At 58.0% G+C, this 57671-nt stretch carries 53 protein-coding genes, 2 tRNA genes and 2 pseudogenes (1 of these 57 running past the window's edge); 30 read left to right on the top strand and 27 right to left on the bottom strand.

Features of this window, described 5'->3' with window-relative positions; all coding sequences use genetic code 11:
* Positions 1-598 carry the beginning of an MFS transporter gene (locus KIK84_RS12015; protein ID WP_214123348.1) on the bottom strand. Its footprint begins 632 nt before the window's first position, so only the first 598 of its 1230 coding nucleotides appear in the window; it begins with the start codon at positions 596-598; its stop codon lies off the left edge, out of view.
* Positions 599-667: 69 nt separating this feature from the next.
* Between KIK84_RS12015 and KIK84_RS12010 the strand changes: the two genes are divergently transcribed.
* A complete protein-coding gene (locus KIK84_RS12010) occupies positions 668-1114 on the top strand; it encodes a helix-turn-helix domain-containing protein (protein ID WP_214123347.1) in 447 nt (148 codons plus the stop codon).
* Positions 1115-1349: 235 nt separating this feature from the next.
* Positions 1350-2030 carry a ceramidase domain-containing protein gene (locus KIK84_RS12005; protein ID WP_214123346.1) on the top strand — a complete coding sequence of 227 codons (681 nt, stop codon included), beginning with the start codon at positions 1350-1352 and terminating at the stop codon, positions 2028-2030.
* A gap of 284 nt (positions 2031-2314) precedes the next feature.
* Here the strand turns inward: KIK84_RS12005 and KIK84_RS12000 are convergent.
* The 9 genes and pseudogenes from KIK84_RS12000 to aceE all read right to left on the bottom strand — a co-directional run.
* Positions 2315-2623: pseudogene (locus KIK84_RS12000) on the bottom strand (hypothetical protein); the annotation flags it as partial.
* 72 nt (positions 2624-2695) lie between these two features.
* The gene (locus tag KIK84_RS11995; protein ID WP_214123345.1) at positions 2696-3172 is read right to left on the bottom strand and encodes a hypothetical protein; all 477 of its coding nucleotides are present in this window, start codon (positions 3170-3172) and stop codon (positions 2696-2698) included.
* A 277-nt stretch (positions 3173-3449) separates the two neighbouring features.
* Complete coding sequence (locus KIK84_RS11990) at positions 3450-4256, bottom strand: tetratricopeptide repeat protein (RefSeq protein WP_214123344.1); 807 nt, start codon at positions 4254-4256, stop codon at positions 3450-3452.
* A gap of 155 nt (positions 4257-4411) precedes the next feature.
* Positions 4412-5101 (bottom strand): annotated as a pseudogene (locus KIK84_RS11985) (oxidoreductase dimerization domain-containing protein); the annotation flags it as partial.
* A 32-nt stretch (positions 5102-5133) separates the two neighbouring features.
* Positions 5134-5811 (bottom strand): RloB family protein, encoded by a 678-nt coding sequence (locus KIK84_RS11980; protein ID WP_214123343.1) that lies wholly within the window; start codon positions 5809-5811, stop codon positions 5134-5136.
* The gene (locus tag KIK84_RS11975) at positions 5801-7087 is read right to left on the bottom strand and encodes an AAA family ATPase (protein WP_214123342.1); all 1287 of its coding nucleotides are present in this window, start codon (positions 7085-7087) and stop codon (positions 5801-5803) included. Before KIK84_RS11975 ends, KIK84_RS11980 begins: the two co-directional genes overlap by 11 nt.
* Positions 7088-7524: 437 nt before the next feature.
* Positions 7525-9372: a dihydrolipoyl dehydrogenase gene (lpdA, locus tag KIK84_RS11970; protein WP_214123341.1), complete on the bottom strand. Its 1848-nt coding sequence runs from the start codon at positions 9370-9372 to the stop codon at positions 7525-7527.
* Between the two features lie 12 nt (positions 9373-9384).
* Positions 9385-11079, bottom strand: coding sequence for a dihydrolipoyllysine-residue acetyltransferase (aceF, locus tag KIK84_RS11965; protein WP_214123340.1), 1695 nt, complete (start codon positions 11077-11079; stop codon positions 9385-9387).
* A gap of 21 nt (positions 11080-11100) precedes the next feature.
* Positions 11101-13803, bottom strand: a complete 2703-nt coding sequence (gene aceE, locus KIK84_RS11960; RefSeq protein WP_214123339.1) for a pyruvate dehydrogenase (acetyl-transferring), homodimeric type — start codon at positions 13801-13803, stop codon at positions 11101-11103.
* Between the two features lie 140 nt (positions 13804-13943).
* Here aceE and KIK84_RS11955 point away from each other — a divergent pair, with 140 nt between their 5' ends.
* From KIK84_RS11955 to KIK84_RS11935, 5 genes are all read left to right on the top strand, one after another.
* Positions 13944-16433 carry a PAS domain S-box protein gene (locus KIK84_RS11955; protein WP_214123338.1) on the top strand — a complete coding sequence of 830 codons (2490 nt, stop codon included), beginning with the start codon at positions 13944-13946 and terminating at the stop codon, positions 16431-16433.
* Between the two features lie 16 nt (positions 16434-16449).
* Positions 16450-17076, top strand: a complete 627-nt coding sequence (locus KIK84_RS11950) for a response regulator transcription factor (RefSeq protein ID WP_214123337.1) — start codon at positions 16450-16452, stop codon at positions 17074-17076.
* A gap of 93 nt (positions 17077-17169) precedes the next feature.
* A complete protein-coding gene (gene folD, locus KIK84_RS11945) occupies positions 17170-18063 on the top strand; it encodes a bifunctional methylenetetrahydrofolate dehydrogenase/methenyltetrahydrofolate cyclohydrolase FolD (RefSeq protein WP_214123336.1) in 894 nt (297 codons plus the stop codon).
* Positions 18064-18083: 20 nt separating this feature from the next.
* Positions 18084-20159, top strand: a complete 2076-nt coding sequence (locus KIK84_RS11940) for a M3 family metallopeptidase (RefSeq protein WP_214123335.1) — start codon at positions 18084-18086, stop codon at positions 20157-20159.
* Between the two features lie 45 nt (positions 20160-20204).
* Entirely contained in the window at positions 20205-20879 is a 675-nt protein-coding gene (locus KIK84_RS11935) for a glutaredoxin family protein (protein WP_214123334.1), read from the top strand.
* A gap of 7 nt (positions 20880-20886) precedes the next feature.
* Here KIK84_RS11935 and KIK84_RS11930 read toward each other — a convergent pair whose 3' ends face one another.
* Positions 20887-21495: an isochorismatase family protein gene (locus tag KIK84_RS11930; RefSeq protein WP_214123333.1), complete on the bottom strand. Its 609-nt coding sequence runs from the start codon at positions 21493-21495 to the stop codon at positions 20887-20889.
* 92 nt (positions 21496-21587) lie between these two features.
* Between KIK84_RS11930 and argA the strand changes: the two genes are divergently transcribed.
* Positions 21588-22934 carry an amino-acid N-acetyltransferase gene (gene argA, locus KIK84_RS11925; RefSeq protein WP_214123332.1) on the top strand — a complete coding sequence of 449 codons (1347 nt, stop codon included), beginning with the start codon at positions 21588-21590 and terminating at the stop codon, positions 22932-22934.
* A 3-nt stretch (positions 22935-22937) separates the two neighbouring features.
* Here the strand turns inward: argA and KIK84_RS11920 are convergent, their stop codons facing one another.
* On the bottom strand, positions 22938-24872 hold the full coding sequence (locus tag KIK84_RS11920; RefSeq protein WP_214123331.1) for a putative bifunctional diguanylate cyclase/phosphodiesterase: 1935 nt from the start codon (positions 24870-24872) through the stop codon (positions 22938-22940).
* Positions 24873-25201: 329 nt separating this feature from the next.
* Positions 25202-25714: a disulfide bond formation protein B gene (locus KIK84_RS11915; protein ID WP_502757560.1), complete on the bottom strand. Its 513-nt coding sequence runs from the start codon at positions 25712-25714 to the stop codon at positions 25202-25204.
* A 57-nt stretch (positions 25715-25771) separates the two neighbouring features.
* Between KIK84_RS11915 and KIK84_RS11910 the strand changes: the two genes are divergently transcribed.
* Both KIK84_RS11910 and KIK84_RS11905 read left to right on the top strand, forming a co-directional pair.
* Complete coding sequence (locus KIK84_RS11910; RefSeq protein WP_214123329.1) at positions 25772-26044, top strand: oxidative damage protection protein; 273 nt, start codon at positions 25772-25774, stop codon at positions 26042-26044.
* A gap of 130 nt (positions 26045-26174) precedes the next feature.
* Positions 26175-27740, top strand: coding sequence for an FAD-dependent oxidoreductase (locus KIK84_RS11905; protein WP_214123328.1), 1566 nt, complete (start codon positions 26175-26177; stop codon positions 27738-27740).
* Here the strand turns inward: KIK84_RS11905 and KIK84_RS11900 are convergent.
* The 7 genes from KIK84_RS11900 to KIK84_RS11870 form a co-directional block, all read right to left on the bottom strand.
* Positions 27715-28455: a hypothetical protein gene (locus KIK84_RS11900; RefSeq protein ID WP_214123327.1), complete on the bottom strand. Its 741-nt coding sequence runs from the start codon at positions 28453-28455 to the stop codon at positions 27715-27717. The two genes, KIK84_RS11905 and KIK84_RS11900, sit on opposite strands and share 26 nt — an antisense overlap.
* Positions 28456-28490: 35 nt before the next feature.
* Positions 28491-29459: an ABC transporter permease gene (locus KIK84_RS11895; protein WP_214123326.1), complete on the bottom strand. Its 969-nt coding sequence runs from the start codon at positions 29457-29459 to the stop codon at positions 28491-28493.
* Positions 29452-30567 carry an ABC transporter permease gene (locus KIK84_RS11890; protein ID WP_214123325.1) on the bottom strand — a complete coding sequence of 372 codons (1116 nt, stop codon included), beginning with the start codon at positions 30565-30567 and terminating at the stop codon, positions 29452-29454. The genes KIK84_RS11895 and KIK84_RS11890 overlap by 8 nt, the downstream gene beginning before the upstream one ends.
* Entirely contained in the window at positions 30564-32126 is a 1563-nt protein-coding gene (locus KIK84_RS11885; RefSeq protein WP_349815928.1) for an ABC transporter ATP-binding protein, read from the bottom strand. The genes KIK84_RS11890 and KIK84_RS11885 overlap by 4 nt, the downstream gene beginning before the upstream one ends.
* A gap of 99 nt (positions 32127-32225) precedes the next feature.
* Positions 32226-33182, bottom strand: coding sequence for a BMP family lipoprotein (locus KIK84_RS11880; RefSeq protein WP_214123324.1), 957 nt, complete (start codon positions 33180-33182; stop codon positions 32226-32228).
* 143 nt (positions 33183-33325) lie between these two features.
* Positions 33326-34246 (bottom strand): pseudouridine-5'-phosphate glycosidase, encoded by a 921-nt coding sequence (locus tag KIK84_RS11875; protein WP_214123323.1) that lies wholly within the window; start codon positions 34244-34246, stop codon positions 33326-33328.
* A gap of 21 nt (positions 34247-34267) precedes the next feature.
* Positions 34268-35239 (bottom strand): carbohydrate kinase family protein, encoded by a 972-nt coding sequence (locus KIK84_RS11870; RefSeq protein ID WP_214123322.1) that lies wholly within the window; start codon positions 35237-35239, stop codon positions 34268-34270.
* 117 nt (positions 35240-35356) lie between these two features.
* Between KIK84_RS11870 and KIK84_RS11865 the strand changes: the two genes are divergently transcribed.
* The 5 genes from KIK84_RS11865 to KIK84_RS11845 are packed head-to-tail and all read left to right on the top strand — an operon-like array spanning position 35357 to position 40408.
* Complete coding sequence (locus KIK84_RS11865; protein WP_214123321.1) at positions 35357-36283, top strand: ribokinase; 927 nt, start codon at positions 35357-35359, stop codon at positions 36281-36283.
* A gap of 48 nt (positions 36284-36331) precedes the next feature.
* Positions 36332-37321, top strand: a complete 990-nt coding sequence (locus KIK84_RS11860) for a nucleoside hydrolase (RefSeq protein ID WP_214123320.1) — start codon at positions 36332-36334, stop codon at positions 37319-37321.
* Positions 37322-37333: 12 nt separating this feature from the next.
* Positions 37334-38179, top strand: a complete 846-nt coding sequence (locus tag KIK84_RS11855; RefSeq protein ID WP_214123319.1) for a 2OG-Fe(II) oxygenase family protein — start codon at positions 37334-37336, stop codon at positions 38177-38179.
* 13 nt (positions 38180-38192) lie between these two features.
* Positions 38193-39353 (top strand): YjgN family protein, encoded by a 1161-nt coding sequence (locus KIK84_RS11850; protein ID WP_214123318.1) that lies wholly within the window; start codon positions 38193-38195, stop codon positions 39351-39353.
* Positions 39354-39355: 2 nt separating this feature from the next.
* Complete coding sequence (locus KIK84_RS11845; protein WP_214123317.1) at positions 39356-40408, top strand: M48 family metallopeptidase; 1053 nt, start codon at positions 39356-39358, stop codon at positions 40406-40408.
* On the opposite strand, the gene KIK84_RS11840 is transcribed toward KIK84_RS11845, so the two are convergent.
* Positions 40397-40819, bottom strand: a complete 423-nt coding sequence (locus tag KIK84_RS11840) for a Spy/CpxP family protein refolding chaperone (protein ID WP_214123316.1) — start codon at positions 40817-40819, stop codon at positions 40397-40399. The genes KIK84_RS11845 and KIK84_RS11840 overlap by 12 nt on opposite strands.
* Before the next feature lie 120 nt (positions 40820-40939).
* Between KIK84_RS11840 and KIK84_RS11835 the strand changes: the two genes are divergently transcribed.
* From KIK84_RS11835 to KIK84_RS11785, 11 genes are all read left to right on the top strand, one after another.
* Entirely contained in the window at positions 40940-41833 is an 894-nt protein-coding gene (locus tag KIK84_RS11835; RefSeq protein WP_214123315.1) for a dienelactone hydrolase family protein, read from the top strand.
* Positions 41834-41894: 61 nt separating this feature from the next.
* Positions 41895-42689: a sulfite exporter TauE/SafE family protein gene (locus KIK84_RS11830; protein ID WP_214123314.1), complete on the top strand. Its 795-nt coding sequence runs from the start codon at positions 41895-41897 to the stop codon at positions 42687-42689.
* Positions 42690-42761: 72 nt separating this feature from the next.
* A complete protein-coding gene (locus tag KIK84_RS11825; protein WP_214123313.1) occupies positions 42762-44540 on the top strand; it encodes a nitrite/sulfite reductase in 1779 nt (592 codons plus the stop codon).
* A 49-nt stretch (positions 44541-44589) separates the two neighbouring features.
* Positions 44590-44991, top strand: coding sequence for a DUF934 domain-containing protein (locus KIK84_RS11820; RefSeq protein WP_214123312.1), 402 nt, complete (start codon positions 44590-44592; stop codon positions 44989-44991).
* Positions 44988-45764, top strand: a complete 777-nt coding sequence (locus KIK84_RS11815) for a phosphoadenylyl-sulfate reductase (RefSeq protein ID WP_214123311.1) — start codon at positions 44988-44990, stop codon at positions 45762-45764. The genes KIK84_RS11820 and KIK84_RS11815 overlap by 4 nt, the downstream gene beginning before the upstream one ends.
* 15 nt (positions 45765-45779) lie before the next feature.
* Complete coding sequence (cysD, locus tag KIK84_RS11810; RefSeq protein ID WP_214123310.1) at positions 45780-46712, top strand: sulfate adenylyltransferase subunit CysD; 933 nt, start codon at positions 45780-45782, stop codon at positions 46710-46712.
* Positions 46712-48103, top strand: a complete 1392-nt coding sequence (locus tag KIK84_RS11805) for a sulfate adenylyltransferase subunit 1 (protein ID WP_214123309.1) — start codon at positions 46712-46714, stop codon at positions 48101-48103. Before cysD ends, KIK84_RS11805 begins: the two co-directional genes overlap by 1 nt.
* Positions 48104-48162: 59 nt before the next feature.
* Positions 48163-48492 (top strand): ferredoxin FdxA, encoded by a 330-nt coding sequence (gene fdxA / locus KIK84_RS11800; protein WP_214123308.1) that lies wholly within the window; start codon positions 48163-48165, stop codon positions 48490-48492.
* Between the two features lie 19 nt (positions 48493-48511).
* Complete coding sequence (locus KIK84_RS11795; protein WP_349815927.1) at positions 48512-49690, top strand: NAD(P)/FAD-dependent oxidoreductase; 1179 nt, start codon at positions 48512-48514, stop codon at positions 49688-49690.
* A gap of 50 nt (positions 49691-49740) precedes the next feature.
* A tRNA-Asn gene (locus KIK84_RS11790) sits at positions 49741-49816 on the top strand.
* Positions 49817-49873: 57 nt separating this feature from the next.
* Positions 49874-49949 (top strand) — tRNA-Asn (locus tag KIK84_RS11785).
* A 55-nt stretch (positions 49950-50004) separates the two neighbouring features.
* On the opposite strand, the gene KIK84_RS11780 is transcribed toward KIK84_RS11785, so the two are convergent.
* Positions 50005-50547 (bottom strand): cysteine hydrolase family protein, encoded by a 543-nt coding sequence (locus KIK84_RS11780; RefSeq protein ID WP_214123307.1) that lies wholly within the window; start codon positions 50545-50547, stop codon positions 50005-50007.
* Complete coding sequence (locus KIK84_RS11775) at positions 50544-50966, bottom strand: tautomerase family protein (RefSeq protein WP_214123306.1); 423 nt, start codon at positions 50964-50966, stop codon at positions 50544-50546. The genes KIK84_RS11780 and KIK84_RS11775 overlap by 4 nt, the downstream gene beginning before the upstream one ends.
* Before the next feature lie 115 nt (positions 50967-51081).
* On the opposite strand from KIK84_RS11775, the gene KIK84_RS11770 reads away from it, so the two are divergent.
* Together KIK84_RS11770 and KIK84_RS11765 are read left to right on the top strand one after the other, a co-directional pair.
* On the top strand, positions 51082-51966 hold the full coding sequence (locus tag KIK84_RS11770) for a LysR family transcriptional regulator (RefSeq protein ID WP_214123305.1): 885 nt from the start codon (positions 51082-51084) through the stop codon (positions 51964-51966).
* Positions 51963-52658, top strand: coding sequence for an aspartate/glutamate racemase family protein (locus KIK84_RS11765; protein ID WP_214123304.1), 696 nt, complete (start codon positions 51963-51965; stop codon positions 52656-52658). The genes KIK84_RS11770 and KIK84_RS11765 overlap by 4 nt, the downstream gene beginning before the upstream one ends.
* Before the next feature lie 258 nt (positions 52659-52916).
* On the opposite strand, the gene KIK84_RS11760 is transcribed toward KIK84_RS11765, so the two are convergent.
* Positions 52917-53921: an AAA family ATPase gene (locus KIK84_RS11760; RefSeq protein ID WP_214123303.1), complete on the bottom strand. Its 1005-nt coding sequence runs from the start codon at positions 53919-53921 to the stop codon at positions 52917-52919.
* A gap of 231 nt (positions 53922-54152) precedes the next feature.
* Here KIK84_RS11760 and KIK84_RS11755 point away from each other — a divergent pair, with 231 nt between their 5' ends.
* Both KIK84_RS11755 and KIK84_RS11750 read left to right on the top strand, forming a co-directional pair.
* Complete coding sequence (locus KIK84_RS11755) at positions 54153-54431, top strand: helix-turn-helix domain-containing protein (protein ID WP_214123302.1); 279 nt, start codon at positions 54153-54155, stop codon at positions 54429-54431.
* The gene (locus KIK84_RS11750; RefSeq protein ID WP_214123301.1) at positions 54428-55735 is read left to right on the top strand and encodes a HipA domain-containing protein; all 1308 of its coding nucleotides are present in this window, start codon (positions 54428-54430) and stop codon (positions 55733-55735) included. The genes KIK84_RS11755 and KIK84_RS11750 overlap by 4 nt, the downstream gene beginning before the upstream one ends.
* 5 nt (positions 55736-55740) lie before the next feature.
* Here KIK84_RS11750 and KIK84_RS11745 read toward each other — a convergent pair whose 3' ends face one another.
* The 3 genes from KIK84_RS11745 to KIK84_RS11735 all read right to left on the bottom strand — a co-directional run bounded on the left by KIK84_RS11745 (position 55741) and on the right by KIK84_RS11735 (position 57477).
* Positions 55741-56376: a VOC family protein gene (locus tag KIK84_RS11745; protein ID WP_214123300.1), complete on the bottom strand. Its 636-nt coding sequence runs from the start codon at positions 56374-56376 to the stop codon at positions 55741-55743.
* Between the two features lie 72 nt (positions 56377-56448).
* Complete coding sequence (locus KIK84_RS11740) at positions 56449-57027, bottom strand: hypothetical protein (protein WP_214123299.1); 579 nt, start codon at positions 57025-57027, stop codon at positions 56449-56451.
* A 105-nt stretch (positions 57028-57132) separates the two neighbouring features.
* Positions 57133-57477 (bottom strand): hypothetical protein, encoded by a 345-nt coding sequence (locus tag KIK84_RS11735; protein ID WP_214123298.1) that lies wholly within the window; start codon positions 57475-57477, stop codon positions 57133-57135.
* Positions 57478-57671: the final 194 nt, after the last annotated feature.

The raw sequence follows: 57671 nt of genomic DNA, 5'->3' as shown, positions 1-57671 counted from the left end.
CAGTAACGCCCTTTGCCGGATCGCCCGGTAGCGCCACCCCAGCCAGGAGAAAGGCGATGCACGCCAGCGGAAGCTGCAGCCAGAATATGCTGCGCCAGCCTACCTGCGCAATTAGCAGCCCACCAAGCGAAGGGCCAAGCGCCGTACCCAGCGCCGAGACGGTGCCGAGCAGCCCCATGGCTTGCCCTAGGCGCGCTTCACTGGTTGCCTGGCGCATCAGCGCCATGGTGAGCGTCATCAGAAAAGCCGCTCCAACACCCTGAAGTGCCCGCGCAGCAACAAGCAGCCACAGGTTCGGAGCAAGTCCACACAGTGCTGCCGCAACAGCGAACACAGCAAGTCCGGCCATGAGCATCGGTTTCAACCCGCGACTGTCGCCGAGTCGGCCAGCGATCAGCACCGAGACCGTCAAGGCCGCCAGGTAGGCGACGACGACTGCCTGTACCTGTGCGAAGGGGGCCGAGAAATTGGCGGCCAACGTCGGCAGCGCAATGTTGGCGATGCTGGTGCCCAGCGAAGCCAGCAGCATGGACAACCCCAGAGTGATCGTGATTCCCGTTTGTGTTTTCGCCGATGCGTGTGATTGCGCCTGTTTCATTGCCCTGCTCTCTTTCCAAAATTTCGAATTTCGGCTAGTGTGCAACTTCAAGACAACTTGAAGTCAAGCATGAAATTTCTGGACATTGGAGAAGTGACGGCAAAGAGCGCCGTCAAGCCCTCTGCGCTGCGCTATTACGAGGAAATCGGGCTGATTAGCTCGAGTGCACGCAATGGGCTGCGCAGGCAGTTTCCACCCGAAGTGCTTTTGCAACTCAAGCTGATTGCGATGGGCAAATCAGCGGGCTTTTCGCTGGAAGAAATTGCGGGAATGTTCGGCAGCAATGGTTTGCCGGATCTGCCCCGAGTTGTGCTGCATCAGAAGGCCGATGCGATTGACCGCCAAATCAAGGAACTGACTGCACTGCGCGACACGCTGCGCCACGTGGCCGACTGTCCGGCGCCGTCGCATTTGGAATGCGCTACCTTCCGGCGACTCGTAGAGGTAGCTGGCAAACGCAACATCCTGCATGCCAAGAAAAAGACAGCCACCACCAAGGCTACAAAACAGCGGTAGAGGATGCATCGAGGGTGATTGGCAGATAAAACCCGCACCAAAGGATACGGATAGGAAATTCAACAACATGAGCCCCGGTGTGTGTCATCGCGTTTGGGCTCGCGCAGCGGCGGCCCGCGTGCCGAGGTAATGTGGGGCGGCTCCAGTGGGCAAGGGTAGCGCCATGGCAACATGCTCCATCAAACTGTAAAACTGGACGTCTATCCTCTATCCACTGTTTCTGCTGCTTATACACATGACTCAATCCCTTTTCACCCCCGTCGATCTGTATTGCGAGCGACTCAGCCCGGATTTCTGGGCCGAGCCCGTCAACGCCATTTCCAATGCAGGGTTCTTGCTCGCAGCCTATTTTGCGTGGCGCCTGCTCCGGTCCCGAGGCCTTAAAACCTCTATCACAGCATGGATGTTGACGCTGATGGTTGCCGTGGTCGGTATCGGCAGCTTCCTCTTTCACACCTTTGCCGTGCGCTGGGCATTGTTTGCCGATGTCATCCCTATTTCAATCTATCAGGTACTGTTCCTGACTTTCTACCTGCATCAGGTTGCGCGACTCTCGGCATTGAAAGTTGGCGCGTGGATCATCGCCTTCTTCGCAACCACATACGGGTTTGATGCCCTGCCTGCGCAATGGCTGAACGGTTCCCTCTCATCCTACGGCTCCGCATGGCTCTTCGTAGCTGGGCTGGGCGTTTATCACTGGCGCACAGGCAAGCAGGAACCCAGAGCCTTGGCGCTTGCTGCTGGGGTGTTCAGCCTCTCGCTGATCTTCCGGTCAATGGATCTCGCCGTCTGTGAATACATCAGCATCGGCACGCACCTGTTCTGGCATCTGCTCAACAGTATGGTGCTATACCTCACGACACGGGCATTCCTTCTCAACCTGCGCATAACCCGACCAGCTGATCACAATCCATAGCGCGAAGCGGGCAACGACAGGGCCAAAATTGCAACAGCATGAGCCCCTGTATTGCACAGGTTTGCGGTTGCTAAGCCCCTCTGCTCTGGTGGGTTTGAGGGGGTGCCATGGTGCCCGAGGTCGATCCCGGCGAGTGCCATGGCGCTTGAGCGTGCACCGCGCGCAGACCATCGCGCAGCGGCGGCCCATGTGCCGAGGCAATGTCGGGCGGCTCTGATTCCACCCCGATGTGATCAAGGATTTGGCGTATGTCGATTGATTGAATCTGCACAGCAAAAAGCCCGAACCGTTGCCAGTTCGGGGTCGGTGTAGGCCACGCTAGGAATGACGCATGCGTTGAACGCGGCGCTGACCAGTTCGGCGGCAATCTTCTTGCCGTTGGGCGTGCGGCCTACGGCTTGCAGCACCAGGTCGTACACGCCTTCGCTCTTGGTGCCGTCCAAACCTTCGAACTGCACTTTGATGCCTTCGGGCGTTGCCTCGGCAGCCACCGTCTTGGTCTTGAGCATGATGTTGTCGAAGCGGTGGGCGTTCATCTTTTGCCAGACTTTGACCAGATCGCGGTCAGCGCCTTGCATCAGGCCGTCCATCATTTAGTACGGCAATACAGGCTGCTGCTCACAAAATGGACAGAGTGGCCGCTAGCCATGCCACCCTGCCCGGCCTCATCGCTGGCGCGCCTTGTGCTCACGGCGGCACTGCGCCTCCAGACTCTCGCCATAGCCCGCTTCCAACCCGGCAAGCACCCCGCAGGGCCATGCGGCGCTGTCGTACGCATCCAGATACCAATAGGGCGGCTCGGCAGCACAGATCTCCATCAGTTTGACTTGCCATATACCTTGCACCTTGTGAAGCACGGCCCAGAACATATTGTCAAGATCCGGGTTGCAATTAGCCGCCTTCGCCCAGTCGATCCTTTTGCCCGGAGGGCCCACAAGCTCCCCGATCAACATCGCCCACCCCGAGTCAATGTTGAGCCTGTCGACCTTGATGCGCACTGGCTGCCCCGCATCTTCAGCCGCCTTCGGACGCGCAGCGTCGAGAATGGCCGTCCGCTCGGAAACGCCAGCGCCCCAAGCGTTACCAGCGAACAGCCACACGATCAGCCACAAGCCCACAACGTACCGACCAGCAATGCTCATCCTCATGACCCCATGTTAATCAGCCAAAGCCCGCGTGCAATGCGCAGCACGCGGGAAACGAGAACCGAAGGGTTTGCACCGAAGCAGACCGGGCATAGTACGGCCACCTCCCCTTGCAGAAAACTCATCTTGAAGAAAATGCGCCGAACACTTCGGGCGGAACGCCACAGGAGGCTTCACCAGCCACCATGCATCGTGGCTGCACGAACGGCACGCAGGCAGAACAGCTCCGCGTATCACCAACAGATGCCCCGGGGAACACGACACACCGCAACGACTAGCGCGGACACTTCTTGTACTTTTTCAGCCGCTTGCACGCCGCCATGTAGCTGCCCCTGGCGTCATCCCATGTAGCTGCGGCGGGATCCATATGCAAAGCCGTCCAATACGCGTCCGCAGCATCTTTGTAGCGACCTACCTTGTAGTATGGCGCGGCGAGGTTGGCGTTGATGGGCCAGTTGTTATCAATCAGCTTCGCTCTTTCATAGAATACGATAGCCTCCACATATTCATTCATCCGCGAATGGAAATGCCCGGCCGACAACATGATCGTCCAGGAATCCGGCCTCGCTTCGATCAGCTGCTTGTAGATTGCTTTTGCCTGGCTGTTGAAGCCCGCCTCAAGAAGCCAGCTCGCTTTTGTTTGCATCAGCACTTCGCGTATCTCAGCGCAATCCTGCTCTATCGATTCAATATTCTTGATAGCCGTTTCAGACGTCTGGTTGATCTCATAGGCGTAGACGAGCCACATCGGATTCACACCCGTAACGCCGATTTCCACCAGCCGATCGACGCAAAGCACTGAAGGCTGTGTGAAGACATCATCTGCACCGTATGCGCTCGCAACGAACAGTGAGAGCGCGGCTGCTAAAAAGAACCACATATTTGATTTCCCCAATTGTGCGGTTTGGTCTGTCGCCTGCGCGAACATCTGCGGAGACATGCTGCATATCATGCGAAAACGGATAGGAGATTCAACCGCATAAAGCCCTGTATTGCACAGGTTTGCGGCTGCTAAGCCCGTCTGCTCTGGTGGGTTTGAGGGAGTGGCATGGTGCCCGAAGTCGATTCCGGCGTGTGCCATGGCGCTTGAGCGTGCACCGCGCGCAGACCATCGCGCAGCGGCGGCCCATGTGCCGAGGCAATGTCGGGCGGCTCTGATTCCACCCCGATGTGATCACAGCAAAAAGCCCGAACCGTCGCCAGTTCGGGCTTTTGTCTTGCAGCAGTTAGCTTGACTTACTTCTTCTGAGGCGGCACATCCGTGCAGCTACCGTGCGCAATCTCCGCTGCCATGCCGATGCTCTCGCCCAGCGTGGGGTGCGGGTGGATGGTCTTACCGATGTCCACTGCGTCTGCACCCATTTCGATGGCCAAGGCGATCTCGCCGATCATGTCGCCAGCGTGTGTACCGACGATGCCACCGCCGAGGATCTTGCCGTGGCCGTGGGCTTCGGGGCTGTCGTCAAACAGGAGCTTGGTGTAGCCCTCGTCGCGGCCGTTGGCAATGGCGCGGCCCGATGCGGTCCAGGGGAACAAGCCCTTCTTGACCTTGATGCCTTGGGCTTTGGCCTGGTCTTCGGTAAGCCCCACCCATGCCACTTCGGGGTCGGTGTAGGCCACGGATGGAATGACGCGGGCGTTGAACGCAGCGCTGGCCAACTCGGCGTTGCCTTGCAGTTCACCGGCAATGACTTCAGCGGCCACATGCGCTTCGTGCACAGCCTTGTGCGCCAGCATGGGCTGGCCCACGATGTCGCCGATGGCGAAGATGTGGGGCACGTTGGTGCGCATCTGGATATCGACGGGGATGAAGCCGCGGTCGCTCACGGCCACGCCAGCAGCTTCTGCGGCGATCTTCTTGCCGTTGGGCGTTGCTTCGGCAGCCACCGTCTTGGTCTTGAGCATGATGTTGTCAAAACGGAGGGCGAACCTCGCGATCGTCCGTTGTTTCGGCCAGTTCACTTAACCGTCAGTGATTGGATCAACTTCACCAACACATCCACATCCGTTGCAGGATTGATGCTACTTGTCGCCGTTCCGTGCCTGCGCAGTTGCTCTGCGTAGGTTAGTGCATCGTTAAGCCTTCCCTTCAATTGACCATAAACACCTTCTTGCCCCTTGTTGTACTTTGCAAAGCCCGGTTTGGTTTTCAAGGTGGATACGACTTGATCACCCACGGACTTTTTCCCGGCCGCATGAAACGGCTGGTCGGTATAGCCAAAGTGCAGCAGTAGCCAAACTTCAAAGCATGGAGTGGAGGTGATCGCCACAAACGGTTGCCCGGCTGCACTCAAATCTTTGGTGCGTTGCACAGCGTCGTTGAAGGTTGTGTGCTTGTCCCTGTCAAACACGCAATACACCGTGTCAAAGGTATCGCCAGCCGCCGCATCTTCTTCATACAGGGCCACCGCATGTGCCACTACACGATCTGGAGACACTCCATCGTTGGGCGCAATGCGAACGATCTGCGGACGAATGCCCAAGTCATCCAGCAAATCACGGAAGTAATGGGGCTCAGTCTTTGTCCCTTCACAGACGACCAAATAACGCTTGTTGCGCGCCCGTTCGCGCCTTTGCCGCTGCAAGGCTGCGCTTGCGCGTGCCTTGCGTTTGTGAAAAAGATCTTCAGACCCCATAGAAGTCCAAGTCCTTCAAGAACGGAATGCCACCGTATCGACCATTGAGATACCCGCGTTCAATGGCTTCGTTGTCGCGTGGGCTGAAGTCAGATAGCGGGTACAAGTGGGTGGCACTTTTATCGTCTTTCTCCATGAACCAAACCTGATCACGCCGCAACAGCTTCTGGCTAAGCAGCGTGGTGTCGTGTGTCGTAAAAATGAGTTGCGCCTTGGTCCCCTCGTGGTGCAGGCGTTTGACCAAGTGGTGCACTAGCAAGGGGTGCAGGCTGGTGTCCAACTCGTCTACTACCAACACCCGCTCGTTTTCAATCACATCCAGCCATGGTCCAGCAAAGGCGAATAGCGCGCGGGTACCGTCAGACTCCTCAGATTCGTCAAACTCCACGACCTCGGCAGTGTTGATGTCCTTGTGAACGAAACGAGGTTCCACCAATTTGCGACCAGCCATGTCCTTTAAAAACTCGTCCCGGATAGCTGCAGGCAGTTCCTTTGGCAAGGACTCTGCCGAAAACACGGATTCTTTCAGTCGGATATCAGCAATAGACAGATCAGCCGAATTCATGAACGCAACCACTTTTTGGCGGTCTTCATCCTTGGCGCAGCGCCGCAATGTATAGCCAGGGCTAAAACCACGCACTGAGTCATGCACGCGTAGGCGCAATTTGAACCATTCAAACGCCGACTTGAGTTGCTCGTTGTTCAGTTGGATCGCCGTTGAAAAAAACAGGGCATTGGAGCGGGTTTGTTCTTTCCAAAGGTCATGACGCGCCTTTCCTCCAAGGAATGATGTGCTGAACTTGTAGATATCTTTCCCCGCTTTGGCATCGAACACCCGATGGAACCATTTTTGCGCCCGGCCCAGTGGATAGGCGATGAGCCACTCTTCAGTAAAGCGCTCGGAGTTGCAGCAAAAGCCATATTCGTAGCGAACACCCTGTTCCACAAAGGTCACTTCAAACTCGCTGTCGGCAGCACGTGAGGCCGCCGTTAGCTTGAAAGGCACCACATCAATGGCATCCCCGGCTTGGCTTTCCTTTTGCGAGTTGAGCACCTGATCCTCTACAAACCGTAGCGCCTGAATCAGCGTGCTCTTGCCAGACGCATTGGGGCCATACAGCACCGTAGAACGCAACAAACGAGGCACACCATCATCTTGATCGGGGATGAAAGTGTTAAGCGATTCCAGCTCTTTGAAATAGCTGGATGCGGCCATATTCAGCGTCTGGCGCTCTAAAATAGACCGGTAGTTGGTGACCGAAAACTCGATAAGCATGATGCAATCCTACACCTTTATGCCTTTATTTGCACAACAAACGCAAAAAACCATGCATATTTCTATTTACACCTCCCGCAAAAGCCCGCTGTATCAGCAAGGTGAACAAGGCGTCAAGCTGGACGAAGGCATGCGTTGGGTAGCGATTGAAATCTAACGATCGACGGCTTCAACCGTGAGCAAGGGCTTAGACATCGCTTGAGACGAGCAGAAGATTGAATAACGCTTTGTAGTGTGCCCTAGGACCGATTGTTACCCTTTGCGCCACAGCGCGCAGGTTATTAGCCAGATGGAACTGATGCAAACATTGCGCACAGTTTTTTGATGAAGCAAAGGCCAAACACGTGCAGGGAAAGCGGTTAACACCAGGCGTCTAGAAAACACAAAGCCCGAACCGTCGCCAGTTCGGGCTTTTGTCTTGCAGCAGTTAGCTTGACTTACTTCTTCTGAGGCGGCACATCCGTGCAGCTGCCGTGCGCAATCTCCGCTGCCATACCAATGCTCTCGCCCAGCGTGGGGTGCGGGTGGATGGTCTTGCCGATGTCCACGGCATCTGCGCCCATCTCGATGGCCAGGGCGATTTCGCCAATCATGTCACCCGCGTGGGTGCCGACGATGCCACCGCCGAGGATCTTGCCGTGGCCGTGGGCTTCGGGGCTGTCGTCAAACAGGAGCTTGGTGTAGCCCTCGTCGCGGCCGTTGGCAATGGCGCGGCCCGATGCGGTCCAGGGGAACAGGCCCTTCTTGACCTTGATGCCTTGGGCTTTGGCTTGGTCTTCAGTGAGGCCGACCCAAGCCACTTCGGGGTCGGTGTAGGCCACGGATGGAATGACGCGGGCGTTGAACGCGGCGCTGGCCAGTTCGGCGTTGCCTTGCAGTTCACCGGCAATGACTTCAGCGGCCACGTGCGCTTCGTGCACGGCTTTGTGCGCCAGCATGGGCTGGCCCACGATGTCGCCAATAGCGAAGATGTGGGGCACGTTGGTGCGCATCTGGATATCGACGGGGATGAAGCCGCGGTCGCTCACGGCCACGCCAGCAGCTTCTGCGGCGATCTTCTTGCCGTTGGGTGTGCGGCCCACGGCTTGCAGCACCAGGTCGTACACGCCTTCGCTCTTGGTGCCGTCCAAACCTTCGAACTGCACTTTGATGCCTTCGGGCGTTGCCTCGGCAGCCACCGTCTTGGTCTTGAGCATGATGTTGTCGAAGCGGTGGGCGTTCATCTTTTGCCAGACTTTGACCAGATCGCGGTCAGCGCCTTGCATCAGGCCGTCCATCATTTCCACCACGTCCAGGCGGGCACCCAGCGTGCTGTACACGGTGCCCATTTCCAAGCCGATGATGCCGCCGCCGACGATGAGCATTTTCTTGGGCACGCCGGCCAAGGCCAAAGCGCCGGTGCTATCGACCACGCGGGGATCGTTGGGCATGAAGGGCAGGCGCACCGCTTGCGAGCCTGCTGCGATGATGGCGCGCTTGAAGGCCACCACTTTTTTGCTGCCGCTCTTGTCTTGGCCGCTGCCCGTGGTTTCTTCCACTTGCAGGTGGTTGGCACCCACAAACTGGCCGAAACCGCGCACCACGGTGACCTTGCGCATCTTGGCCATGGCAGCCAAGCCGCCAGTGAGCTTGCCGATGACTTTTTCTTTGTGGCCGCGCAGTTTGTCCACGTTGACCGCCGGCTTGCCAAAGTCCACGCCCAGGTCGGCCATGTGGCTGACTTCGTCCATGACGGCAGCGACGTGCAGCAGCGCTTTGGAGGGGATGCAGCCCACGTTCAAGCACACACCGCCCAGGGTGGCGTAGCGCTCGACGATAACGACCTTCAGACCCAAATCCGCAGCGCGGAATGCTGCTGAGTAACCGCCGGGGCCGCCGCCCAAGACCAGCACGTCACAGTCCAGATCGGCGCTGCCGCCGAACTGGGCCGCTGTGGGAGCGGAAATGGGAGCAGTTGCGGGTGCCGCCACGGCTGTGGATGCTGCAGAATTGATAGCTGCACCAGCAGTACTGGCGGGCGCTGCAGGCGCATTGGCTGCAGATACACCATCCACTTCCAGCGACGCAATCACGCTGCCTTTGTTCACGGTGTCACCCAGCTTGACCGTGAGCGCTTTGATGACGCCTGCGTGGCTAGAGGGGATTTCCATGGAGGCTTTGTCGCTCTCCACGGTAATCAGACTCTGGTCCACCTTGACGGTGTCGCCCACTTTGACCAGCAGCTCAATGACGCCCACGTCCTTGAAGTCGCCGATGTCGGGCACTTGGATATCGATAGTTGCCATATGCCGGACTCCTTACAGCAGGATGCGGCGGTAGTCCGCCAGCACTTGGCCCAAGTAGGCGTTAAAGCGCGCAGCCGATGCACCGTCGATGACGCGGTGGTCATACGACAGCGACAGCGGCAGCATGAGACGGGGCACAAAGGCCTTGCCGTCCCACACGGGCTGCATGCTGCTCTTGGACAGGCCGAGGATGGCGACTTCGGGCGCGTTCACGATGGGTGTGAAGTGCGTACCGCCAATGCCACCCAGCGAGCTGATGGAGAAGCAACCGCCGGTCATGTCAGCAGGGCCCAGTTTGCCGTCGCGGGCTTTCTTGGCCAGTTCGCCCATCTCGGCGCTGATCTGCATGATGCCCTTCTTGTCCGCATCGCGCAGCACTGGCACCACCAAGCCGTTGGGCGTATCGGCTGCAAAGCCGATGTGGTAGTACTGCTTGTAGACGAGGTTGTCGCCATCCAAGCTGGTGTTGAACTCGGGGAATTTCTTGAGCGCAGCGACCACGGCCTTGATAACGAAAGCCAGCATGGTGACCTTGGCACCGCTCTTCTCGTTCTCTTTGTTGGTAGAGACGCGGAAGGCTTCCAAGTCGGTGATGTCGGCCAAGTCGTTGTTGGTGACATGGGGGATCATCACCCAGTTGCGGTGCAGGTTGGCACCACTGATCTTCTTGATGCGCGACAGCGGCTTGGCTTCGATGGCGCCAAACTTGGCAAAGTCCACCTTGGGCCATGGCAGCAAGTCCAACCCTGCGCCAGAACCACCACCAGCAGGTGCCTTGGCGGCTTGCGCTTGGGTTTGCACGGCACCGGCCATGACGGAGCGGGTAAAGCCTTCTACGTCAGTTTGGGTGATGCGGCCTTTGGGGCCTGTGCCCTTCACCTCGGCCAATGGCACGCCCAAAATGCGGGCGAATTTGCGCACCGATGGCGATGCATGGGGCAAGCCCAGTGGTGCAGCGCCGGGTGCGTGGGCGGGCACAGCAGCAGGAGCAGAGGCTGTGGCTGGAGCCGAAGCCACTGCAGGGGCTGCAGCAGCCACAGGTGCACTAGCTACAGCCGCAGGAGCTGCGGCGGGAGCAGGAGCCGCAGCGCCTGCAGCGGCGGTGCCTTGCACCACGGCGATGAGGTCGCCGATGTTGATCTTGTCACCCAGCTTGACCTTGATCTCTTGCACCACGCCAGCCACGCTGGAGGGGATTTCCATAGAGGCTTTGTCGCTCTCCACGGTGATCAGGCTTTGCTCCAACTTCACAGTGTCGCCAGCTTTGACCAAGATCTCGATAACGGCTACGTCTTTGAAGTCGCCGATATCGGGGACATGCACCTGCACAGGGCCAGCCGCTACAGAATTAATAGCGGGCACAGCAGCAGCCACGGGCGCTGCAGCCGCACTGGCCACAGAAGCTGCTGCGGGAGCTGCCACAGGGGCAGCGGCGGGCGCAGGCGCAGACATAGCCACTGTTGCAGCGCCTTCAGCGTCCAACACCACCACCAGCGAGCCTTCTTTGACCTTGTCGCCCAGCGCCACTTTGATTTCCTTGACCACCCCAGCGTGGCTGGAAGGAATCTCCATCGACGCTTTGTCGCTCTCGACGGTAATCAGGCTCTGCTCGGCCTTGACGGTGTCACCCACCTTGACCAGCAACTCGATAACACCCACCTCGGCAAAGTCGCCGATGTCGGGCACTTTCACATCTATCAATGCCATGTTCGTGTCTCCGTCTCGCGCTTAGGCGTACAGGGGGTTGATCTTGTCAGCCTTGATGCCGTACTTGGCAATGGCTTCTGCGACCTTAGCGGCGGGCACTGTGCCCTCCTCTGCCAGCGCCTTGAGTGCAGCCACCACGATGTAGTGGCGGTTGATCTCAAAGTGCTCGCGCAGCTTGGTGCGGAAGTCGCTGCGGCCAAAACCGTCGGTACCCAAGACCTTGTATGCACGTCCCTTGGGAATGAAGGGGCGAATCTGCTCCACGTAGCTCTTGATGTAATCGGTCGACGCGATCACAGGACCGGTAGTGCCTTCAAGCTGTTGCTCCACGAAGGACTTGCGCGGTGTTTCCAGCGGGTGCAACATGTTCCAGCGTTCAGCGTCCTGACCGTCACGACCCAGTTCGTTGAAGCTGGGGCAACTCCACACATCGGCTTGCACGCCCCAGTCCTTGGCCAGCAGCTCTTGCGCAGCGATGGATTCGCGCAGAATGGTGCCGCTGCCCAGCAGTTGCACGCGTTGTTTGCCCTTGGCCTCACCGGGTTTGCACAGGTACATACCCTTGATGATTTGCTCTTCGGTGCCAGCAGTCAGGCCTGGCATGGCGTAGTTTTCGTTGAGCAGCGTCAGGTAGTAGTAGACGTTCTCTTGCTTTTCCACCATGCGCTTCAAGCCATGGTGGATGATGACCGCTACTTCGTGCGCAAAGGTGGGGTCGTAGCTCACGCAGTTGGGGATGGTGCCCGCAATGATGTGGCTATGGCCGTCTTCGTGCTGCAAGCCTTCGCCGTTGAGCGTGGTGCGGCCCGATGTGCCACCCAGCAAGAAGCCGCGTGCTTGCATGTCGCCAGCGGCCCAAGCCAAGTCGCCAATGCGCTGGAAGCCGAACATCGAGTAGTAGATGTAGAACGGCACCATGATGCGGTTGCTGGTGCTGTAGCTCGTCGCTGCAGCGATCCAGCTGGCCATGCCGCCGGCTTCGTTGATGCCTTCTTGCAGGATCTGCCCGGCTTTGTCCTCGCGGTAGTACATCACCTGGTCTTTGTCCACCGGGGTGTAGAGCTGGCCTTTGGGGTTGTAGATGCCGATCTGGCGGAACAGACCTTCCATACCAAATGTACGCGCTTCGTCCACCAAGATAGGCACGATGCGTGGGCCCAGAGCCTGGTCGCGCAGCAACTGAGTCAGGAAACGCACATAGGCTTGGGTGGTGGAGATTTCACGGCCTTCGGCAGTGGGTTCCAGCACGGCCTTGAAGGTTTCCAGCGCGGGCACGGTAAAGCTCTCGTCAGCCTTGGTGCGGCGGTGCGGCAAGTAACCGCCCAACGCTTTGCGGCGCTCGTGCAAGTACTTCATCTCGGGCGTATCGTCCGCAGGCTTGTAATACGGTACTTTGTGCAGTTCGCTGTCTGGCACTGGGATGTTGAAGCGGTCGCGGATGTACTTGATGTCCTCGTCGCTGAGCTTCTTGGTCTGGTGCACGGTGTTCTTGCCTTCACCGGCCTTGCCCATGCCATAGCCTTTAACGGTCTTGATGAGCAAGACTGTCGGCTGCGCCTTGCGGTTTTGGGCAGCGTGGAAGGCAGCGTACACCTTCTGTGGATCGTGGCCGCCACGGCGCAGTTCGAAGATTTCTTCATCGGTCATGTGCTCGACCAGCTTGGCGGTCTCAGGGTACTTGCCAAAGAAATTCTTGCGGATGAAAGCGCCGTCGTTGGCCTTCATGGCTTGGTAGTCGCCATCCAAGGTTTCCATCATCAACTGGCGCAGCTTGCCCGAGGTGTCGCGGGCCAACAGAGCATCCCAGCCAGATCCCCACAGCAGCTTGACCACGTTCCAGCCAGCGCCACGGAATTCGCCTTCCAGTTCTTGGATGATCTTGCCGTTGCCGCGCACAGGACCGTCCAGACGCTGCAGGTTGCAGTTGATCACGAAGACTAGGTTGTCCAGGTTTTCGCGTGCGGCCAAGCCGATAGCGCCCAAGGATTCGGGTTCGTCCATTTCGCCGTCGCCGCAGAACACCCAGACCTTGCGGTTTTCGGTGTTGGCAATGCCACGGGCGTGCAGGTACTTCAGGAAACGGGCTTGGTAAATCGCCATCAATGGGCCCAAGCCCATGGACACGGTGGGGAACTGCCAAAACTCGGGCATGAGTTTGGGGTGGGGGTAGCTGGAGAGGCCTTTGCCATCCACCTCTTGGCGGAAGCTGTCCAACTGCGTATCGGTCAGGCGACCTTCGAGATAAGCACGGGCGTAAATGCCAGGGGCGCTATGGCCTTGCACGTAGATGCAATCACCGCCGTGGTTTTCGCTCTCAGCGTGCCAGAAGTGGTTAAAGCCTGCGCCCAGCATAGAAGCCAGCGAGGCAAATGAACCGATGTGGCCACCCAAGTCGCCACCGTCTTCAGGGTTGAGGCGGTTGGCACGCACCACCATGGCCATGGCGTTCCAGCGCATGTAGGCGCGCAAGCGCTTTTCGATGGCGATATTGCCGGGGCAGTGGGCTTCTTGTTCAGGCTCAATGGTGTTCACGTAGCCAGTGGTGGCTGAGAACGGCATGTCGATGCTGTTCTCGCGCGCGTGTTCGAGCAGTTGCTCAATCAGAAAGTGTGCGCGTTCTTTGCCTTCGTTCTTGATGACCGCGCTCAGGGCGTCCATCCATTCGCGGGTTTCTTGGTTGTCCACGTCGGAACCACCCAAGGTTTGTGGGTTTTCTGCGGCCATCTCTAGGTCTCCTCTTGACTAAGAAAAATGCGGTTAGCGGCGCGAGTCTAGTGTATTCGCCATCATTTTTCAAATCGTGCTTAGACATTTCACATATTGAAAAATTGCTGCAATGCACCAAGCCTCTACACTCGCCACCTATGGTCAAGCCCCCGCTAATCCCCTTACTACCCAAGGTGCAAAATGCCCGCCACTGGTGGCAGCGCCTTACCCCCACGCGCCAAGACCGCTTGGCCATGCTCGCGCCCCTGGTCACGGTGCTGGTGTTCTTTGCGGCCATCGTGGCAGCACTGAGCTATTTGCAGCTAGAAGAAATAGACCGCGACGAACAAGCATTGCGCCGCGATGTGGAATACGCCCAGCAACGCTTGCGTCTGCGTTTGCTGGAACCGCAAGAACGCATCACACGCTTGTCGCACGAAGTGAGTGCGGGCGAAGTCGACGCCGACGTGTTTCGCCAGCGGGTGCGCGGGCTGATGGAAAGCTATCCCGAGATACAAGCCATGGCTTGGGTGGATGAAAGACAGCGCACGCGCTCGCACCACGGTATGAGCAGCGATGCTCCGCTGCTGGAGCAAAACCAGCGCTTTGAAGGCTATAGCCAAGCCCGGCGCACGCGACTATTCCTGTATGCACGCCCAATGCAAGACAAGGACAGCCCCCAGTTGCTGCAAATGTTTGCCCCCATGGTGGCACGTGACCGCTTTGTAGGTGTATTGATTGCCGAAATATCTGTGGATGGTTTGTTCAGCCATGGCATTCCGTCAGAGATCAGCGCCCGCTATGCCGTGTCCTTGCGCGACCATGATGGCCATTTGTTGGCTGGCCGCGCAGTGCCGCTGCGCCGCGATCCGGGCAACCTGATTCCGTGGCGTCGCCCTAACCACGAATACAGTCTGCCTGTCACGCCGCTGGGGACAGGCATGCGCATCCAAGCCCAAACCTACCGCACCTCGCAGGGGTTGATCGGTAGCGGTCTGTTCTGGTTGCTCGCCGCATCGAGCTTGCTCACCGCTTGGATGCTCATAGGCAACTGGCGTCACACCCGCAGTCGGCAGAAAGCGCAACAAGCTTTGGTGGCCGAAACCAATTTTCGCCGCGCCATGGAAAATTCCATGCTCACCGGCATGCGGGCCATGGATTTGCAAGGTCGCATTACCTACGTCAACCCTGCTTTTTGCCAAATGACGGGGTGGAACGAAGAAGAGCTGATTGGTTTGAGCGCCCCTTTCCCCTTCTGGCCTGAAAGCGACAAAGAACAACTGGCTAGCATGCTGGAAGAGGAAATGCGTGGCAACCACACCCCCGGCGGCATGCAAGTGCGGGTCAAACGGCGCGATGGCACCATCTTCGACGCACGCTTGTACCTCTCGCCACTCATTGATGCCATGGGCACGCAAACCGGTTGGGTGACGTCGATGACCGACATCACCGAGCCCAACCGCGTGCGCCAGCAATTGGCGGCTGCCCACCAACGCTTTACCACGGTGCTGGAAGCACTGGATGCTTCTATTTCCGTCGCCCCCCTGGGCAGCAAAGAGCTGCTGTTCGCCAACAAGCTCTACCGCCAGTGGTTTGGCCTGCAGGCCGATGGCCATTTGGAGCTGGTCATGCAAGGTGGCATGCCCATGGAGCAAGGCGATGGAGAGGATTCGGTAGACAGCTTTGCCGGACTGCCCACCACCAGCCTATCCGACAGCGATACTGAGAGTGCCGAAATCTACATTCCCCAACTGGGCAAATGGCTGGAAGTACGCACCCGTTACCTGAGTTGGGTCGATGGCCGCTTGGCGCAACTGGTCATTGCCACCGACATCAGCACGCGCCGCGAAGCCGAACAACAAGCAGCCCAGCAAGCCGAGCGAGCCCAATCGGTCAGCCGACTTATCACCATGGGCGAAATGGCATCGAGCGTAGCGCACGAACTGAACCAACCGCTCACCGCCATCACCAACTATTGCAGCGGCATGCTGGCACGCTTGGAAGCCCAAGCCATCACCGAAGAAGAGTTGCTGGGCGCGCTCGAAAAAACCAACCGCCAAGCGCAACGGGCGGGGCAAATCATCCAGCGCATTCGCTCCTTTGTGAAACGCAGCGAACCCAAGCGCACGCTCTCAGATATTGAAACCATGGTCAACGAAGCGGTGGAGTTGGCCGACATTGAGATGCGCAAATTCCGCGTGCGCTTGAGCCACTATTTGGCCGCTCGCCTGCCCAAACTGATGGTGGATCCCATCTTGATCGAGCAGGTGTTGGTCAATCTGCTGCGCAATGCGGCCGAATCCGTCAACGCAGCCGATCGAGCCCTCACCCAGCGCTTTGTAGAGCTGCGCGTGCTACCGCGGGAGGTCGATGGCAAAAAGGTGGTGGAATTCAGCGTGACCGATTCGGGCAAAGGCCTGAGCCACGAAGTACAAGAGCGCTTGTTTGAAGCCTTCTTCTCCACCAAGACCAACGGCATGGGCATTGGCTTGAGTTTGTGCCGTTCCATCGTCGAGTCCCATATGGGGCGGATGGTGGCTGAGAACCTCTACAATGCCCATCAGGAAGTAACGGGCTGCCGCTTCTCGTTCTGGATTCCCATTACCGAGTTGCCAGCACTGCCCGACGAGACCGCATCAGAAAACTGAGGAACACGGACTACCCATGAGCTTGATTCCAAAAAAAGGTACGGTATACGTTGTCGATGACGATGAAGCAGTGCGCGACTCACTGCAGTGGTTGCTGGAGGGCAAAGGCTACCGCGTGCGGTGCTTTGACTCGGCAGAAACCTTCCTCGCCCGCTACGACACCCGCGAAGTGGCCTGCCTGATTGCCGATGTGCGCATGGGCGGCATGACCGGGTTGGAACTGCAAACCCGCCTGATGGAAGCCAAGTCACCGCTGCCCATCGTCTTCATTACCGGCCATGGCGATGTCCCCATGGCGGTGGACAGCATGAAAAAAGGCGCTATGGATTTCATCCAAAAGCCTTTCAACGAAGAACAACTGGTGCCGCTGGTGGAGCGCATGCTAGACGTGGCCAAGGACGCCTTTGCTGAACACCAGCAAGCGGCCAACCGCGACGCCCTGCTCTCCAAGCTGACCTTGCGCGAAAGCCAAGTGCTAGAGCGCATCGTGGCAGGCCGTTTGAACAAACAAATCGCCGACGATTTGGGCATCAGCATCAAGACCGTGGAAGCGCACCGCGCCAACATCATGGAAAAGCTGGGTGCCAATACCGTGGCCGACCTGCTCAAGATTGCTTTGGGCCAAAACGCCCCCAAAGCCTGATTCCACATGCTGTAGCAGCTATCACTTTTATAGCAACACACGCCCGTTAAGCGCCTGCTGCGGGCGTTTTCCTTTTTCCAGAGTACGACGACCATGACACCATCCGCCCCCGCCCCTAGCACCACTTCTGCCCAACTGATCGACGGCAACGCCCTGTCCAAGCAAGTGCGCGCCCAAGTCGCAGAGCGCACTGCCGAGCTATCGGCCAAGGGTTTCAAACCCGGTTTGGCCGTGGTGCTGGTCGGCGACAACCCCGCCAGCCAGGTTTATGTGCGCAACAAGGTCAAAGCCTGTGAAGACGTCGGTTTTCACTCCGTGCTGGAAAAATACGACGCCAGCATGACCGAGGCCGAGCTGCTGGCCCGTGTGGAAGCACTCAACAACGATCCCAGCATCCACGGCATCTTGGTGCAATTGCCTCTGCCCAAGCACATCGACGATCACAAGGTTATTGAAGCCATCTCCCCACTCAAAGACGTGGACGGCTTTCACATCGCCAGTGCGGGCGCACTGATGGTGGGCGAAGTGGGCTTTAAGGCCTGCACCCCCTACGGGTGCATGAAGATGCTCGAATCCATCGGCATGAAAGATTTGCGCGGCAAGCACGCCGTGGTGATTGGTCGCTCCAACATCGTCGGAAAACCCATGGCCATGATGCTGCTGGCGGCCAACGCCACCGTGACCGTGACGCACAGCGGCACAGCCGACTTGGGTGCCATGACGCGCCAGGCCGACATCGTGGTAGCAGCCGTCGGCAAGCGCAACGTCCTGACCGCCGACATGGTCAAACCCGGCGCGGTGGTGATCGACGTGGGCATGAACCGCAATGACGAAGGCAAGCTCTGCGGCGATGTGGACTTTGACGGCGTCAAACAAGTCGCCGGCTACATCACCCCTGTCCCCGGCGGGGTTGGCCCCATGACCATTACCATGCTGTTGGTCAACACCTTGGAAGCGGTGGAACGTTTGGCCACCCAACAAGGCTAATTACGCACGGAATACACGCCATGACCACAACCACCGCCTCTGCTGCCAACAACCCTCTCTTGCACACCAGCCACTTGCCTGCGTTTGACGCGATCCGTCCGGAGCATTTGGAAAACGCTATCGACACCCTGCTGGCAGATGCCGAGCAAGCCCTGCAAACCGTAACGGCCAACGACTTCCCCGCCGACTGGAAAGCCATGAGCACCGTATTGGATGTGGCCACTGAGCGCCTGAGTGTGGCCTGGGGCGCTGCCAACCACCTCAACAGCGTGATGGACACGCCCGAGCTGCGCGCCGCCATCAACACCTGCCTGCCCAAAGTGACCGATTTCTGGACCCGCTTGGGTGCTAGCGAGGCGCTGTACGCCAAGTACAAAGCGCTGGATGAGCAACAACTCACCCCAGCCCAACAACAAGCCCTGCGCAATGCCAAACGCGGCTTTGTGCTCGGTGGCGCCGAACTGCAAGGAGCGCAGCGCGAGCGCTTTGCCGCCATCCAAGAACGCCAAGCCGCACTGGGCCAAAAATTCAGCGAAAACACACTGGATGCCACCGACCGCTTTGCCTACTACGCGGGCGCTGACGAGGTAGCAGGCATTCCCGACGATGTATTGCAAACCGCGCGCGAACAAGCCCAAGCCGACGGCCAAGACGGCTACAAGCTGACGCTGAAAATGCCGTGCTACCTGCCCGTGATGCAGTTCGCCCACAGCAGTGCCCTGCGCGAAAAACTCTACCGCGCCTATGTAACCCGGGCCTCCGACCAAGCCCCCGGCATGAGTGCCGAAGACTTGGCCAAGTTGGACAATGCACCCGTCATCACCGAGCTGCTGGCACTGCGCGACGAAGAAGCCAAGTTGCTGGGCTACCACCACTATGGTGAGCTGTCCGTGGTGCCCAAAATGGCTAACTCGGCCACCGATGTGGTGGTCTTCCTGCGCGATTTGGCTGCCAAAGCACGCCCCTACGCCGAGCGCGATGTGCAAGAACTGCGCGCCTTTGCCAGCGAGTTGGGACTGAGCGATCCACAGCCATGGGACTGGACCTACGTGGGCGAGAAGCTCAAGGAAGCACGCTACGCCTTCAGCGAGCAAGAGGTGAAACAGTACTTCACGGCCGACAAGGTGTTGGCGGGTCTGTTCGACTTGGTGCAAGAGCTGTTTGATGTGGTCATCAGTGCCGATAGCGCGCCAGTGTGGCACCCTGATGTGCGTTTTTACCGCCTAGAGCGCCCCACAGCGCAAGGCGCGCAACTCATTGGCCACTTCTACCTCGACCCCATTGCCCGTACCGGCAAACGCGGCGGCGCGTGGATGGACGATGTGCGCTGCCGCTGGCTACGCCCTGACACTGGCCAGTTGCAAACACCCGTAGCCCACTTGGTGTGCAACTTCGCACCAACTGGTTTGCTGGCCCACGACGACGTCATCACCCTGTTCCACGAATTCGGCCATGGCCTGCACCACCTGCTCACCCAAGTGGACGAGCGCGATGTGGCCGGTATCAATGGCGTGGAATGGGATGCGGTGGAGTTGCCAAGCCAATTCATGGAGAACTTCTGCTGGGAATGGTCGGTGCTACAGCGTCTGAGCGGCCACGCGCAAACCGGCGAACCACTGCCCCGCAGTCTGTACGACAAAATGCTGGCCGCCAAAAACTTCCAAAGCGGCATGCAAACCGTGCGACAGATCGAGTTTTCGCTCTTTGACATGCTGCTGCACAGCCAAGTCACCCCCAACGTGAACTACATGGCGCTGCTGGAGGTGGTGAAGTTGGAAGTAGCCGTTCTGGAAAGCCCGCGCTGGGCACGTACTCCCAATACCTTCAGCCATATCTTTGCCGGGGGCTACGCTGCAGGCTACTACAGCTACAAATGGGCAGAGGTGCTCAGTGCCGATGCCTACGCCGCTTTTGAGGAAACTACAACACCTGAGGGTGGCATCAACCCGCAAACCGCAAGACAATACCGCCAAGCCATTTTGGAAGCTGGCGGCAGTCGCCCTGCCATGGAGTCCTTCAAAGCTTTCCGTGGCCGTGAACCCGCGCTGGATGCATTGCTACGCCACCAAGGCATGGGAGACACAGCAACGCACTAGGCATTTTTATAAAACACTACTGCGATACTGGGAGTTGGACACACTATGACAAACTGCTCATCACATGGCACCACCACTGCCCCCACCAACGGGCTTGCTGCATGCCTACTGGCTGTTTGTTGTCTATTGGTAGCTGGCTCAGCACAGGCCCAAACGGTTTACAAAATCATAGACTCTGACGGAAAAATCACCTTCACCGACAAGCCCACCACCACTGCGGCGCAAAACAAGTCGATGTCGGTGCTGGGTAGCAACCCGAACGAGAACCTGAACCAACTCCCCTACGAATTGCGCCAAGCTGCAGGACGCTATCCTGTGGTGCTGTACAGCAGCAAAGATTGCGGCCCCTGCGACATGGCTCGAAGCATGCTCAAAAGTCGGGGCATACCCTTCACCGAGAGAACGGTGAGCACGCAAGCCGATGGCGAGGCATTTCGCCGTTTGAGCGGTGGGAACAACATGCCATTCGTGACCATTGGCGGCCAAAAACTCAAAGGCTATGCCGAGAGCGAATGGCGCTCGTATTTGGATGCTGCGGGCTACCCCGCGCAGTCCATGCTGCCTCGCAGCTACGTTTACCCGGCTGCCAGCCCTCTGGCACCCGCTGCCGAAACAGAGCAAGCCACCAAAGGCAATACGACTGACAGTAAACCTGCTGCAGCAAGTGCGCCATCACAGCCTGCCAGCAACCCCAACAACCCGGCAGGCATCATTTTTTAGAAGCGCCTTATTTGATCAAGGCTTGCATAGCCTTGAAATCCGGGTGTTCTGCTGTACGCACCCATTCAAAGCCCACCATCTCGGTGGTAACCAGTTCCGCACCCGCTGCTGCCAAACGGTCAAAAGCAGCGTCGCGGTTGCGCTCGGTGCGCGAGGTGCAGGCGTCGGTAACAACCCACACGTCAAACTCTTCTTCCAGCAGATCCAATGCTGTTTGCAACAAACAAATGTGTGCTTCCACCCCGGCCAGTACCACGGCATTGCGCTGAGGAGCAGCAGGTTTTTGCAAATGTTTGGGCAAGCTGCGTGCGTTGCCTTGTGGGGCTTTGGGCGCTGGGCGTAGCATTTCGACCAAACCTTCTTCCACCGCACTGAACTGCATCTTGGCCAAAGATTTGGCATTCGCCTCCTGCAAGGCTTGCAACAAAGGGGCTTCTGTCGCGCCCAGCTTAGAAGGATTTTGCTCGGTATAAAAAGCAGGGACACCCAACAAGTTGGCCCATTGGGTCAATCGCTGGGCGTTGGCTAACACCAACTGCGACTCAAACAAAGCAGGAGTGAGTTTGGTTTGGTAATCCACCAGCACCAGCTGGCAGCTTTCTAATTCGATCAACATTTGCAGTACTCCAGACAAGTAGCACGCACACTGCGTGCTACATTGCCCGCATTGTCCTTGATTGACAGTTCTATCCCACCGTTCCGATTGCGATGACCTCTGTTTTCAACTTCACTTTTGTCCCGTGGTTTCGTTCTGTAGCCCCCTACATCCACAAATTTCGACACCAAACTTTTGTGATTGGACTGGCTGGCGAAGCGATTGCAGCAGGAAAGCTGCCTAACTTGGTACAAGACTTGGCACTGATCCAGAGCATGGGGGTGCGCATTGTGCTGGTGCATGGCTTTCGCCCGCAGGTCAATGAACAACTCAAAGCCAAAGGACATGAGCCACGCTATAGCCGTGGCATACGCATCACCGACGAAGTGGCCTTGGACTGCGCCCAAGAGGCTGCGGGTCAGTTGCGCTATGAGATTGAAGCAGCCTTCAGCCAAGGGCTACCCAATACGCCCATGGCAGGCTCCACCGTGCGGGTGATATCGGGCAACTTCATCACGGCACGCCCTGTGGGCATTGTGGATGGCGTGGACTTTCAGCACAGCGGTTTGGTGCGCAAGGTGGATACAGCCGGCATCATGCGTTCGCTCGATATGGGGGCTTTGGTACTGCTATCGCCTTTTGGTTTTTCGCCTACGGGTGAAGCTTTTAACTTGGCCATGGAAGAAGTTGCCACCTCCGTAGCCACCGAATTGCAGGCGGACAAACTGATCTTCATTACCGAAGTACCCGGTATTCGCATGCGGCCTATGGAGCCTGCTGGCGAAGACAATCCCATAGACACCGAGTTACCACTGGCCCAAGCCGAGCGCTTGTTGCGTGACCTCCCCCCTGCCAACCTGCCAACCGATGTGGGTTTTTACCTGCAGCACTGTGTCACGGCGTGCAAATCGGGGGTGGAGCGCAGTCACATCATCCCGTTCTCCGTAGATGGCTCCATCTTGCTAGAGGTGTATGTGCACGATGGCATTGGCACCATGGTGGTGGATGAAAAGCTGGAAGAGCTGCGCGAAGCAACATCCGATGATGTGGGGGGCATCTTGCAGCTCATTGAGCCGTTTGAAAAAGACGGGACTTTGGTCAAACGCAGTCGCACCGAAATTGAACGCGACATTGACCAGTACACGATCTTGGAACACGATGGGGTGATATTCGCATGCGCGGCGCTCTACCCTTACCCAGAAGAAAAAACCGCTGAAATGGCCGCGCTGACGGTGTCCCCGGAAGTACAAGGTCAAGGTGATGGTGAACGCGTACTCAAGCGCATAGAACAACGTGCCAAAGCATCCGGCCTAGAAAGCATTTTTGTGCTGACCACTCGCACCATGCACTGGTTCATCAAACGCGGGTTTGCGCCCGTAGATCCAGACTGGCTACCCGAAGCGCGTAAACGCAAATACAACTGGGACAGGCGCAGCCAAGTATTGGTGAAAAAACTTTAACGGCTACGCAGCTTGCGGCTGCAGCGGAGGACTACCGCACTCTACCGCCGCCAAGGAGCCTGTGGGGGCAAATGAATGCGCAGCAACCGATCGCAAGCATTGGCCTGCTGAGTCTGCATTCAAGGGTGGAGAGAACCAATAGCCTTGGAATTTGCTACAACCTTTCTCCAGCAATAACTCGGCTTGACGGAACTGCTCTACTCCCTCAGCCACTATTTCCAACTCCAATACTTTGGCCAAATCAATCGCCGTGGAGCAGATAGCCATGTCCTTTTTATTGTCAGAAATGCTTTGAATAAAAGACCTGTCCAGCTTGAAACCGTGCACTGGCAAAACGCGCAAATAACTTAGTGAGGAATAGCCAGTACCGAAGTCATCAAGCATCAAACGCACACCCAGTTGACGCAAACGCTGGAGCCGTTCAATGGCTCGCTGCGGATTCTTCAGCAACACTGATTCAGTTACCTCAAGCTCCAAGGCATTGCTGGGCAAACCATAATCTGCTAATAGCTTTTCGATATTGCCCACCAACTCCGGAGCGTCTAGCTGATAGGCTGACAAATTGACGGCCATGCGCAAGTCGTGGTGCCCCTGCTTGCGCCACGCAACCAACTGCTGACAAGCTGTATGAAACACCCAATGACCAATCGGGTGAATCAATCCCAAATTTTCGGCCAAGGGTATGAATTGTGCTGGAGACACCCAACCCCAACTTGCATGACGCCAACGTATCAAAGCCTCCATGCATTGGATACGCCCTGTTACGGCACAGACTTGGGGTTGGTAGTGCAGTTCAAACTGTTCTCGCTGCACTGCCAATTGCAATTCACTTTCCATTTCCAATTGGCTGCGTAATTGCTTGCGCAACTCGGGGTAAAAAGCCTGTAAAGCCGTACTGCTTTGGTTCTTGGCTTCATGCAACGCCAACTCAGCACACGCCAACAAACTATCGGCTGTAGTGCCGTTGTCAGGATACAAAGCAACTCCGGTATAGCTACTCAGGCGTATTTCGTGACCATCTAGGGTAAACGGCAATGCAAATACCGAGTTGATTTTTTCATGCAATTGCAGTGCTGCTTGGCTATGCAACTGCTGCAAAGACGCGCCACGTTTCATGCCAGTTGCCACCACAACAAAGGTGGTTCCAGCACCGCGCGCAACCCAGTCACTATCCCGCACTTGTTCTGTCAATCGCGTTGCCACCAACGACAACAAGGTATCTGCTGCTTCGTGACCATAAGTGCCACGCAGCACATCCATGCGGTCGATATCAAGCAAAAAGACCGCTAAGCCTGTGCCGTTCTCCCGATGCTGATCCAGCAATGGTCTGAGCAACTGCAGCGTGCCTGCTCTATTGGGCAAATGCGTGACCAAATCAGAGCTTTTAATCTGCTCAATTTCACGATAGAGCTTGTCTTTGGTGCTGGCATAGTATTGGTAGCTTTTGCGAATATCCCGCCCCAATAAAGCGAACCAAACAAAAGACAGCAGTACTACAGCAAAGCCGTCAAGATACGGAAAATCCAACAATCCGGCATCAATGGCTCGATCTATACCCGTGGTTAGCAAAACCAGAGTAACCGTAGCCAGCAGATAGACAGTCGTTGGTTTATCTCCCGTATGGTGAACCATGCTGACCATGCGCAGGACATACAAAATAGCAAAAACACCTGACAACCACGCTAAATCAATCACTACAGAAGGAGCACCACGCAGCAGCAACAAGGACTCATCCCATGGCATTAGCACGCGCGCAGAGGCGTCGATGCTGTCAAAACGATAGCCATACGGTGACAACCAGTTGTAAGCCAACAAGACCATAGTCCAAGCTGCCAGCACTCTAAAGAAAATGCTGTAGTGAGACGATTCTGGCGACCGCACTACTTTGTCGATAGTCAATACCCCCAACAGAGGGATAACGACATAAAACGTGTTCATCCACTTGTGTGCCAATAGTGCGGACACCAAATCAGTGCTGGAATACTGCCAAGCAGTACACAACTGGAGTGCACAGAACAAAAGATTGATTCCCGCTTGGCTCCACATTACGCGCACATAATGGGTTTGCGTAGCATGCAAGCTAGGTCTTACCAGCATCGCAACAAAAAAGGCCTGTATTGCAAACAGGCCTGCGGAGACATAGTACGCTGTGATGAGAGGGGACTGCATGTGACCAACTACACAATTAACCACAGCATGTTAACCCCGTTATCGATTTATGCCAAATGTTTTCACATTTATACAAATCAACGATAAATAACAAAAATTCAACGGGCTTTGAGCAACTGCTTGAATGCCACAGTAGCTGCAGTGACAGCCACAAGCACAAAGCATATAAACGACCAATTGGCGATTGATCCGCCCAAAAACGTCCAATCCACTTTGGAGCAATCACCACTGCCCTTGAAAATCATGGGCAGTGCGCGTTGCAATGGGAAGTTTTCAATCATGCCGTAAAGGTCACGACCACAACTCACAAACTCTGGTGGATACCACTGTAGCCAGCTTTGGCGGGCAGCCACACCAGCGCCCGCAACAGCCAGTACAAGAACCACAAAACTACCCACAACGTATATCCATTTTTTGCTTGCAGAGCTTGCCAAACCTGCTACAAGCGCTATCAAAACCATAGCATAGCGCTGCACGATGCACATAGGGCATGGTTCCAGCCCCACGACATGCTGCAAATACATACCAAAGGCCAACAAGGCTGCGCAAAACAGTGCGATAGCAGCCAATACACGGCGTGGAGAGCCGAAACAGTTATTCCACAGAGTCATTAAGTTCATGGGGCTTGGTCTAAGATGGATAGTCTTGTATTTTGAACGACCACATTCATGGCACGCACCGTCAACTGTATCAAGCTTGGAAAACCCGCTGAAGGTCTGGACTTTCCTCCCTATCCTGGCGCTATTGGACAACGCATCTGGGAGAGCGTTAGCAAAGAAGCTTGGGCCGACTGGCTCAAACACCAAACCATGCTGGTGAACGAGAACCGCCTCAACTTGGCCGATGCGCGCGCACGGCAGTATTTGCTGCGCCAAATGGAAAACCATTTCTTTGGCGGCGGAGCGGATGCTGCACAAGGCTACGTTCCCCCCAGTGCCTGAAAGCACGATCCCTGCGCCTTACCAACCATGGATACGGGTGCATGGGCACCCCCCCACCCCCCACACCTGTTTGCACAACTGGGTGAATTGGATCGCCCAGAAAGATGAAGCAGCGTCCAGCAACAGGTGTTTGCACGATGTCATCGTGCTGGAACCAGCCAACACCGCCAGTTGGCTGGCTGCATGGCAAGCAGAAGATGCTCGACAGACTTTGCCCAGTGGCCTTCTGGCCGCTTTGCAAGAGCTCCCAACAGGCATTCACCGCATCACCATCGAGCCAGGACTCATTTATCTAACCCTGTGCCACATGCCATGGGCCGATGCACTGCAAGAACTGCAATGCAGCGCCCACGAATGGCACATACCCAATGCATGGCTGGCGCACGCCAGCGCCCACATGTTCAAAGCCCTGGGAGTCCTCAGTCAGTGGGGGGCCCAGCTACACCTCGGCGATGCACCTGCAGATCCTGCACCGCCTGAATGGCAAGCATGGATGCGCCAAGCAGGCTGGGACGACTCGCTGCAATACACCCCCGCTTGGAAAAGCCCAGCGCCCATCACGACAGCGCAACGCTGTGCCGTTATTGGTGCGGGGTTGAGTGGTGCTGCTATTGCCCAAGCGTTGGCATTGCGTGGGTGGAGTGTCACGGTACTGGAACAAGCAGCCCACTTGGGTGCAGGTGCATCGGGTCTGCCTGCCGGGCTGGTAGTACCTTATGTCTCGGCCGATGACAATCCACGGGCGCGCTTGACGCGTGCTGGCGTACGCTGGATGCTGCAACAATTGCGCCAGCACCTACCAGACAGCCATCAAACGTGGGGACATAGCGGTGTACAAGAGCGTGATGTGCACACCGAGCACAGCCGCTGGCACAGCCAAGCAGCGTGGGTACACCCACAAGCCATCGTGCGGCAATGGCTGGAAACACCGGGTATTAGCCTGCACTACAATGCCAGCGTGGCGCGCATAGAACGTGTGGATGGTGCATGGCATCTGTGGCATGCCAATGGCGACCTGTTGTGCCATGCTGAACATGTGGTACTAGCCCATGCCTGCGCAGCCGCACAGTTGCTGCAAACACAAGGAGACTCCTTGGCATTGCCTGCCGATGTGCAAGAGCGTGTGAGTGGTATGCAAGCGGTGCACGGCACCATGAGTTGGGGGCACCACCACACTGCAGCACACGACAACTGGCCTCCATACCCGGTTAATGGCCACGGCAGTTTCATCAGCCAAGTCCATTACCAAGGTCAAACAGCTTGGATGGCTGGTTCAACCTTTGAAACAGACACCCAATTGCACCGACCGGATAAACGCATAGCACCGCTTGCAGAGCAGCACCGCGCCAACTGGCAGCGTTTACAAGCACTGCTGCCTTCTGTTGCCAGCGACTTGGCAGAAGCATTTGAAACTGGCTCCGTACAGCACTGGAGCGCTACCCGTTGCACTAGCCAAGATCGGCTGCCTCTTGTGGGAGCACTCTACGACGATATGCGGCAGGGCTTATGGTTGGTAAGTGCCATGGGGGCACGGGGTATTAGCCTGAGTGCCTTGGCCGCCGAGTGGATTGCAGCCCAGCTACACCATGAGCCATGGCCGCTGGAGCGCAGTTTGGTGCGCAGCATGGACGTGCGCCGCCCCCGTCGCAAACGGGGTGGGCGCATGCCACTCACAGACTCTGCAAACAAGCAATAAGAGCGGCTGGCTGCAAGGGTGCTTGCAAGACGTGATCGCAGCCTTTGCGCAAACACGCCTCGCCCCAATGGCTATAACCCGGAGCCAAGATAGCCACGACTTTTTCGGGCTTGAACTCCATGGAACGCAAGGCCTGCAACCACTGCCACGCAACAGGCTGCTCACCATGCACGTAGACAAAAGCGTACTGCCACACATGCTGTGGCGTTTGCTTTTGCTCCAGCCATGTGGGAATAGCGTGCAACTCCTCCAAATCGGTGATGTAGGCCAACGCCATGCGGGCACGCAGGTACATGGCCTCCTCCAGTGGCAAATGCGCCAGCAGCACTTGCCGAACAACTGGCCGAGCGGAAATCGAAATGGTGGAATTCATAGGGCTGGGGGTCGAGGGGGATGCATCGTCGAACCAACTGTCTAGCAATGCCAATAAATCCGTACCAACCAGTGGTCGAGCCAACTGAGACGCACCTGGTTGGGTGGCACTACCACCAACACGAATAATACGAGGCGGGATGTGATCGGGCAGTGACAGCAAAGCCATCCCAGCTTCAAAGCTATCCGCATCCATGATAACCACATGGGCCTCATCCTCATCTTGTCCATGCTTCAAAGCTCGGTAGTGAAGCCCCTGCCCCCCACCGAGTCGCAAAGCAGTCTCCACAGACTCGGCATCGGCAGCGCCCAGCCCAATCGCTTTCACCCACACCGTGCGCACCGCATCCCCTTAGACAGCATTCCCATAGCCGCCAGTTATCGTTCTTTCGAGTAAGGCTGCCCCAATGCAGCAGGAGCTATCGCCTTGCCTATAAATCCTGCCAGTAATACCACTGTGAGTACATAGGGCAAAGCCTGAATGAATTGCACTGGTACCTCTCCGATACCCGGCAAATGCACGCCTTGCAAGCGAATTGCTGCAGCATCCAAAAAACCAAAAAGCAAGCAAGCCAAAAACGCCCCCACCGGATGCCAACGCCCAAAGATCAGCGCCGCCAACGCCATAAAGCCACGACCTGCTGTCATGTTCGGAGTGAAATTGGCATTTTGTGCCAAGACCATATAGCTACCAGCCAAACCACACAACAACCCATTCATGGTCAAGGCTGTGTAGCGCAAACCTTTGACCGACACACCTGCAGCTTCCACCATTTGGGGGTTTTCGCCCACCGCACGCAAGCGCAGACCAAAGCGCGTGCGAAACAGCAACCACCAAGACACTGGCACCAATGCCAATGCCACGTAGACCAGTATGTTGTGACTGAGCAGACCTTGCCCCAGCACGGCACCCAGCACGGGCACACCCTGCAAGGCATCAACCATGCTCGGCCACAAGGCTTGGATGCGCACTGCATCACTCACCGGAGGGGTTTGTCCACCTTGGGCAAACAAGGCAATACCCACCACCGCTGTAAGACCCGGCGCAATGATATTGAGGGCAACACCAGAAACCACTTGATCACCGCCGTGGCTCACGCAGGCTAAGCCATGCAGCCACGACATCAACACCGCTACCGCCATGGCCACCACTACCGCGACCCAAGTAGTCGGATACAGCGCGCCAATGGCACCCGCGGCAAAAGCGGCGGCCAACATCTTGCCCTCTAAGCCAATATCCACCACACCAGAGCGCTCCGCCCACAATCCCGCCAAAGCGCACAAAATCAGTGGCGTGGCCATGCGCAAGGTTGAGGCCAGCATGGACGCCAACAATGCCTCATCCATGGCGCACCTCCAGTTTGAACACACGAGCCAAAATCCAGCCCAAACGCGGAGCAATCACATAAGTCATGGCCCCCGAAAACAGCACGATAAAGCCTTGCAGCATAACGACCATGTCGCGGCTAAAACCGGGTACATCGAACGCCACCTCTGCGCCCCCTTGGAACAAAGCACCGAACAACACACTGGCAAAGACGATACCAACCGGGTGATTGCGCCCCATAAGCGCCACGGCGATCCCGGTAAACCCAGCGCCATTGACAAACTCCAGCATCAGCTTGCCATTGACCCCTGCGATTTCGTTCATGCCCACCATGCCCGCCAACGCACCAGAAATAGCCATGGCCAACACGATGTAATGGCGAGAATTAATCCCTGCGTACTCTGCCGCAGTGACACTTGATCCCACTGCCCGCACACGGTAACCAGCACGGGTACGCCACAAGAAAAAATACACCAACACACAGGCCAGCAAAGCAATTAGCAGGCTCAGATTCAGCGGGGATGCAGCCCAGTCAATCCCGACAGCAGACAACGCCGCTTGCACGGTTGGCAAATGGGCCGATGCCGCAAAGGGCGCACTCTCCACCGCCATGGAGCCAGCTGGGCGAATGTGGTTGACCATGAGGTACACCAACACACTACTGGCGATGAAGTTGAACATGATGGTGGTAATCACCACATGGCTACCCCGGTAAGCCTGCAAATAGGCCGGAACAATGGCCCATGCAGCGCCAAAGACAGCGCCAGCCAGCAGCATGAGGGGCAGCATGAGCCACACAGGCAAAGCGGCCGACCACCACAGCGCCACCAAACCCACGCCCAAACCACCCAGCACCGCTTGCCCTTCCCCACCAATATTGAACAAACCACCATGGAAAGCCACTGCAACGGCCAAACCGGTAAAGATAAAGGTCGTGGCGTAGTACAAGGTATAGCCAATGCCGCGCTGCGAGCCAAAGGCGCCATCAAGCAATACGCTGATCACTTGCCATGGGTTTTGCCCCACCAGATACACCACCACACCTGCTGCGGCCAAGGCCACCAGCAAACACACGATGGGCAGCAACACCACATCCGCCCAACGCGGCAACGGGTATTTGTTGCTCATACCCCTCCTCCAGTCATCAAAAGGCCCAAGCTGGCCTCGTTGCAATCAGCAATAGCCAATTCACCTGCTATACGTCCTTGGTTCATCACCAACACCCGGTCTGACAAAGCCAATATTTCATCCAATTCACTGGACACCACCAACACTGCGCAACCAGCATCGCGCATAGCCCGCAATTGAGCGTAGATGAACTCAATGGCCCCAATGTCCACCCCGCGCGTGGGCTGACCCACCAGCAACACCTTCGGGGCCTGGCCGATTTCACGGGCCAACACCAATTTCTGCTGGTTACCGCCAGAAAACTTGCTGCTGCGCAACTCAGGGTTGCGGGGCCGCACGTCAAAGCGCTCCATCAGGGTGCTGGTAGCTTGGCGCATAGCACCGTGCTTCATCCATCCTGCCGTGCTGTAGCTGGGTAAATCTTCATACCCCAGCACTGCGGACTCCCAAGCGGCAAAACTCATCACCATTGCGCGTGCATGCCGGTCTTCAGGCACATGGGCCAAGCCCAAAGTACGGGCTTGATGGGGATCCAACCAAGCCTTGGCAGCACTGCGGTCAAAAGTCTGCCCCAGCAACTCCAGTCGCCCCTCATCAGGCGCGACCAAGCCGGACAGCACATCCAACAACTCGCTTTGACCGTTGCCAGACACACCTGCAACACCCACGATCTCACCAGCACGCAAAGTCAACCCTACTTGCTGCAGGCGCTCCACGCCCAACTTGTCACGCACGGTCAGGCTTTGGGCTTGAAGCAGCACGGCACCTGGTTCTTGGGCGGCTTCATCGCCACGCCCCATACGCACTTTGCGGCCTACCATGGCCTCGGCCAATACTTCGACCGAAGTGTCGGCAATCGGCATTTCTGCCACCACACGCCCGGAGCGCATCACCGTCACGTGGTCGCACAAACTCATCACTTCCTTGAGTTTGTGGGTAATGAGCAAAATAGTCGTGCCCTGCTGGCGCAGAACACGCAGCACTTCAAACAATTGTTCCGTTTCTTGGGGTGTCAGCACTGCCGTGGGCTCATCGAGCACCAATACTTTGGCCCCCCGATAAAGGGTTTTCAAAATTTCCAAGCGTTGGCGATCACCCACAGGCAAATCAGCCACCAAAGCATCGAGCTTGACGCGCAGTCCTGTCGATGCCATCAACTGTTCCAACTGCTGGCGCACCTGTGCGCCCGCTTTGCGCAAGGACCAGTGCGGCTCACCACCCAACATCACGTTTTCAAGCGCAGTCAAGGTATCGACCAGCATGAAATGCTGGTGCACCATCCCCACGCCAGCGGCAATGGCGTCATCAGCGTTGCGAATTTGAACCGGTTTTCCCGCAATCGCAATGCTGCCTTGATCCGCTTGATAAAAACCATACAGGATGGACATGAGCGTGCTTTTGCCCGCCCCGTTCTCGCCCACGATGCCATGCACCGTACCCGGTGCAACCCGCAGGTGTACATCCACATTGGCCGCCACTGCACCAAACCGCTTGTGTATGCCCTGCATGTGCACAGCCCATTGGGGGGCCACGCCGGCAGGCACGCTTTGCACACTCACATTTCACTCCTTGGCAAGACTGGCCTAATAGGAAAAGCCCACGGGCACATTGCTGTACACCGCGGGCTTGGCTCAAAGCCTTGCAATTACGCTGTCAAATTAGAACTTGCAAGCGTTGTCGGCCATGTAATCAGCCACTTTGATCTTGCCGCTGATGATGTCCTTCTTCGCTGCTTCCAACTTTTTCTTCATATCGGCAGTCACCAGCTTGGCGTTGTTTTCATCCACTGCATAGTCCACGCCACCTTCTTTGAGACCCAGCACGGTCACGCCTGGTTGCACTTGCTTGGCGACGTTGTACACAGCCACATCCACGCGCTTGAGCATAGAAGTGAGCATAGTGCCGGGATGCAGGTGGTTTTGGTTGCTATCGACACCGATGGCCAACTTGCCATTGTCCTTAGCGGCTTGGTACACACCGATACCAGTGCCACCGGCAGCGGCAAACACCACATCCACGCCTTGCGCAAACTGGGCTTTTGCCAGTTCAGCACCGCGGCCTGGATCGTTCCAAGCGGAACCTGTAGTGCCTGTCATGTTGCCAATCTCTTGTGCTTTGGGATTGATGTACATAGCGCCTTGTTTGTAACCGCACTCAAACTTGCGGATCAGCGGAATATCCATACCGCCGACAAAGCCGACCTTGCCGGTTTTGCTGGCCATAGCGGCCATAGCACCGACCAAGAAGCTGCCTTCTTGCTCCTTGAACACCACAGACTGCACGTTGGGCAGATCCACCACCATGTCAATAATGGCAAATTGCAGCTTAGGAAACTCTTTGGCTACTTTTTCAATGGCAGAGGCTTGGGCAAAGCCAATGCTGATGATGGGGCTAGCACCCTTTTCGGCCATGCGGCGAACGGCTTGTTCGCGCTGGGATTCGTTGGTCACTTCGAAAGACAGGTAGCTTTTGCCTGTCTCTTTCTTCCACTTCTCGATACCGTTGTAAGCCGCTTCGTTGAAGGACTTGTCGAACTTACCGCCCATGTCAAACACAACAGCGGGCTCTGCCATGGCAGCAAAACTGGCGCCCAAGGCGGCAACCAGAACGGTCATTTTGGCAGTCATTTTTTTCGAGAATTGCATGGTCATGGATGGGTTACTCCAGGTTGATAAAACGAAGTGCGCGCAGCTTATTACAAAACCCAGCTAGCTTCTGCCATTCGGGCCCTGTATCTATAAGTCTACGCATATAAAGTTCAGCACTGACTCAAACTAAGTCCTACAGCAGCAGCCAAGCGGGCATTGTTGAGTACGAGCTGGATATTGGATGCCAAGCTATCCCCGCCGGTTATCTCGCATACCCTAGCCAACAAAAAGGGCGTGGACTCTTTCCCACCAATGCCTTGCGCTTGCGCCTCTGCCAACGCCTGCTCAATGGCTGCATCGATAGCCGCCTTGGGCATGGCATAGGCCTGAGGGATAGGGTTAGCAATCACCATGCCACCAGCCAAGCCTGCAGACCACTTGGTAGACAAAACCTGCGCTATGGCCGCTGGGGTATCGAGCCGATAGTCCACCTTGAAATCGCTCTCGCGGGTAAAAAAGGCGGGCAGCGCATCGGTTTGGTAACCCACCACTGCCACGCCATGGGTTTCCAGATACTCCAAGGTCAGACGCAAGTCCAAAATCGACTTAGCCCCAGCACACACCACCGCCACTGGCGTTTTGGCCAATTCCTGCAAGTCGGCAGACACATCAAAACTGGTCTCTGCTCCTCGGTGCACGCCGCCAATGCCACCAGTGGCAAAGAGGCGAATGCCTGCCATGTGGGCTACTATCATGGTCGATGCCACCGTGGTAGCCCCCAGCGCTTTGGACGCCAGCACAAACGGTATGTCACGACGACTGACCTTGACCACCGAACGCCCTGCTTGGCCCAAGGTCTCAATTTCTTGCGTGCTCAAGCCTGCCTTTAAGCGGCCATTGGCAATGGCGATGGTGGCAGGTACAGCCCCATGGGCACGCACTTCCGCCTCGACCTGCAATGCCGTTTGCACGTTCTGCGGGTACGGCATGCCATGCGAAATGATGGTGGATTCAAGCGCCACCACAGGCTTGCCAGCAGTCAAAGCAGCTTGCACCTCGGGTGCGACATCTAAAAATGGGTTGCGTTCCATGATGGATTCCTTACTTGGTTTTTAGTGATTGACAGCCATGCGTTGCAGCACCTGCGCGTGGTTCAGATGCGGGTCGTTGGCTTGCGCGCATTCCAATGTGATGGCTGCACACGCCATGCCGTAGCGCACGGCCTCGCGCGTGCTCCATCCGCAACCATCGGCAAACACCAATCCGGCCAACAACGCGTCACCAGCGCCCGTTGCACTCAGCACCTGCACTGGCTGCGCAGGCTCCAGCACCACTTGTTCAGCCGTGCCCCACACCACACCAACAGCTCCCAGCGTAATGACGACGCGCTGCACGCCACGCGCCAACAATGCTCGCACTGCCTCTTGGGCTTGCTCCACAGTCTGTACGCTCGCGCCCGTCAGGGCTTGAGCCTCCATGCCATTGAGCTTGAGTGTGTGCACCTGCTCCAGCACCGGCAGCACGCGCTGGCATTTGTGCACTGACACACCATCGACCATGCACCGCACAGTGCCTCCACATTGGCGCACCAATCTGTGCAGCAGTTGCGCCTGCAAATTGCAATCGAGCACCACTGCCGCATGGGCCGGCACATCGCGCAAACGCTGGAGCACTCCTTCCGTATCCAAACTATCGAGCACCGCCATGTCATTCACAGCCGCCAAGACCTCGCCATGCTCGTCCAAGGTGCACACATAGGTAGCCGTGCGCTGCCCTTGAGGGGTTTGGATGCCCTGCACATCGATACCCAACTCACGCGCATGGGAGAGCAGTTGCTGCCCCCATGCATCCTGCCCTACCGCAGAAACCAAGGCGACCGCAGCCCCCAAGCGAACCAAATTTTCAGCCACATTGCGCCCCACCCCACCAGGCGCGTAGCGCACTTGGCCGGGCACAGAATCTCCCGCACGCAAAGGCACAGCTGCAAAAGCCGAAATATCCAAATTTATCCCCCCCACGACCAACACCACAGGGGTGGCAACAGCGTTGGAACCGGGTGTCGAGGCAAGCGAGGTAGCAAGCATGCAAAAATAAAGGCCAAGCCTTGTAGTGGTGCCAAGAAGAGCCCCGTTAGGGGCACAAACAGCGTCACAATACGCGCTTGTCTGTTAAAAAATTGACCAATTGGTCAAACCCTCAGAATGATACTGGTTGCAGGCTCTGCCAATTTGGACTTTGTCGTGCGGGCATCGCACATTCCCCAACCCGGCGAAACGGTGCTGGGTCAATCATTCACCACCTACCCCGGCGGCAAAGGAGCCAACCAGGCCGTTGCGGCAGCACGGGCAGGAGCGGCCAGCACCCACATGCTATTGGGCTTGGGGCAAGACAGCTTTGCCACACCGCTGGAGCAATCACTCACCCAAGCCGGTGTGGTGCAGCACATTGTGCGTACCCAGGCGGCCACTGGCACCGCCTTCATCTGTGTATCCGATGACGGTGAAAACGCCATCACCGTAGCCCCCGGCGCCAATGCCGAACTAGCTCCCCAGCACCTGCCCTCGCTCAAGGGTTACAGCCATTTGCTGATGCAACTGGAAACGCCGCTGGCCACCGTACAGGCCTATGCCGCCCAAGCGCGCCAACAAGGCGTTACCGTGGTGCTCAACGCAGCACCCGCACAAAGCCTACCCAGCGCATTGTTGGAGCTGGTGGACATCTTGGTCGTCAATGAAGGCGAGTTGGCCGCTGTAGCCCAGCACCAAGGCAGCATTGCCGAGTGCTTGCAACGCCTCCACGTCCCCACCGTGGTGGTGACCTTGGGTGGGCGCGGCTGCTGCGCCCGTATGGGCGATCAATTCGTGGTGCAAAGCGCTTTTCCCATCAAACCAGTCGATACCACGGGGGCTGGCGATACCTTTTGCGGCACCTTGGTGGCCAGCCTGAGCCAAGGCTTGGACATGGCACAGGCCTTGCTAAACGCCAGCGCCGCTGGGGCCTTGGCCTGCACAGTAGCAGGCGCCCAATCCAGTATCCCCACACAAGCCCAAGTCCAAACTTTGGTGACCACCGCCCCCACCCTGTCAGCAGAAAATTCTCAAGCCCTGCGCCACTACTGCGGCTTGTGAGTACAAAACCCATTTATTTCTTTGAAAACCGCTACGAAAGCAATCGCCATGAGCAACAAACCCCGCAAAGTCATTTTCGACACTGATCCCGGCGTTGACGACGCCATGGCGCTGTACTTCGCGCTGGCACACCCCGGCATTGACGTGGTGGGTTTGACCACCACTTTTGGCAATGTCACCGTAGAACAAGCCGCCATCAACGGCCTGTACCTGACCGAAATTGCTGGCTTTCACATTCCCGTCACGCAAGGCGTGAAGACCCCTTGGCTCAAAGCCCCCGGTGAGCCGCCGGCCTTCATCCACGGTGCTGACGGTTTAGGCAACCTGCCCAGCCGTGTACCCACCCAATCCAAACTAGACCCCCGTCCTTCGGCCCAGTTCATTGTGGACATGGCCCGTGCCCACCCGGGGGAGATCACGCTGGTGGCCGTAGGCCCACTGGGCAACTTGGCCACCGCGCTCAAGCTCGAACCCCAACTGCCCCAACTGCTGCAAGAAGTCATCATCATGGGCGGTACCGTACTGGAGCCCGGCAACGTCTCCCCAGTGGCAGAAGCCAATATTTGGAATGACCCCCACTCGGCCGACTTTGTGTTTACCGCAGGTTGGAAACTGACCATGGTGGGCTTGGATGTGACGCACCAACTGGTGCTGCCTTCAGCCATCTTCAAAAAACTGGCAGAGCACCACCGCCACATCGCCACCGACACGCTGCTGCACGCGGTCAACTTTTACTCCGATTTCTACAGCGGTCTGTACAGCCACGTAGCCCGCGAGCATGGCTGCTTTGGCCACGACGTACTGGCCTTTGTGGCTCTGACCAACCCCGAACTGTTCCAAACCCAAGACGGCCGCATCCGCGTGGCGCTGGACGGCGCTGGCAATGGCCAGACCATGATGCGCCGCCGTGCCATTCCCTACCCGCAAGCAGGTTGGGGGGACGATGTACCCGATACGACCGTGTGCTTGCAAGTCCAAGCCGATGCCGCACGCACCCTCATCGAATCCACCTTGATGTTGCCTTGGTTGAAAAAATAACAGGAGTTAGACATGCACTTGCCAGTTGTTGACTACCGCAGCCCAGATGCTGCCGCCCAGTTTTGCCAAAGCCTGCACGAAACGGGGTTTGGTGTGCTCAAAAACCATCCACTCGATCAATCCATGGTCGAGGGCATTTACGCCGAGTGGCTGGCCTTTTTCCAGTCAGAGGCTAAACACCGCTACCCCCACGATGCGGACAAACACGATGGCTACTTCTCACCAGCCGTATCTGAAACAGCGAAGAACCACGCCAAAAAAGACATCAAAGAGTTCTTCCACATCTACCCTTGGGGCCGCTACCCCAGCGAAGTCAGTGATGCCGCGCAACGCTATTACGCACAGGCATCTGGCCTTGCCCAGCAGTTGCTCGGTTGGGTGGAGGAATACTCGCCCGCCGAAGTCAAAGCTCGCTACTCCATGCCTTTGCCAGCCATGATTGAAGGCTGCCAAGAAACTCTGCTGCGTGTACTGCACTACCCCCCTTTGCATGGCGATGAAGAACCCGGCGCGCTGCGCGCTGCGGCCCATGGCGACATCAACCTCTTAACTATCTTGCCCGCCGCCACCGAGCCAGGCCTGCAAGTGCTCGGCAAAGACAACGCGTGGCACGACGTGCCCTGCGATTTTGGCCTCTTGATCATCAACATCGGTGACATGCTGGCCGAAGCCAGTGGCAACTACTACCCCAGCACCGTGCACCGCGTGCTCAACCCCACTGGCGAGGCGGCCAAGAAATCACGCATCTCCTTGCCACTGTTTTTGCATCCACGCCGTGAAGTGGTACTCAGCGAACGCTACACCGTAGGCCAGTACTTCAACGAACGCATGGAAGAATTGCGCGGAAAGAAGTACTGAGCAAAGGCCATTCATGCCCCCCACCGCAGAAACACAAGACGACATCCCCAGCCCTTTGCTGCACCAGCCCGTACGGCATACATTCATGCCCATACGCTTTACAGGCACTGGCAGTGAATACTTTCGCATCTGGCTGGTGAATCTGCTGCTCATCGCGGTGACGCTGGGGCTGTACTACCCTTGGGCCAAGGCGCGCAAGATGCGTTACTTCTGGGGCCACACCATGGTGGGCAACCACCCGCTGAGCTTCCATGGTGATGCGCGCAAAATGTTCCGCGGCCAAATGCTGATGGGCATTTTGTTCACACTCTATTCGGTCGCCAGTGAATTTTCTTTGGTGGCGGGACTATTTGCTTTTGGCGTGCTGTGTTTTTTAGGGCCTGCATTGCTGCGCTCGGCGATGCAGTTTCGCCTCGCCAACACCTCATGGCGCGGCATACGCTTGCGCTTTAGCGGCTCACTGGCAGATGCTTACCGCGCCGCACTGCCTATGGTGCTGCCATTGCTCATCGTTTCTTTGTCACCACTGATGGATGGCCCAGAAAACGACACCCCCGCTTGGCTAGGCGCATTGCCCGGCTTGATCGTCCTCATCAGTTTTTTAGCGTCTCCATGGATGTTTTGGAAGCTCAAGCACTACCAGCACAGCCACTACGCCCTAGGCCCACTGGAGACCAGTTTTCGCGCACGGCCACGCACCTTCTACGGCTTGTTACTGCGGCTGTTCTTGCTACTGGTATTGGCCGTGGCCGTGGGTATAGCAGTCGGCTATTGGGTGCCCCAAATGACAGGCCAAGGCATTCATGCGATTGCAGGCTTTTTGGTGGTTGTCGCTGGCGTAGCTGCAGTATTTTTGGTAGCCAAGCCTTACACCACAGCCCGACTACAAAACGTGGTTTGGACTGAAACTGGCAACCATGAGATCCGCTTCATCAGTGCGCTAGCCCCCAAAGACTTGGTGCTGCTGACCATGAAAAACTGGTTATTGGTTCTGATCACCGTCGGTTTTTACTGGCCTTTTGCTGCAGTCCAAACCGCCCGTTTGCGCCTAGAAGCCGTCACGGTCAAAACACGCCAAAGTCCAGATTTGCTGGTGGGATCTTCCATGGCGTACAGCCGCGAAGCCACGGGCGAGGCTGCCGGAGACTTTTTTGGCATAGACATCGGTTTGTAGCCATGCAAGCAAGTGCCCCCGCCTCGCTACCTGCCCAATATTTCGATGGTTTACACGCCAAACCCCACGCAGTGCGTATCCATTTACAAGGACAGCGGGCGGAACAAACCCTGCACATCGTGGGTGAAAACCTGTCCTTACACTACCCAGTCCACCAAATAGGCTGGCCAGAGCGCTCAGGTCAGCACACCCGATGCGCGGAGCTGCCACAAGGCGGGCAGCTACAGTGCGCTGATGCCGTTGCTTGGGACGCTTGGAGCCAAGCACACCTCCAAGCACGCGAAACCTTGCCACAGCGTTTGATCGCCAGCTGGCATTGGGTAAGCGCATGCGCAATAGTCCTGTTTTTACTGGGTGCAGGCCTCTACCAATGGGGCATTCCCCTGTTCGCCCAAGCCGTAGCGGCATGGGCACCGCCCGAATTGGAAAAAGCCTTGGGGGAGCACACCTTGGCTGCGCTGGAAAACAGTTTGCTGCAGCCCAGTCAAATCGACACCACTGTGCAAGCACGCATAGAAGAAGACTTTGGCCGCTTGGTGCAAGCCTTGCCAGCGGCCCAGCGCCCGGCGTGGAAGCTGCGCTTTTACAGCAGTGATATGGGGCCCAATGCATTGGCCCTGCCCGATGGCACCATCATCGTGACCGACGCCATGGTGGAGCTGGTTCAAACCAATCCCCCCATACTCTCGGCCGTTCTGGCCCATGAGCTAGGCCATGTGCACCACCACCACGGCCTGCGCATGGTGGTGCAAGCCACCGCGATAGGTGCTATTGGCAGCTTGCTACTTGGCGACTTCAGCAGTTTGGTTGCAGCAGTCCCTGTCTTAATGGGTCAAGCCCATTATTCGCGCAGCGCAGAGCGTGAGGCCGATGCTTATGCCGTAGACCTGCTTCGGCAAGGGGGCCGCTCCCCCTTGCTGATGGTGCAAATGTTTGAAGCACTGGCGGCAGCCAAACCTGAACGCGAACAACAAATGGCTTGGCTGGGGCTTGCATTTTCCTCACACCCCAGCGATGCCGAGCGCATCGCCTTCTTCCGCCAATCAGCTATGTGACGGTTCTGCAGGGCGTTTGTGCTCCATGCGGTCGTGATGGCGCGAGAAAATGCGCCAACTGGCTTGGTCAAAGGCTTTCTTTTGCGGCTCATCGAGTAAGCTGTAAAACTTCTCTACCGCAGCTTGTTGCTTTTGGGCATGCTCAGCCATGGCCGCATGCATTTTGGCCATGCGCTCGGGCGTGGTCATTTTTTCCAACGCCACGCGGTCGGGACGGCTGTGCTGGCGCATGGTTTGCAGCATCTCAGCAAAGGCTTGTTTTTGCTGGTCATTGAGGTTGAGATGTGACTCCATCTTGACCCACGGCGCTTCGTGGCGGGCTTGGGGAGCTGCTTGGGGCTCGGTAGCGGCCCAGCTGTATTGCAATGCTGCAGCGCCCAAAAGGGCGATAGTCAAATGTTTAATACCCATGGTGTGAACTCCTGACAGTGTTGAACACACTGCGTTGGAAATCCAATGCGATGCGAAAGTTCTGCCGTTGGGCGTTAAGCTCTGTAAAACTTTTTCCTCAATCTCCCCACACCACTGCCCATGCCCTCGTCTTTCACCTTACTGCGCTGCGTGCATTGGACCCTTTGGCTGTGGCTATGCAGCATCACGGCAATGGCCGAGCCACTGAGCCACTCAGTGCAAATTGCCAGTGCCCCGCTGTCATCTGCACCGCAAGCTTTGCGCGGCACCCTGTACTGGCCCGATAACCATGACGCCAGCACGCCCCCCATACCAGCGGTTGTCATGCTGCACGGTTGCGGTGGTGCCTATACCAGCCAAGGCAAAGTGAGCACCCGCTTTGCCATGTGGGGGCAACTGCTCGCCCAGCACGGCTACGCCGCTTTGTTGGTAGATAGTTTTGGCCCCCGCGGCCTGCGTGAAATTTGCACCACTGCCTTGGCCAAGCGCACCCTGAAAGAAGCCGACCGCGTGGGCGACGCCTACGCTGCCCTGCAGTACCTGCGCCAGCAGCCCGGCATCGACACCCAGCACATTGGACTGATGGGATGGTCTAACGGTGCCGGTGTCACGCTGGATGCAATTCGCCACAAACCCCAAGGGGTGGCAGGATTCCAAGCCGCCGTAGCCTTTTACCCCGGCTGCACCGCCCGCAACCGCAAGGCCGACAGCTTTATGCCTTACGCGCCGCTGCATATCTTTATAGGGCAAGCCGACGACTGGACGCCCGCAGCCCCGTGCATCGCACTCACGCACACCGCCCAAAGCCATGGCGCGCCCATGCAGATCGTGACCTACCCCGACACCTACCACGACTTTGACAATCCCACCCTTACAGCCAAACGCTTGCGCACTGACGTACCCAATGGCGTGAATCCCGGGCAAGGCACCACCATCGCCCCCAACCCTCAAGCCCGCGCAGATGCGCAAGCACGGACCTTGGCTTTCTTGCAGGAGTTTTTATATTCCCGTTAGGCATACCTGCATAGCCAAAAATTCGTTTTCGATCTAAGCAAATAACCCTACAGTGCGGGCCATGCAAGATTTGGCCTTTGTATTCGCAGGGTTTCTGGTGGGCACCATCGTCGGCCTGACTGGCGTGGGTGGCGGTTCACTCATGACACCCATCCTGATATTCTTTTTCGGCATCAAGCCGCACTTGGCGGTAGGCACCGACTTGCTGTTTGCCGCCTTCACCAAACTCAGCGGCACAGCCAAATTCATGCGTAGCAAGGCGGTGGACTGGCGCGTGGTGCTCAACCTGTCGGCTGGCAGCATTCCTGCCGCAGCGCTCACACTGTGGGCATTGCACCACTTTGGCGCAGCTTCACCCGGTGTGCAAAAGCTCATGACCACCACCTTGGGCTGCGCCCTGCTGCTCACGGCAGCCGCTACGCTGTACAAGGCCCTGCGCGGCAAAGTCGGCCCACAGCACATTGCCGCCGAGCAATTGTCAGAAGCCACCCGCCCCCGCCACTGGAGCCTGCCACTGCTGTTTGGCGCCATCATTGGCTCGCTGGTAACCCTCACCTCCGTCGGTGCCGGTGCCATCGGCGTGACGGTGCTGATGATTTTGTATCCACGCCTGCCGCTGCCACGCATCGTGGCGGCTGACATTGCCTACGCCGTGCCCCTCACTTTTGTGGCCGGCGCAGGCCATGCTGCGGCCTTGGGTTCGGTGGACTGGCCCATGCTGCTCAAATTGCTGGCCGGTTCCATCCCCGGCATTTGGGTGGGCTCGCACCTCATGGGCAAAACGCCTGAGCGTGTGATTCGCGGCTTGCTCTCGCTGCTGTTGGCCTACGCTGGCAGCAAGCTGCTGGCCTTTTAGTATCCTCTCGCCCTCGCTTTGCGCATTTCTCTATTTTTGTGACCGTTTTCATACCGTTGGACGCCTAGCACCATGTACCAGTACACCGAGTTTGACCGCCAATTCATCCGCCAACGAGCGGCCCAGCACCGCGACCAGCTAGAGCGCAATCTGGCCGGCACCCTGAGCGATGACGAATTCCGCCCCCTGCGCCTGCAAAACGGCTGGTACGTGCAGCGCTACGCCCCCATGCTGCGCGTGGCGGTGCCTTACGGCGAAATTGCCAGCCGCCAGTTGCGTGTGCTGGCCCAAATCGCCCGCGAGTACGACCAGCCCACCGCCGAGGTGTATGAAAAAGCCACCAGCACCCAAGCCACTTGGGGCACCACCCACCTGCCCGTGGGCTATGGCCACTTCACCACGCGCCAAAACGTGCAGTTCAACTGGATTCCTTTGGTCAAGAGCGCCGATGTGATGGACTTGCTGGCCAGCGTGGACATGCACGGCATCCAAACCAGCGGCAACTGCATCCGCAACATCACCACCGACGAGCTGGCTGGCATCGCCCCCGACGAGATTGACGATCCCCGCCCCTACGCCGAAATCCTGCGCCAGTGGAGCACGCTGCACCCCGAGTTCGCCTTCCTGCCGCGCAAGTTCAAGATCGCCATCACCGGCGCAGCCGAAGACCGCGCCGCCATCTACTGGCACGACGTCGGCCTGCACTTGGTGCGCAACGCCGCGGGCGAAGTGGGTTTCCGCGTCATCGTGGGCGGCGGCATGGGCCGCACCCCCGTGATTGGCACCGTGATCCGCGAGTTCCTGCCCTGGAACCAGATCATGAACTACCTCGAAGCCGTGGTGCGTGTCTACAACCGCTGGGGCCGCCGCGACAACGCCTACAAAGCGCGCATCAAAATTTTGGTCAAGGCCGAAGGCCAGCGCTACATCGACGAGGTAGAAGCCGAGTTCCAAGCCATCGTCGAGCACGACGGCGGCCAACACACCATTCCGCAAGCCGAGCTGGAGCGCGTTCGGGCATCTTTTGTGCCTCCAAGCCATGCTGGACAAGCTATCGCAGCTACAAAAACTGTAGCAGACAGCATTCCTGCCGAGCAGCAAAAAGCCTACCAACGTTGGCTGGAACGCAACGTAGTCGCCCACCGCAACCCAGCACTGCGCGCCGTCACCCTGTCTTTCAAGCGCCCCGGCCAAGCGCCCGGTGACGCCACAGCAGAACAACTGGACGCTGCGGCCGACTTGGTAGACCAATTCAGCGGTGGCGAAGCCCGCGTCACCCACAGCCAAAACCTGCTGCTGCCCTGGGTGCACGAGTCCGACCTGCCGGCCCTGTGGCACGCCGCCCGCGCCTTGGGCTTGGCCCAACCCAACATTGGCCTGCTGACCGACATGATTGCCTGCCCCGGCGGCGACTTCTGCGCGCTGGCCAATGCACGCTCCATCCCGATTGCCGAGGCCATCACCAACCGCTTCCAAGACATCGACGAGGTGTACGACATCGGTGACATCGACCTGCACATCAGCGGCTGCATGAACTCCTGCGGCCACCACCACAGCGGCCACATTGGCGTGCTGGGCGTGGATAAAGACGGCAAAGAGTGGTACCAAGTCTCGCTGGGCGGCTCCGATGGTGCTGCTTTGGGCGGTGCAGCCACGCCCGGCAAAGTGGTCGGCCCCTCTTTCACCGCAGTCGAAGTGCCCGGCGTAATCGAAGCCGTGCTGGAAACCTTTGCCGAGCAACGCCAAGGCAGCGAAACCTTCATCGCCTGTTTGCACCGTGTGGGCTTTGACACCTTCAAAGCCGCCGCCAACAGCGCGCGCCTGCCCCAAGCAGAAGAGGCGACCGCCTAAGCGCCCTACGAGACTGAACACGGACCATGTACAGACCATGAGCAACACTATGAAATTGATAGCAGCTTCAGCAGAAGACACGGGCGCTACAGCCCTGTCGCACCCCCAAGAGCCGGGTGTGCTGGTGCTGGAGAACACGGCCGATCCGCGCGAAGCATCGCTGGACGGCATCACCCGCATTGACCTGCACTTTCCCAAGTTCACCGATGGCCGCGCCTACAGCCAAGCCTATTTGCTGCGCCGCCGCTTGGGCTACACCGGCGAGTTGCGCGCCACGGGCGACGTGCTGGTAGACCAAGTGCTGCTGATGCAGCGCAGCGGTTTTGACAGCGCCGTGCTGCGCCCCGACCAAGATATTTCCGTCGCCCGTGCCCAGCTGGAGCGCTTTGGCGGCTTTTACCAAGGCGATGCCGCCCAACCGCAGCCCCTGTTTGCCAGGAGCGCCGCATGACCGCCTCCCGCTGGGCTCCCGAACCACAGCCCGCTGGCAGCGCCATCCTGCGCAACGCCAACCCCTCGCGCGACTACGCCCTCAAGCTGCAAGAAACCGAGAACCTGCTCAATCAAGCCAGCGCCCAGTACGTTGGCGAGAGCGGCGAATCTCGCATCACGCTGGCGTGCAGCCTGGGTGCCGAAGACATGGTCTTGGCCCACATCATCAGCCGCTTGCGTTTGCCCATTCGCCTCTTTGTGCTGCAAACTGGTCGCCTGCACGCCGAGACCTTGGAGTTGCTCACCCAGCTACAAGCCCAACGCCAAGCCGCTGGCCTGAGTACCGTGGAGGTGTACGAGCCCAATGAGCGCGCCGCTGCGGACTTTGTGGCCCGCGAAGGCGAAGACGCCATGTACCAAAGCATCGCCCTGCGCAAAGAGTGCTGCCACATCCGCAAAATGGTGCCGCTGCAGCAAGCGCTGTCGGGCAACGATGCGTGGATTACAGGCCTGCGCCGCGAGCAATCGGGTGCCCGCGCCGAGGTGCCGCTGATCGACACCAGCGAAGCGCGCAGCAAACTCAACCCCTTGGCCGCTTGGACATGGGGCGACGTGTGGCACTACATCCGCGACAACAGCGTGGCCTACAACCCGCTGCACGACCAATTTTTCCCCAGCATTGGCTGCGAACCATGCACCCGGGCTATCAGCTTGGGCGAGGATTTCCGCGCTGGCCGCTGGTGGTGGGAAGATGAAGCCGCCAAAGAATGCGGCCTGCACGTCAAGTCATAACACCGAGAACCGTCCATGACCACCATGACCGAACCAACCCATTTTGATCGCCTCTCCAACCGCCATCTGGACGCGTTGGAAGAGGAAACCATCTTCATCCTGCGCGAGGTGGCTGCCGCCTTCGAGCGCCCAGCACTGCTGTTCTCGGGCGGCAAAGACTCGCTTGTCATGCTCAAGTGCGCCGAAAAAGCCTTTGGCGCAGGCCGCTTGCCCTACCCACTGCTGATGATCGACACCGGCCACAACTTCCCCGAAGTGACCGACTTCCGCGACCAGCGCGCAGCCGAACTGGGTGCCCAGCTCATCGTGCGCAGCGTGGAAGACTCCATGGCCCGCGGTACTGTGCGCCTGTCTCACCCCGGCGAGAGCCGCAACGCCCACCAGTCCGTCACGCTGCTCGAAGCCATCGAAGAATTCCGCTTTGACGCCCTCATCGGCGGGGCCCGCCGCGACGAGGAAAAAGCCCGCGCCAAGGAACGCATCTTCAGCCACCGCGACAGCTTTGGCCAATGGCAGCCCAAGGCCCAGCGCCCTGAGTTGTGGACGCTGTTCAACACGCGCCTGCAACCCAACGAGCACTTCCGCGTCTTCCCCATCAGCAACTGGACCGAGCTGGACGTGTGGCAGTACATCGCCCGCGAAGCCATCGCCCTGCCCAGCCTGTACTACACGCACAAGCGCCAAGTGGTGGAGCGCAAAGGCCTGTTGGTGCCTGTCACCGAACTCACACCGCCCAAAGACGGCGAAACCGTGGTGGAGCGCGAAGTGCGTTTCCGCACCGTGGGCGACATCACCTGCACCTGCCCCGTGGCCAGCACGGCTGCTAGCGCCGCTGACATCGTGATCGAAACCCTGCAAGCCGACGTCAGTGAGCGCGGCGCCACCCGCATGGACGACAAGACCAGCGAAGCCTCGATGGAAAAACGCAAGAAGGATGGTTACTTCTGATGACCGCTACAAAAACGATAGCTACCCCAGCAAGCAGCACTAGCCCTGCAGGCCAATTTGATAGCCAAAATGACACCAGCAGCGCGCTGCGCTTTATCACCTGCGGTTCGGTGGACGATGGCAAAAGCACCCTGATCGGACGCCTCTTGGTCGATAGCCGCAGCGTGCTGCAAGACCAGTTGGCCAACGTGTCCAAGAGCGGTGAAGCCGACTTGGCACTCTTTACCGATGGCCTGTCAGCCGAACGCGAGCAAGGCATCACCATCGACGTGGCCTACCGCTACTTCGCCACACCCACGCGCAAGTTCATCATTGGCGACGCACCCGGCCACGAGCAATACACCCGCAACATGGTCACAGCCGCCAGCAGCGCCCACGCCGCCGTGGTGCTGGTCGATGCCACCAAGCTGCAGTGGAACGTGAGCGGCTTGGTCGAACTGCTGCCACAAACCCGCCGCCACAGCCTCTTGGTGCACTTGCTGCGTGTGCCCGGCATCGTCTTTGCCGTCAACAAGTTGGACGCGTTGGGTAGCGATGCTGCCGCTGCGTTTGCCAAAATCAGCCAAGCGCTGCAAGCCTTTGCCAGCCAAGCGGGCATTGATGCCACCGCCATCGTGCCTATTTCGGCGCTCAAAGGCCACAACGTGGTCAACACCGAACCCGGCTGGTGCGGTTACCAAGGCAAGAGCTTGCTGGGCCTGCTCGAAGCCCTGCCCACCACCGCTGCCGAGACCGAGGTGCCCTTTGCCTTCCCCGTGCAGTGGGTGGAAAAATTCCACGACAGCGCCGATACCAGTCAAGGTCGCCGCGTGTTCTGGGGCCGTGTAGGCACTGGCATCGCGCAAGTGGGCCAAACCATCACCGTGCTGCCCAGTGGCCAAACGGCTGTGGTGGCCCAGGTGCTCAACCACGTGCGCCAAGCAGGCAGCGTGGTCGCGGGCCACGGTGCAGGCATCGTGCTGGATCGCGAGGTGGACGTCTCCCGCGGCGACTGGCTGCTGGCCCAAGTCACCCCTGCAGCAGACCCCGCTGACGAGTTTGCCGACACGCCCAAGCCGCAAGCCTTTGTGGCCGCGCAGCGCGACATCAGCGCCACCGTGGCGTGGATGGACGACGAGCCGCTGGTCAACGGCCGCGTGTACTGGGCCTTGCACGGTCACCGCTGGGTCAAAGCCAAGATCAAGCGCATCGTGCACAGCCTGAACATCAACACGCTGGCCGAGTCCGATGCCACCGAAATCGCCCCCAACGCCATTGGCCACATCGAGCTGGTGCTGCAAGAAGCCATTCCCGCACTGCCCTACGAACACAGCCGTTTGCTGGGCGCGCTCATCTTGGTGGATACGGCCACGCACAAAACATCTGGCGCGCTTTTGGTGCGCCAAAGCTAAAATACCGGGTTGCCCCGCTTTGGCGGGGCGCCTTTTTCACCACAGCCCCTCTTCATACCATGACCCACGTTGTTACCGAAGCCTGCATCAAGTGCAAATACACCGACTGTGTGGACGTTTGCCCGGTGGACTGCTTCCGTGAAGGCCCCAACTTTCTGACCATCGACCCCGAAGAGTGCATTGACTGCGCCGTGTGCATCCCCGAATGCCCAGCCAACGCCATCTACGCCGAGGAAGATGTGCCCAAAGACCAAGTGCACATGATTGCCCTGAACGCCGAGCTGGCCAAGATCCCCACCTGGAAGAGCATCACCAAGCGCAAGGCCCCACTGCCCGATGCCGACGCTTGGAAAGACAAAAGCGGCAAGCTGGCTGACCTGATCCGCTGATCGGGCATCCACAATCGGTGTGAATACCCCCAGCCTGCCCCCCACGGCCCCTAGCGCACCCTCGACTGCCACGGCTGCCGCCGCAGTGGTTATCGGTGCCGGGCCTGCAGGCTTGTACCTCACCTTCCAACTGGGTCTGCATGGCATACAGGCCCATGTTATTGACGCACTGCCCCAGCCCGGCGGCCAATGCGCCCAACTCTTTGCCGACAAACCCATTTACGACATACCCGCCCACCACGGCATCAGCGGTGGCGATTTGTCTGCCCAGCTGTTCGCGCAAGCGGACTTGTTCCAACCCCACTGGCACTGGCAACAACTGGTGCAAGGTTTGGAGCGCGTACAAACACCCGAGCCCGACGCCCCGCTGCCAGAACAGTGGCTGGTGACCAGTGACAGCGGCCAGCAGTGGGTCACTCCACTGGTATTTTTGGCTGCAGGCATTGGTGCTTTTTTGCCACGCAAACTCAACCTGCCGGGCTTGGACGCACTAGATGCTTCGCACGGCCTGCACTACCACCCACTGCCCTTACATGCGCCAAATGCGCTGGCAGCATGGGCTGGGCAAGCCATCGTGGTGCACGGCGGCACCGACCAAGCCGTAGCCCACGCACTCGACCTAGCGCACGCCGCTGCCAAGCTGCCCAACGCCCCCCGCATCACCCTGCACCACCGCCGCGATGTACTCACCATCCACGACGATCTGCAAACCCAACTACAACAAGCGCTGCACAATGGTTTGCTGGGCTTTGTGGCCGGCCCCCTGCAAAATGTGGAACGCGACGCCCAAGGTCACCTGACAGGCTTGCACCTGCTGCAAGCCAACGGTCAGCCCCAGTTGCTACCAGCCCAAACCGTGGTCGTGCTGCAAGGCCTGCAACCCCAGCTCGGGCCCATCGCCCAGTGGGGTTTGCCACTGCAGCGCAAGCTGCTGCCAGTAGACCCTCTCACCTTGCAGCCACTGGCTGACCCAAGCGACCCAGCCACCCCATCGACACCCTGGCCCGGCCTCTATGCGGTGGGCGACATCGTGCACTACCCCGGCAAACGCAAACTCATGGTCAGCGGCTTTCACGAAGCCACCCAAGCAGCCTACGCCGCCATGGAATGGCAACGCGGTGCCCCTATGCCCACGCTCACCTACACCAGCAGCGACACAGCCCTGCACGCGCTCATTGCACAGCGCACACAAAAATAAGCATTTTTTGCTGGGCACCCAAAAAACACCCTATAATTGCGGGCTACCGTTCCTCAATAGCTCAGTCGGTAGAGCGCCGGACTGTTAATCCGTAGGTCCCTGGTTCGAGCCCAGGTTGAGGAGCCAAAAACCCTAAAGGGCTGACCCATCGAAGTCAGTCTTTTTTATTTCAAATACCGATATTCCTCAATAGCTCAGTCGGTAGAGCGCCGGACTGTTAATCCGTAGGTCCCTGGTTCGAGCCCAGGTTGAGGAGCCAAAATCAAAAGCCCTGCAGTCACCTGCAGGGCTTTTTCTTTTGCTGACCTATCGACTTACCCCAGCCACTCTGCCGTGGTGAGGACTTTGCCAAACGGCCCATTCAAGCTGGCCATATAGGCCGTCTGAACATCAGCAGCAGCTACCGTTTTGTCACCATAGCTCAAATCGCGGGTCGCGCAGGCGTCTGACAAAGTAGTGCAAGCAAAACCGAAATCTGTTGCAGCACGTACGGCAGTATCGACACATTGCTGCGTCATCATGCCCGCCACCACCAAATCCGTGACTTGTGCATTGCGCAATTTCTCCAACAAATCGGTTTGGCGAAAGCTATTGGTGAAATGCTTCACGATCAAATGCTCTCCGTCAATGGGATGTACTGCCCTGTGAATGGATGCTCCGTGTGTGTCTGGCAAAAAGAAAGTAGCGCCTGCTCGCTTGGCAATATGCTGCACATGGAACACAGGTAAGCCGCGTTGCCGGAAATGCTGCAACACCTTGTCTGCTTGCATCAACGCAGCCTCCGCTCCCACCAGCTCCATCGCGCCACCGGGGAAATAGTCGTTCTGAATGTCGATCAACAGCAAAGCTTGTGTCATACGGTGGCTCCTTGTGCACCAGCTACGCGGCGCTGGGCTTGCGTCAGACCACCATACCCCCAGCTATCCGCAGGCACCTCGTGCACCGATACATAGCTTGCAGGTGTCAATATGGCAGCATCGCTGGACAGATAAGTGCGCAACACTTGGTGTGCTTGGGCGACAAAGTCCGCCTTCTCCTGCGCAGTATTCGTACCTTGAGTAACGGTAATTTCCAAGCAGGCTGAACTGTATCCCTCTTCACTCAACAGTGAGCCGCCCACATACCAGTGCTGCGCAGGCAACACTTGCACCATGACTGCTGTGACAGCCTTGCGTTTGCCCAGCATGTTGGTAGACAGATCAACCAACTCACGCACCAATTCATGCTGACGGGCAGAAGGCAATTCCCGACTCAGCATTATTTGCAATACAGGCATCTTTCTCTCCAAAAAGTTTGAGGTGCTTGCACTTTATTGAATGTACCAACCCTCGGAAACAGCCTAAAAATCAAATTGGTTTTGCAAATACTGCAAAACAAAAGATACTCCAGCCATGAATCTGCAGCTAGACGACATAGCCCTATTCGTTCGCATAGTGGAATTGGGCTCACTATCCGCCGTTGCGCGGGAGCTCAACATCTCTGTTAGCCAAGTCACGCGCGCGTTGGGGCGGCTTGAGAGTACATGCAGTACGCGCCTATTGCATCGCACCACGCACGGGTTAAGCCTCACCGATGAGGGGGACAACTTCTTGCCCCACGCCCAGCAGATGCTGGCTATAAGAGACGTGGCTACAGGAGATTTTGGCGGCACCAAGTCAACGCCCAGCGGCTGGGTTAGGGTCAGTGCCAGTGCCGCCATTGCACAAGCGGTGCTGGCACCCAGCTTGCCTAGTTTGTATGACCGCTTTCCACAATTGCGCATTGATATCAGCGCCGACGATCGCCTGTGCGATTTGGCTCGCGATGGCATAGACATCGCCATCCGTGCAGGCGCTGCAGGAAGCGACACCTTGGTCGTTCGTGAACTGGGACGCTATCAGCGCAGCCTCTATGCAGCACCCAGCTATGCTGCCTTGCATGGCCTACCCAAACATGTCAGCGAGTTAGCGCAACATCAGCTCATAGGCAGCAGCGTGGCTCCCAATCTGAACGAATGGTTTAGCAGTGCCAAACTAAAGCCGCACGTGCGTACCGACAACTCCGCCATGCTGCTCGTACTCGCCCAGCAAGGCTTGGGTATTGCACGGCTGATGACCACACTGGCCCAGCCATTGGTGCAGCGCGGTGAGCTACTGCCTGTGTTGACCGACCATTTGACAGAAGCCCCTGTGCCTTTGTATGCGGTGCAACTGGCAGAGCGACATAAACTCCCCAAAATTCGCGCATGCATTGATTACTGGAGCGATTACATGCGCTCACTGGAAACATCACAATGAAAACCATCGGCCTTATCGGCGGTATGAGCTGGGAATCCACCGCGCACTACTACCGCATCCTCAATGAAACCGTGAAACAGCAGTTAGGTGGCTTGCACTCCGCCAAAGTGGTATTGGTGTCGGTGGACTTCCACGAGATTGAGCAACTGCAGCGCGCGGGCGACTGGGATGCGGCTGGCGAACTCTTGAGCCAAGCGGCCCAGTCTTTGGAAAAAGCTGGTGCAGACTTTATGGTGTTGTGTACCAATACCATGCACAAAGTAGCCGCCGCCCTAGAGGCGGCTGTGCGGATTCCGCTGCTGCACATTGCAGACCCCACCGCGCAGTCCATCCGGCATGCTGGCTTGCAGACCGTTGGACTCTTGGGCACGCGCTTTACGATGGAGCAAGACTTTTACAAGCATCGTCTGGAAGAGAAACACGGCCTCACGGTACTGACGCCTCATGCTGCCGACCGTGAAGACGTGCACCGCATCATTTACGAGGAATTGTGCTTGGGTGTTATCCAAGACAACTCTCGTGCCATTTACCGCCGCGTCATGGCCAACCTGGTCGAGCAAGGCGCGCAAGCCATCATTCTGGGCTGTACCGAAATCACGCTGCTTGTAGGGGCTGACGATGCCAGCGTTCCCTTGTTTGACACCACCTATTTGCACGCCCACCAAGCCGCACTGCACAGCCTGCAAAACTAGCGCCCAACCGACAAACGGCGTTGAAAACACCACGCTTGCGGGCGTACTATTTTTGTGCGTTCATTGAGCAATTCTTTGATCGCATCGTGTTGAAGGGCATCTGTGCCCTTCCGCGCTTTGGAAGCTTCTCCCCCTTCCAAGCGCCCTGTGACTGCGAGGCCATCGAGGTTCTAGGAACTGTGCCCCAGTCAAGCCCGGCGTGGTTGATGCCCGCCGGGCTTTTTCATGTCTGCTTGGTTAGCGCAGTGGTTCACGCAGCTACGACAAAAACCCCATGCGCGAACGCCCCTTGCCCGCGCTGGGCAAGTCTTGCAACTCCACCTGCGCGTGCGCTGCTAAGCGGGCATTGCCAAAGGCCGTCATCCAGGCGCGGCGCATTTCACGCGGGGGCATGTCCACGAACTGGTCCAGCACATCGTCAGCAGGCACGGTGGGGAAATGCCGCCCCCAGTTGTGCTGCCCGCGGATGGACTGGTACAGGCGCAGGGCTATTTTGCGCGACGCATCGGCATCGGGCGTCTCTATCTCAAACACATTCATGCGGTTGAGAATCGGCTCCGGAATGCTGCGCTCGTCATTGGCCGTCAGCACCCAAATCACTTGGCTGGCGTCTATGCCCACTTCGGCAAACTCATCCACAAAGCGCTGCGAGGTATCGTGCTCCAGCAAGCTGTAGAGCGCGCCCAGCGGGTCGTACTGCGCGTCGTTGCTGGCCTTGTCCACCTCGTCCACCACAATGACCGGGTTGGCATACTGCCCTTCCACTATCGACTCAAACACCTTGCCCGGGCGCGAGCCTTTCCACTGCGACGACGAACCCGACAGCAGCCAGCCCGCCGTCATGGAGCTCATGGGCACCAGCGTCATGCCTGTGCCCAGCAGTTTGGCTATTTCGTGCGCAAAGTGCGTCTTGCCCACCCCCGGCGGGCCCAGCAGCAGCATGGGGGTGATTTCCAGGTGGTCTTGACTGTCCTGGCTCAGCGCCAGGTTGCGCCGCACCTCGTCCAGCGGCAGGCCAAAGTTGGGCAGCGCGTCGTACAGGTCGGCCATGTCGGGCACGCCAGAGGGTTTGACCGAAAACCGCTCCGCCCCCGCTTCGAGCATGCGCTCGTAGGTGTTGCACAGGTTTTCGTACTCGCGGCCCTGCCCCCGGTCACGCAGTTTGGTGAGCTTGCGCTCCACCTCGCCGGTGTCAAACACCGTATGCATGTGGGCTATGGGCAGCCGGATAGTGGACTGAGGAACCAAGCTATGCGTGGACATACGACACACTCCTGTAAAACAGTCTGTGCCTCTATGTAAGCATAAAAAATGCCCAACCACCATTTGGAATTGACCGGGTTTTACGGTGCTGTGGCTGGCATATATAAATCCACATGATCGTGAGGATTAACACACAAAACACCGCAATGACACAGAAATCCTCACGATCATGAGGATTGATTGTCAAAACCAGAAAAAACACCGAAAATCCGCATAAACGTGAGGATTTTTATGCAAATACCCATCCATGAGGCCCAAGCCATAGGCCACATCGTGCGGGCCAGCCGCAAAGCACAGCACATTCGCCAAGACGATGCCGCTGGCAGCATAGGCGTGAGCGAAAACTTCCTCGGCAAAGTGGAGCGCGGTAGCGACTCCGTGCAGTGGGGCAAGCTCTTTCAGGTGCTGGAGGGCTTGGGCATCAAAGTCACGGTAGACGTACCCGAGAGCGTGGCCGCCTACCTGCGTGAGCAAAGCGCAGAGCGGACAAAGCATAAAGGCCAAGCATGACCGAACGCGCCCTGCTGGCCACCATCAACCAAACCGAGGTGGGCACCCTGCAAGAAGTGGCCGGGCTGTGGAGTTTTCAGTACGCGCCCAGCTGGCTGAGCAACCCCACAGCATTCCCGCTCAGCCCGCACCTGCCACTGGGTGCATCCCCTTTGCTAGACGGTGCCAGCCAGCGCCCCGTGCAGTGGTATTTTGACAATCTGCTGCCCGAAGAAAACCAGCGCCTGCTACTGGCCAAAGACGCCAAGCTGGACGCCGCCGACGCGTTTGGCATGCTCACGTGGTACGGCGCTGAATCGGCAGGTTCCATCACCCTGCTACCGCCCAACGCGCCAGCGCAGACCAGTGAAGCACTGCGCCCGCTGCCCGATGAAGCGCTGCAAACCCGCATACGCCAACTGCCCAAAGCACCGCTGACACACGCCGCTATCAAACGCATGTCGCTGGCCGGTGCGCAGCACAAACTGGCTGTCGTTTTGCAGGACAACGCCCTGTACGAGCCAGCTGGAGCCACACCCTCCACGCACATCCTCAAGCCCGACCACCCGGACGAAGACTACCCCCACTCCGTCGTGAACGAATGGTTTGTGATGCGGCTGGCGCAACGGCTTGGCCTGTCGGTGCCAGACGTGCATAGGCGATATGTGCCATCGCCCGTGTATTTGGTAGACCGGTTTGACCGCACCCCCACCGCACAAGGCTGGCAACGCCTGCACGCCATAGACGCCTGCCAACTGCTGGGACTGGATCGCAGCTTCAAGTACAGCCAAGGCAGCATGGACAGCCTGGCCGCCGTAGCCAACGCCTGCCGCAGCCCTGCAGTGGCACGGCCTCGGTTGTTTAGCTGGTTGGTGTTCAACATACTGGTGGGCAACAGCGACGCGCACCTGAAAAACCTCAGCTTCCTCGTCTCGCACGAAGGCGTGCAGCTCGCCCCGTTTTATGACCTGCTCAGCGTAGCCACCTACGACTCCCCCGCGTTTGACCACCACGGCTGGCCGCACAACACCCAGTTGGCCTGGCCCATACTGGGCACCCACCGCTTTGCCGACATCAACCGCGCCCTGCTGCTGCAGGCAGGTCAAACACTCAACCTGGCCCCTGCCACCGCCACACGCCTGCTGGAAAGCCTGCGCACGCGTGCCGTGGCCGAAGCAGAAAAACTGTACGCAGAGATAGAGATGGAGAACGCCCACATCAGCAACGCCACCCCAGCACTAGCCGCCACCATGGCGGGTGAAGCCCGCTGCCTGCGCGCCATTGTGCAAACGGTGATTAAGGAAATGGCCAGGCGGATTGGGTAGGAGGCCTACAGGACACGAAGCCCCTGGGGGGTGTTGATATGCGCGACCAAACGCGCCGACGTACCAGACGGCGCTGACAGCACGGAAACCGGAGCATCAAGCTCGAGCGACGATAGCAGCCGAGAGACACGGTCTGGGTTTGGGTGAACGATCTCGAATTTGGCAAGAGAGAGCCCCATATCTTCAAGCTTGGCGGCGGGATGAAGATCGGTGTGCCACTCGATGAGCGCGGGGCCAGCACCATCTAGCGGAACTGAGCCGTCAGCAGGAATGGTAATGAGCCAATTGAGCGCACCACGACTCATTGGCTCAACGTTCCCAAGTGGTTCGGACGAGGCGACAGCAGCGGCATGGATGTCGGAAGTGCGAACGACCCAGGTGGACAGAGAAGGGGGCGACTGAGGGCCAAGACTGTCAAGGGCAAACCAGCGAGGCCGCGAAGGCACAGAGACAGAAGGATTTGGAGCGATAACCTCAAGGAACGTGGTATCGCCGAGGCGCAGCAACAGATTGTGGGTTGCCATGCGCGGGTGCTCGCCACCGACCTGCGGAGAAACACCAAGTGTCTCGAAAACGAAGGCAGCGCCAGCTTCAAGCGAGAAGGTGGTAATCGTGATGTGATCGAGGAAAGAGCGCGACACCCTAAGCACCCCAACGTTTGAGCTCAGCCGACCAAGCCAGCGCAGCTGGCGCGGGTCGGCTGCAGCGAATGGTTAGCCAGCACCGTTGCCGACCCCTCGCGCGATGTGCTCCCACCGTTCGATGTCGTCATCAGAAAAACTTCCGCCCCAAGACCGCCCGCTTGCTAGTTCGACTTCGAATGGCACCCACTGGTCTTCGATTCCGGTCCAGGCGACGCCCGATATCCGATCACCCTCGATACGCACTTGACCAAAGCCATCCAGCGAGAGCCTCTTTGTGCGCCACAGGATACCGGCTGGCCCGAAACGCGCCAGCGCGAGCCCCTGCCTTGCGAAGATCCAACCGGGAGGGTTGTCCACCGGTAACGCTGAGTCGATCGCTGGCAAAACCTGCTGCGCCGAACGGCTCGCGACGTCAACGACCCAAAGATCACCGGATGCAACTACGACGGCATCCCGACCATTCGGATGCAGTTCTGCGAGCTGAATGCCAGCAATCCCGGGTTGGAAGTTCGCGACCCAGGACTCTTCGCCTGTCTTGAACTCAACGACGGCGCCCTCCCGCCCGGTCCTCCCCCATTCCGCCGGAAACGGAATTGCCGGCGGACCATAGGGTGGGAGCCCAGGAAGAAGATTCACAGCGAGCGTCATCGTGCTGGCTAACGTTTGACGTGAGGGGCCGCCGCAGCGGCGAAGCCGCGAAGGGAACCCACAAGCGCAGCTTGTGGGTTCCCTCTCGACGGAAGGTTAGCGGACTTATAGATCGACGTCGTCATCTACGTTTGGAAAGAGGCCATTGACGTCAAGTTCATCTGCAGTGATTACGAGTCTTTGAATATCAAATTCTTCGAATTCTTTTTCGCGAAGGCTCAGGCTGTAGTGAGTGACATGATTTCCATGAATGTTGACACTTAGCATGAGGTCAAAACCTTCACAGAAGGCGATAAAAAGAAAGCCAGCATACAAATCGCCATCATCTTTATCTCGCCGCCAATCGCCGCCTTCCTCTAATCCAAACTCATCTCCACTAACAGTAACAAGCTCTTGGCTTCCGTCTGTCTTTGTTAGATTAAGTTCTAAATATCCCGTAACGTTTCTCATCATTTCTCCGAGTGAGTGGTTTATAAACCCAAGCCTTGGGAGGCAAGTTACATACGACTTAAGACCGCTAACGAATGAAAGGGACTTCCCCGTCCCAAGCGAGCCGCGTGCCCATAGGGTTGCGGTTTACGGCAACAAAGTGCCACGATGGAGAGGCAAAACTGTTCATCAACTCACTTTAATGGAAGGGGAAG

The sequence above is a fragment of the Curvibacter sp. CHRR-16 genome (assembly GCF_018474005.1).
GTDB lineage: Bacteria > Pseudomonadota > Gammaproteobacteria > Burkholderiales > Burkholderiaceae_C > Allorhodoferax.
Note: the sequence above shows the minus strand (reverse complement) of the source record. Positions and strands in the feature narration are given on the sequence as shown.

Coding starts and splice junctions, on each gene's coding strand:
- KIK84_RS12010 (WP_214123347.1), top strand. CDS start 668: ATGAAATTTCTGGACATTGGAGAAGTGACGGCAAAGAGCGCCGTCAAG.
- KIK84_RS12005 (WP_214123346.1), top strand. CDS start 1,350: ATGACTCAATCCCTTTTCACCCCCGTCGATCTGTATTGCGAGCGACTC.
- KIK84_RS11995 (WP_214123345.1), bottom strand. CDS start 3,172: ATGAGCATTGCTGGTCGGTACGTTGTGGGCTTGTGGCTGATCGTGTGG.
- KIK84_RS11990 (WP_214123344.1), bottom strand. CDS start 4,256: ATGGCACACGCCGGAATCGACTTCGGGCACCATGCCACTCCCTCAAAC.
- KIK84_RS11980 (WP_214123343.1), bottom strand. CDS start 5,811: ATGGGGTCTGAAGATCTTTTTCACAAACGCAAGGCACGCGCAAGCGCA.
- KIK84_RS11975 (WP_214123342.1), bottom strand. CDS start 7,087: ATGCTTATCGAGTTTTCGGTCACCAACTACCGGTCTATTTTAGAGCGC.
- lpdA (WP_214123341.1), bottom strand. CDS start 9,372: ATGGCAACTATCGATATCCAAGTGCCCGACATCGGCGACTTCAAGGAC.
- aceF (WP_214123340.1), bottom strand. CDS start 11,079: ATGGCATTGATAGATGTGAAAGTGCCCGACATCGGCGACTTTGCCGAG.
- aceE (WP_214123339.1), bottom strand. CDS start 13,803: ATGGCCGCAGAAAACCCACAAACCTTGGGTGGTTCCGACGTGGACAAC.
- KIK84_RS11955 (WP_214123338.1), top strand. CDS start 13,944: ATGGTCAAGCCCCCGCTAATCCCCTTACTACCCAAGGTGCAAAATGCC.
- KIK84_RS11950 (WP_214123337.1), top strand. CDS start 16,450: ATGAGCTTGATTCCAAAAAAAGGTACGGTATACGTTGTCGATGACGAT.
- folD (WP_214123336.1), top strand. CDS start 17,170: ATGACACCATCCGCCCCCGCCCCTAGCACCACTTCTGCCCAACTGATC.
- KIK84_RS11940 (WP_214123335.1), top strand. CDS start 18,084: ATGACCACAACCACCGCCTCTGCTGCCAACAACCCTCTCTTGCACACC.
- KIK84_RS11935 (WP_214123334.1), top strand. CDS start 20,205: ATGACAAACTGCTCATCACATGGCACCACCACTGCCCCCACCAACGGG.
- KIK84_RS11930 (WP_214123333.1), bottom strand. CDS start 21,495: ATGTTGATCGAATTAGAAAGCTGCCAGCTGGTGCTGGTGGATTACCAA.
- argA (WP_214123332.1), top strand. CDS start 21,588: ATGACCTCTGTTTTCAACTTCACTTTTGTCCCGTGGTTTCGTTCTGTA.
- KIK84_RS11920 (WP_214123331.1), bottom strand. CDS start 24,872: ATGAACACGTTTTATGTCGTTATCCCTCTGTTGGGGGTATTGACTATC.
- KIK84_RS11915 (WP_502757560.1), bottom strand. CDS start 25,714: ATGACTCTGTGGAATAACTGTTTCGGCTCTCCACGCCGTGTATTGGCT.
- KIK84_RS11910 (WP_214123329.1), top strand. CDS start 25,772: ATGGCACGCACCGTCAACTGTATCAAGCTTGGAAAACCCGCTGAAGGT.
- KIK84_RS11895 (WP_214123326.1), bottom strand. CDS start 29,459: ATGGATGAGGCATTGTTGGCGTCCATGCTGGCCTCAACCTTGCGCATG.
- KIK84_RS11890 (WP_214123325.1), bottom strand. CDS start 30,567: ATGAGCAACAAATACCCGTTGCCGCGTTGGGCGGATGTGGTGTTGCTG.
- KIK84_RS11880 (WP_214123324.1), bottom strand. CDS start 33,182: ATGACCGTTCTGGTTGCCGCCTTGGGCGCCAGTTTTGCTGCCATGGCA.
- KIK84_RS11875 (WP_214123323.1), bottom strand. CDS start 34,246: ATGGAACGCAACCCATTTTTAGATGTCGCACCCGAGGTGCAAGCTGCT.
- KIK84_RS11870 (WP_214123322.1), bottom strand. CDS start 35,239: ATGCTTGCTACCTCGCTTGCCTCGACACCCGGTTCCAACGCTGTTGCC.
- KIK84_RS11865 (WP_214123321.1), top strand. CDS start 35,357: ATGATACTGGTTGCAGGCTCTGCCAATTTGGACTTTGTCGTGCGGGCA.
- KIK84_RS11860 (WP_214123320.1), top strand. CDS start 36,332: ATGAGCAACAAACCCCGCAAAGTCATTTTCGACACTGATCCCGGCGTT.
- KIK84_RS11855 (WP_214123319.1), top strand. CDS start 37,334: ATGCACTTGCCAGTTGTTGACTACCGCAGCCCAGATGCTGCCGCCCAG.
- KIK84_RS11850 (WP_214123318.1), top strand. CDS start 38,193: ATGCCCCCCACCGCAGAAACACAAGACGACATCCCCAGCCCTTTGCTG.
- KIK84_RS11845 (WP_214123317.1), top strand. CDS start 39,356: ATGCAAGCAAGTGCCCCCGCCTCGCTACCTGCCCAATATTTCGATGGT.
- KIK84_RS11840 (WP_214123316.1), bottom strand. CDS start 40,819: ATGGGTATTAAACATTTGACTATCGCCCTTTTGGGCGCTGCAGCATTG.
- KIK84_RS11835 (WP_214123315.1), top strand. CDS start 40,940: ATGCCCTCGTCTTTCACCTTACTGCGCTGCGTGCATTGGACCCTTTGG.
- KIK84_RS11830 (WP_214123314.1), top strand. CDS start 41,895: ATGCAAGATTTGGCCTTTGTATTCGCAGGGTTTCTGGTGGGCACCATC.
- KIK84_RS11825 (WP_214123313.1), top strand. CDS start 42,762: ATGTACCAGTACACCGAGTTTGACCGCCAATTCATCCGCCAACGAGCG.
- KIK84_RS11820 (WP_214123312.1), top strand. CDS start 44,590: ATGAAATTGATAGCAGCTTCAGCAGAAGACACGGGCGCTACAGCCCTG.
- KIK84_RS11815 (WP_214123311.1), top strand. CDS start 44,988: ATGACCGCCTCCCGCTGGGCTCCCGAACCACAGCCCGCTGGCAGCGCC.
- cysD (WP_214123310.1), top strand. CDS start 45,780: ATGACCACCATGACCGAACCAACCCATTTTGATCGCCTCTCCAACCGC.
- KIK84_RS11805 (WP_214123309.1), top strand. CDS start 46,712: ATGACCGCTACAAAAACGATAGCTACCCCAGCAAGCAGCACTAGCCCT.
- fdxA (WP_214123308.1), top strand. CDS start 48,163: ATGACCCACGTTGTTACCGAAGCCTGCATCAAGTGCAAATACACCGAC.
- KIK84_RS11780 (WP_214123307.1), bottom strand. CDS start 50,547: ATGACACAAGCTTTGCTGTTGATCGACATTCAGAACGACTATTTCCCC.
- KIK84_RS11775 (WP_214123306.1), bottom strand. CDS start 50,966: ATGCCTGTATTGCAAATAATGCTGAGTCGGGAATTGCCTTCTGCCCGT.
- KIK84_RS11770 (WP_214123305.1), top strand. CDS start 51,082: ATGAATCTGCAGCTAGACGACATAGCCCTATTCGTTCGCATAGTGGAA.
- KIK84_RS11765 (WP_214123304.1), top strand. CDS start 51,963: ATGAAAACCATCGGCCTTATCGGCGGTATGAGCTGGGAATCCACCGCG.
- KIK84_RS11760 (WP_214123303.1), bottom strand. CDS start 53,921: ATGTCCACGCATAGCTTGGTTCCTCAGTCCACTATCCGGCTGCCCATA.
- KIK84_RS11755 (WP_214123302.1), top strand. CDS start 54,153: ATGCAAATACCCATCCATGAGGCCCAAGCCATAGGCCACATCGTGCGG.
- KIK84_RS11750 (WP_214123301.1), top strand. CDS start 54,428: ATGACCGAACGCGCCCTGCTGGCCACCATCAACCAAACCGAGGTGGGC.
- KIK84_RS11740 (WP_214123299.1), bottom strand. CDS start 57,027: ATGACGCTCGCTGTGAATCTTCTTCCTGGGCTCCCACCCTATGGTCCG.
- KIK84_RS11735 (WP_214123298.1), bottom strand. CDS start 57,477: ATGAGAAACGTTACGGGATATTTAGAACTTAATCTAACAAAGACAGAC.